Source organism: Mesorhizobium sp. USDA 3734, from assembly GCF_056279665.1.
The window spans coordinates 3,884,065-3,941,735 of record NZ_JBWCCW010000001.1; the positions used below are offsets into that span (position 1 = coordinate 3,884,065).

The window sequence follows — 57,671 nt, forward strand, 5'->3', positions numbered from 1 at the left end:
CGCTGATCTGGAAGCTGGACCCGAGATTCGATCGGATCATCGACGTGGAAACTTATGAGAGCGAAAGCGGATCGGTGAAGAGCTATCTCGACCGCTATTCCTACCCTGACCGGCGCGACCCGAATTACATCGTCTTCGAAGCCGACGACGCGCGCTTCATGAACCATGCGGATGAGCCGAATTGCGACGTCTCCTCACCTGAGGAAACATACGCCTTGCGCGATATCGCGCCTGGCGAGGAACTGACCTGCGACTACAATCATTTTTTTGAAACCGGCTTCGATTTCCTCGGCGACCGCCACCTGTCGCCGGAAAACTAGCTCGCCGGCTTTTTGCGTGGCGGATAGCCGTTTGGATGCGGCGGTATCGCCTTGAGATAGGCGGCGATCGCCGCACGGTCCTGCGGCGTCAGTTCGGCCATGTTCCGCTGCACGTCGACCATGGCGCCGCCGACGGAATCGAAGTCGGGCGTAAAGCCGGTTTCCAGGTAGTTGGCGATGTCGGCTTGCGACCAATCACTGAGCCCGCCCTCGCCCGATGTGATGTTCGGCACGACGCCGCTGCCTTCGGCAGCCACGGCACCGGCCAGCCACGCGTTCTTTTTCGTACCGCCCGCAAGATCGCGCGGCGTGTGGCATTCGCCGCAATGGCCCGGCCCTTCGACCAGATAGCGGCCGGCCATCACCGGATCGGGCGTGCCATCGGGGAATGGAACGATCGGCTGGTCACTGAGATAGAGCAATTTCCACAGGCCGATGCCGCGGCGGATGTTGAAGGGGAAACCAAGCGAATTCGCGGGCGCCTTGCCGGCGACCGCCGGCAGCGTCTTCAGGAAGGCGTAGAGATCGGCGATGTCGGCCGGATTCATGCGCGCGTAGGACGCATAGGGAAACGCGGGGTAAAAATGCTCGCCCGAGGGCGACACGCCCTTCAGCATGGCGTTGGCGAGGTCTTCGACAGACCATGCGCCGATGCCGTCCTTGGGATCTTGCGAAATGTTGGGCGGCACGAAGGTTCCGAACGGCGTCTTGAGTTCGAGCCCACCCACGAGTTGAAGCCGCGCATCGCCCTGTGAGCCTGGCTTTGCATGGCAGGAGGTGCAGCCGCCTGCATAGAAGATGCGCTTGCCCTTGGCCACGTCGCCAGGGCCGAGCTTGGCCAGGGTCTCGCTGTCGAGCCTCACCGGCGCCGACAGGACCCACCCGGCAACCGCGCCGACGCCGCCCAGAATGACGAGGGCGCCGACGAGTTTTTTCAGCCAGGGCATCGCCCGCTATCAGCTCTTTTTCACTCGATAGGTCTGGTGGCAGGTGCCGCAATTGGAAGTGATCGCGCCAAACTGTGTCTTCAGCGTATCGAGGTCGGCGGGAGCGGTGGCAGTGGCTGCCTTGACGTCGGCGAGATATTTATCCTCGACGGCCTTGAAGCCGGCCATGTCTTCCCAAATCTTGGGCGCCGCTGTCGTGTCGCCTGTATCGCTGCCTGCCGGGAACAGCGCATCGGCATCGAATTTCTCGGCATTCGCCTGCAATGCCTGCAGTTGCGTCAGCACTGCAGCGGCATCAAAGGGCTCCTCGCCCTTGACCACTTTCGAAATGCCGCCGACGATCTTTCCGCGTTCCTTCATCAGTGCTTGCCGATCGAGGGTCGGGTCGGCAAAGGCCGCCGAAGCCGCGAGTGCGAGCATAGAGATGGCGATAACAAGCTTTCTCATTCATTTGGCTCCGTGATGAAGGCATTTCGGGACAGGACGTTAACGGATGCTACAGGGGGAAAATTCCCTTCCCCCGGATGATTTTTTCCAGACTTTTGCTGTTACGGGAACCTCGAGGCAGAAAAAAAGCCCCGGAATGCCGGGGCTTTCTGCGATCGATCACTTCGCCTTTTCGTACAATTCCAGCACGTGATCCCAGTTGATCAGGCTGTCGACGAACGCCTCGAGATATTTCGGCCGGGCGTTGCGATAGTCGATATAGTAGGAGTGCTCCCAGACATCGACGCCGAGGATCGGCGAGGCGCCATGAACGAGCGGGTTTTCGCCATTCGGCGTCTTCGAGATCGCCAGCTTGCCATCCTTGACCGAGACCCAGGCCCAGCCGGAGCCGAACTGCGTCGTGCCGGCTGCAATAAAGTCTGCCTTGAACTTGTCGTAACCACCAAGATCGCTATCGACCGCCTTCTGCAGGGCGCCCGGCAGCTTGTTGCCGCCGCCACCCTTCTTCATCCACTTCCAGAAATGGATGTGGTTGTAGTGCTGGGCAGCATTGTTGAAGAGGCCGGCATTCTTGCCGAACGACTGCTTGACCACCTCTTCGACCGACAGGTCGCCCATGCCGGCTTCGGCGGCGAGCTTGTTGCCGTTGTCGACATACGCCTTGTGGTGCTTGTCGTGGTGATATTCCAGCGTCTCTTTCGACATGTAGGGCTGCAAGGCCTCATAGTCGTAAGGCAGAGCGGGCAATTCAAAAGCCATGGATGGTACTCCCTCGTGGAAAAATCCGGTGTCGATACCGGACTAAGATAGGTCTGGAATGGGTTGGGACAACTCCGGAATGAAGCGTCGATCGCCTTTTTATCCGCTCAGGCGGCGGAAGTCGAATGCGCCCAATCCCAATAGAGTTCGCGCGCCTTCTTGGCCACTGGTCCGGGTTGCAGGTTGCGATCCTCGATACGCGTGATCGGCACCACCTTGGAATGGTTTCCGGTCGAAAAGATTTCGTCCGCCTCGAGGAAATCGCGCACCGACAGCGTCTTTTCCGTGGTCTTGAAGCCATACTCGCCAAGCAGCGTTATGGTGCGCGAGCGGGTGATGCCGGACAGGAACGTGCCGTTCGGCGCTGGTGTAAAGACATGGCCGTCCTTGACCAGGAAGATGTTCGAGGTTCCGGTCTCGGCGACGTTGCCCAGCATGTCGAGCACCATTGCGTTGTCGAAGCCGCGCATCTTGGCTTCGAGAATGGCACGGCCGTTGTTGGGGTAAAGGCAGCCGGCCTTGGCGTTGGTCGGCATGGTTTCGATGGTCGGGCGCCGGAACGGCGACACCGTCACCGAAAAGCCGGTCGGCGGGATCATCGGCGATTCATAGAGGCAAAGGCAGAAGCGGGTCGAGGCGGGATCGGCCGGCACGCCCATATAGCCGCCATGCTCGGCCCAGTACATCGGCCTGATATAGACCGCAGTCTTGCCATCGAACTTCTTCAACCCATCCCATGTCAGCCCGACGATCTTGTCGGCGGTCATCGACGGCTTGAGGCCGAGCGCAATCGCCGAGGAATTCACCCTGGCGGCATGAAGCTCAAGGTCCGGCGCCACTCCTTCGAACCAGCGCCCGCCGTCGAACACGCTGGTGCCGAGCCACATGGCGTGGCTACGCGGCCCCAGAATGGCGACGTTGCCCTCGTGCCAATCACCATCGACGAAAGTCCATGTCGCGGATTGCGCCGCAGCCGCCAGTGTCATCGTGTTGTCCCGTCCCGATCGGTCTCGTGTGACAGCCATTGGAAGATGCTTTGGCGGGCGCCGTCAACCGGCATCAAGGAGTTTTGTTGAGGCCAGCGCCGGGACGCGATGCAATCAAAGCTTGCACCTTGTCGCGCCTGCCCTCAAAACTGTTGTCATGCAATACACCGCCTATGTTTTCGACGCCTATGGCACGCTGTTCGACGTGCATGCCGCCGTGCGCCGCCATGCCGATCAGATCGGACCGGACGGCCAATTGTTGTCCGAGATCTGGCGTGCCAAGCAACTCGAATATTCCTGGGTGCGCACGCTGATGGGCGCCTATGCCGATTTCTGGCAACTGACCGAACAGGCGCTCGATTTCGCCTTGCGCAAGGTTCCCTCGGCCGATCCCGGCCTCAAGGTGACATTGCTGGACGCCTACTGGCGGCTGGATTGCTATCCGGAAGTGCCGGCCGTGCTCAAGGCGCTCAAGGCTTCGGGAGCGAGACTGGCGATCCTGTCCAACGGCTCGCCCGAGATGCTGCAGGCCGCGGTCAAGTCCGCCGCGCTCGACCAGGTTCTGGACGATATCTATTCCGTCGATACGGTGCGGCGCTTCAAGACCGATCCGGCGGTCTACGACATGGTCGCCACCGGCTGGCGCCTCTACCCCGGCGCGGTTTCCTTCCAGTCCTCCAATCGCTGGGACATTGCAGGCGCCACCAAATTCGGTTTTCGCACGGTGTGGATCAACCGTTCCAACCAGCCCGAAGAATACCGGGATTTCCCGCCGGCCCTGATCCTGCCAACGCTCGAAGCTTTGGTGCCGGGTAGCTAAGACCTGTGGCCTTGGCGCCACAGTGGCGGCGCAGTCACAGCTTCGCCTTTGTTTGTCCACCTTCAGGCCAGAATCGGAACCGCCTATCGCCCCAGGTGTTGTCAGGCACCCGCGCAACGGTCGGCGAATTCATGCTTTGTTGCGATTTGAGACTTAAAGAAGGCAACCATGTCCAAAACCGAAATCGAATCTTTTCGCCTGAGCCGTCGCGGCTTTCTCAATGCCGCAGCCCTGGGCGCCGCTTCGGTCGCGGTTTCCGCGTGCGCCACCACCGGGCCGGGGCCGGTCGAGCCGCCGCCGCCAACCTATGTCGAGCCGCCTCTGCTCGACTATGCAACGATGTACGCGGCTGTCAGCGATGGCGGCTTCGACCTTCCGGCCATACCGTTCGAAAGAATCGATCCGCAGTTCCTGCGCCAGATCGTTCCCGATCCGACCGGGCAGAAGCCCGGCACCATCATCGTCGACACGACCGGACACCATCTCTATCTCGTGCGCCCGGGCGGCCAGGCGATCCGTTATGGCGTCGGTCTCGGCCGGGCCGGCTTCGAATGGTCCGGCGACGCCGTGGTGCAGTGGAAGCAGAAGTGGCCGAAGTGGACGCCGCCGGATGAAATGATCGCCCGGCAGCCGGAATTGAAGCCATACAGCGCCGACAATGGCGGCATGCCCGGCGGCTTGAAGAACCCGCTCGGTGCGCGTGCGCTCTATCTTTTCCAAGGTAACGTCGACACGCTCTACCGCCTGCACGGCTCGCCGGAATGGAAGTCGATCGGCAAGTCGGTCTCGTCAGGCTGCGTGCGCCTGATGAATCAGGATATTATCGACCTCTATGATCGCGTTCCCTCGAAGACGCCGGTCATCGTGACCAACGACGCCAGCCAGCCGATGGTGGCGACGGCCAACCGCCAGGCGATCCCGATCGACGCCGGCGTGCCGGACGGCTCGGTGCTGCTCGGCCCGGTAAAGGCGATCACCAACTCGATCTTCTGATCAGGCGAAGGAGCGGCGGATTCGGCGCTCCTTCACCGGATTGTCCTGAAACTGTATCGATTCTGCGTCCGCGGAGATCGGTCTGTTGCGTGGCGCCCCACTGCGATATTCTTGGGCGATGAAACTCAGCCAGAGCATACGGTTCTGCACATCCGAGGACGGTACCCGCATCGCTGTCGCATCCTGCGGAGAGGGAAAGGTGATCGTGCGGGCGGCGCACTGGTTGAGCCATGTCGATTATGATCTCGAAAGTCCGGTTTGGCGGCCGTGGCTCCAGGTCCTTTCGGCCCGCAACCGGTTTGTACGCTACGATCCACGCGGCTGCGGTTTGTCGGATCGCCATGTCGCCGACCTCTCGATCGAAGCTTGGCACGCAGACCTGGACGCCGTGACGGCGACCATAGAACAGCCAAGCTTTGTTCTGCTGGGTCTTTCGCAAGGCGGCGCTCTCAGCATCGCATATGCATTGCGGCACCCTGAGCGGGTGTCGCATCTTGTGCTCCTGAACGCCTATGGTCAGGGTGCGAGAGTTCGAGCGCAAACCGAGGCCGAACGGTTGGAAGCCGAAACCCTTGTCAATTTTGTTCGCATTGGTTGGGGACGCGAAAATCCAGCGTTCTGCCAGTTCTTCACCAATCTTTTCATTCCCAACGGGACACAAGAACAGCATCGCTGGTGGGGCGATCTCGAGCGTGTGACGGCAAGCGCCGACGTGGCCGCCCGCCTGCTCTGGCAGATGCAGGGGATCGACGTCCTGGACCTTGCGGCAAAACTCCGCGTCCCGACGTTGATCGCGCACAGCCGCGGGGATATGCGCGTTCCGTTCGATGAAGGCTGCAAGCTTGCCGCAGCGATCCCTGGAGCGCGCTTCCTGCCGCTTGAAAGCAAGAATCACGTTCTCTTGCCGACCGAGCCAGCCTGGACGGTGTTCCAGAGCGAACTTGACGCCTTCCTCGGACATGACCGGTCCAAGCAGCCGCGCGCAATCCACGAGGCCGGTCTGACACCTGCCGAGGCAGCGCTTCTGGATCTGGTTAAAGAGGGGCTGGACAACCGCGCCATCGCGCAACGCCTTGGCAAGAGCGTGAAGACCGTGCGCAACCAGCTGTCGATGATCTTCAGCAAGCTTGGCGTGCACAGCCGATCGCAGGCAATCGTGATGACGCTGTCCGACAGAGGGCGAGCGCCGCAGCCCGATTAAGATCGGCGCAGGCCACAAATGCGGGACATCTGTCCCTGTTTGGGCGCGATTTCCTTGCCCGTGCGGGACCGCCGCATCATGCTCATCGTGACCTTGTGTCTCATCCTTGGATTGACGGAACGGCAAGGCGTCGTCCGAGGATCAGGAGGAACCCGACATGACACAACTCAATGAAACCACGCTCAATGAATTGGTGGGCCGCGTCCTGGGCGACCTTGGCGGTGCGGTCAGCGTACCGTTGGTTCGAATCGGAGATGCGCTGGGTCTGTACAAGACGCTCAAGGAGATCGGCCCGGCGAAGGCCGATGAGGTTGCCGATGCGGCGGGATGCGCGCGCCGCTACGTTCGCGAATGGCTGGCGGCGCAGGCGGCGTCCGGCTACGTGCATTTTGAACATGGGCGGTTCTCGCTAACGCCCGAGCAGTCATTCATATTTGCGGAGCCCGACAGCCCAGTCCATCTGATTGGCGGGTTCGACACTGCGGCTGCCATGGTCGAGAACCAGCCAAAGGTGCAATCAGCGTTCAAGACCGGGCGCGGCGTTGCCTGGGGCGACCAGGCAGGTTGTCTGTTCTGCGCGGTGTCACGCCTGTTCCGGCCGGGCTATGTCAATGCCCTGGTGAAGGAATGGCTGCCGGCGCTTGACGGGGTTATCGACAAGCTGAAGGCGGGTGCGTCGGTGGCCGACGTTGGGTGCGGGCACGGGCTGTCGACGATCCTGATGGCGCAGGCGTTCCCCCACTCCCGATTCAAAGGTTACGACTTCCATCCGGCCTCGATTGCCGCCGCGACCGCCCACGCCCGGTCGTACGGGCTTACGAACCTGGATTTCGAGGTCGGCCGGGCGCAGGACTTTCCAGGGCGCGACTTCGATCTGGTCACTTGCTTCGACTGCTTGCACGATATGGGCGATCCAAAGGCCGCGGCGGTGCATATTCGCAATTCGCTGAAGGACGGCGGCACCTGGATGGTCGTCGAGCCCATGGCAGGAGACACGCTGGAGGAAAATATCAATCCGGTCGGACGGCTCTACTACTCGGCCTCGACGATGATCTGCGTTCCCACATCGCTGGCACAGGAGACGGGCCTCGCGCTTGGCGCACAAGCGGGAGAGAACCGGCTGACCGAGGTAATCCGCTCAGGTGGTTTCTCTCGCGTCCGGCGAGCTGCCCAGACCCCCCTCAACATGGTGCTTGAAGCGACCTGACGACGAAAAGGCCGGTTCGGGTCCCGATCCGAACCGGCCAAAATCTTTATGCGCAACCAACTGTCCTGATGTCCGCGACCGGCGGCACGGCCTCAAGCCACGGTATTTCGCCAAAGCGGATGCCCACCTCGGATCCGACGCTCACCGCCCCCTGGAAAGACTGCCCAGAATTCCGCGCACGATTGCCCGGCCGACCGACGAACCGACCGAACGCACCACCGACTTGATCGCCGCCTCGGCCACGGTCTGGCGATTGGACGGGCGCGGTGCAGGCGCACGCCTGCCACCAGATTGCGGCGCGGGATCATCATTGCCGAAGCCCGGAATGGTCCAGCGCGAGCCGCCGCTGCCGGCCTGCTGCGCCTGCTCTTCGGCATCCTGCGCTTCCTTGGCCTTTTTCTGCAGCATCTCGAAAGCCGATTCGCGATCGATGACCTGGTCGTACTGGCCGGCGACCGGGCTTTCCTGGATCAGCTTTTGTCGCTCGGCGGCCGTAATAGGCCCAAGCCGTGAGGATGGCGGGCGGATCAGCGTCCGCTGCACCATGGACGGAACACCCTTGGCCTCCAGCGTCGAGACCAGCGCCTCGCCAGTGGCGAGCTGGGTAATGGCGGTCATGCAGTCGAAATCGGGATTTGGCCGGAACGTCTCGGCTGCCGTCCGCACCGCCTGCTGCTCCCGCGGCGTATAGGCGCGCAGCGCGTGCTGGACGCGATTGCCGAGCTGGGCCAGAACCTTTTCGGGGATATCCAAAGGGTTCTGCGTGACGAAATAGACGCCGACGCCTTTCGAGCGGATCAGGCGGACCACTTGTTCGACGCGATCGATCAGCACCTTGGGTGCTTCGTCGAACAGAAGATGCGCTTCGTCGAAGAAGAACACCAGCTTCGGCTTGTCGGGATCGCCGACTTCCGGCAGCACCTCGAACAGTTCCGACATCAGCCACAACAGGAAGGTCGCGTACAGCCGCGGGTTCATCATCAGCTTGTCGGCGGCAAGCACGCTGATGGCGCCGCGTCCGTCGCGGGTGGTGCGCATGATGTCGGCGATGCGCAGTGCCGGCTCGCCGAAGAAGTTTGCCGCGCCCTGCTGCTCCAGGACGAGCAGCGTTCGCTGGATGGCTCCGACCGATGGCTTCGTCACATTGCCGTAGCGCGAGCCGATCTCGTCGGCGCGCTCGGCGATGTTGGCCAGCAGCGCCTGCAGGTCCTTCATGTCGAGCAGCAGCAGGCCTTCCTCGTCCGCCAGGCGGAAGGCGATGTTCATGATGCCTTCCTGTGCCTCGGTCAGGTTCATCAGGCGCGACAGCAACAACGGCCCCATTTCCGAAACCGTGGCGCGGATCGGATGACCCTGTTCACCGAACAAATCCCAGAAGATGACCGGAAATTCCTGGAAGTCATAAGGAGCGAGCTTGACCTGTTCGGCCCGCTTGACGAGGAAATCCTGTGCCGTGCCCATCATCGAGATGCCGGACAGATCACCCTTGATGTCGGCGCAGAACACCGGCACGCCCGCATTGGAAAACCCTTCCGCCAATATCTGCAAGGTGACGGTCTTGCCGGTACCGGTGGCGCCGGTCACCAGACCGTGACGATTCCCGTATTGCAGCAACAGTTGCTCGGCACGCTGATAGCTGTCGTCGGGCTTGCGGCTGGCGCCGATGAAAATGCTGGTGTCGTCAGCCATATGTCCGGTCTCCGCAAACTGATGTGTCTAAAAGCCAGTGGCCTTGCCGCAGGTATAGTGAGGCCATTGCTGAGCGACAATGCCAATCCTCAAAATCGGGTTTTGGGAGCTTGCGGATTTTGCCGGTGTTTGGCAATCGTTCATGGTTCGTCCACTCAGGCTTACCTATATCTGGTGGATCGAATTCGGTCTCTGAAAGAGCATTGCATTGCGATATCGGACCGGTGACCGTAGACTGAACCGCTCCCGGCTGGTGCGGCCGCATAGAACGAGGAAGACGGATGGGCGCCGGAGCCTTGACCAGGGATGTCGAACCCGAGAACGCCGAGCGCCAGCGATGGCTGGCTTTGGCGGAAAAGGCGCTGGCCGGCGCTTCCTTCGAGGAAAAGCTGGTCTCGCATAGCGACGACAACATCCGCATCGAACCGCTCTACGACCGCAGCACCGCATCGGAGCCGAGCGTGCGCGCCAACCCGAAATCGCCCTGGATCGTCAGCCAGCGCGTCGACGATCCGGACATCGAGCGCGCCAGAACCCAGGCTCTGGACGACGTGGCACAGGGCGCCACGGGATTGTCGCTTGTCTTCGAAGGGGCGCCGAACGCGTTCGGCTACGGCCTGCCGAGAACGGCGGGAGCGCTTGAGACGGTGCTGGACGGCGTACCGCTCAACCGCATTCAGGTTCGCATCGACGCCCATCCCTGGAGCCGCGCCGTGGCCGACTGGCTGGTGGCGTTCCTGAGCAAGCGCCGTTCGGACCCGGCAAAGCTCAACCTCTCCTTCGGCATCGATCCGGCGGCCATCTTCGCCGGAACCGGCCGGCTGCGCATGTCGATCGAGGCGCTGCAGGCCTCGATGCCGCAGTCGCTGGCGCATTTCTTCTCGATGGGCGTTCCGGGTGTGCTGCTGGAGGCGGACGGGCGTGTGTTCCACAACGCCGGTGCGACAGAGGCGCAGGAGCTTGGCATCATGCTGGCTTCGGCGGTCTCCTATCTCAGAATGTTCGAGACGGCGCGGCAGCCGCTTGTCTATGCCGCGCCCCATATCGGCTTTGCGCTCAGCGTCGACCAGGACCAGTTGCTGTCGATGGCCAAGGTGCGGGCCCTGCGCAGGCTCTGGGCACGGGTGCAGGAGGCTTGTTCGATCCCGACATCCACCGCCAACATCCATGCCGAGACGTCGTTTCGCATGATGACGGCGATGGACCCGGAGACCAACATCCTGCGCACCACAATTGCCTGCTTTGCCGCGGCGTCCGGCGGCGCCGATTCGATCTCCATCCTGCCGCACACGATCGCGCATGGCCTGCCGGCGGGTTTTGCCCGTCGCGTTGCCCGCAATGCGCAGCTGATCATGGCCAATGAAAGCCATATCGATCATGTCGCCGATCCCGCCTATGGTTCCGGCGCGGTCGAAGCGCTGACCGCGGAACTCTGCGAGATGGCCTGGGCGGAATTGCAGACAATCGAGGCCGAGGGCGGCGTCCTGTCCAGCCTTCAGGACGGACATATCCAGAAACGCGTTCACGCGGCGGCAGCGCAGCGCAATGCAGCCTATCGGGCAGGCGAGCGGACCATTGTCGGCACCACGCTTTACCCGCTGAAAGACGAACGTCCAGTCGAGACGCTGGCGGCTGAACGGCGGCCGGCCTTCACTGAAGGCGTTGCCGTCTGCGAGCCGCTGTTTCCAGTCCGCATCGACCAGGCGATCGGACCGGCCCGCATCGACCAATCGATCGGAGCCGCCTCTTGATCCCTGATTTCAGCCAGATCGGCTGGGTCCCGCCACGCCGCGCACCCGTCGAGGTCAAGGGCCAGCGGACGACACCGGAAGGCCTTGTCGCCAAGCATCTTTACAATCAAAGCGACCTCAAGGGTTTGCCGCATCTCGACACCTACCCGGGCCTGCCGCCCTTCGTGCGCGGCCCCTACCCGACCATGTATGTCCAGCAGCCCTGGACGATCCGGCAGTATGCCGGCTTCTCGACGGCCGAAGAATCCAACGCCTTCTACCGGCGCAACCTTGCCGCCGGCCAGAAAGGGCTGTCGGTCGCCTTCGATCTTGCCACGCATCGCGGCTATGACAGCGACCATCCGCGCGTCGCCGGCGATGTCGGCATGGCGGGCGTCGCCATCGATTCCATTCTCGACATGCGCCAGCTCTTCGACGGCATTCCGCTCGGCGAGATGACGGTGTCGATGACGATGAACGGCGCGGTGCTGCCGATCATGGCGCTCTACATCGTCGCGGCGGAAGAACAGGGCGTTGCGCAGAAGGATCTTGCCGGCACCATTCAGAACGACATTCTGAAAGAGTTCATGGTCCGCAACACCTATATCTATCCGCCGAAGCCCTCGATGCGGATCGTGTCGGACATCTTCTCCTACACGTCGAAGAACATGCCGAAGTTCAACTCGATATCGATCTCCGGCTATCACATGCAAGAGGCCGGCGCGACGGCCGACCTTGAGCTCGCCTATACGATCGCCGACGGCATCGAATATGCCCGCGCCGGGGTTGCGGCGGGCCTCGACATCGACCGCTTTGCGCCGCGCCTGTCCTTCTTCTGGGCCATCGGCATGAACTTCTTCATGGAAGTCGCCAAACTGCGGGCCGCGCGCCTGTTGTGGGCGACCCTGATGCAGAAGAATTTTTCGCCGAAGGACGAGCGTTCGCTGTCGCTGCGCACCCATTGCCAGACTTCGGGCTGGTCGTTGACGGCGCAGGACCCCTACAACAACATCATCCGCACCATGATCGAGGCGATGGCGGCGACGCAGGGCCACACGCAGTCGCTGCACACCAATTCCTTCGACGAGGCGATGGCGCTGCCGACCGACCATTCGGCGCGCATCGCCCGCAACACCCAGCTCATCCTGCAAATGGAATCCGGCACGACGCGTATCATCGACCCGTGGGGCGGTTCGGCCTATCTCGAACGGCTGACGCACGACCTGGCGGCGCGCGCGCTTGCCCACATCGAGGAGGTCGAGGCGCTCGGCGGCATGGCCGCCGCGACCGAGCAAGGCATTCCCAAGCTGCGCATCGAGGAAGCCGCCGCGCGCACGCAGGCGCGCATCGATTCCGGCGAGCAGATGCTGGTCGGCGTCAACGCCCATCGCCCCGAGACCGACATCGAGGTCGACGTGCTGAAGATCGACAATGCCGAGGTCAGGGCCCGTCAATTGTCGAAGCTGCAACGGCTGAAGGGCACACGCGACGTCGGCGCGGTCGAGAGCGCACTCGATGCGCTGACCCGTGCCGCGCAAGGCAATGAAAACCTGCTGGAGTTCGCTATCCGCGCCGCGCGCGCCAATGCCACGGTCGGTGAAATCTCGTTTGCGCTGGAGAAAGTCTTTGGCCGCCACGTCGCCACGGTGCAGACCATTTCCGGCGTCTATCGCAAGGCGCTTGGCGATAATTCCGTCGTCGACGGCCTGCAGGACAAGCTTGACGCCTTCGAGAAGAAATCCGGCGGCAAGCCGCGCATTCTCGTTGCCAAGATGGGACAGGACGGCCACGACCGTGGCCAGAAGGTCATCGCCACCGCCTTCGCCGATCTCGGCTTCGACGTCACCGTCGGCGCAATGTTCCAGACACCGGACGAGATCGCCAGGCTGGCCGTTGCGCAGGACGTCCATATCGTCGGCGCCTCGTCGCTGGCGGCGGGACATCTGACGTTGATCCCCGAACTGCGCGACGCGCTGAAAAAGCTCGGCCGAGGCGACATGCTGATCGTCGCCGGCGGCGTCATTCCACCGCAGGACTATGATGCGGTGCTGCAAGCAGGCGCGGCGGAAATCTTCCCGCCGGGCACGGTGATCCCGGAAGCGGCGGATCGCTTGCTGGACCGGCTGCTGGCTTAGACCTGTTATAATATCTGTTGCAACTTCTCACCGACCGAGTTATAATTGGTGTTGCAACAGGATATCTGTCATGAACACGACCATTCGCAAGATCGGCAATTCGGAAGGTGTGATCCTGCCCAAGGATCTGCTCGATCGTCTGAACATGAAGACAGGTGATCAGCTCCAGATCGTCGAAACGGACAAGGGCATTGCCCTTGAGCCGATGGACGACAGTTTCGAGCGGCAGATGGAAGCTGCTCGCAAGGTCATGGACAAATACAAGGTCGCGCTTCAGAAGCTCGCCGAATGAGCTGGGAGTTCCTGACCCGGCGCGCGGTTGAAGCGATGCATGCCGAGCAATTGCGCAGGCATGGCGGTGCTCAAGGTTTGAGAGATGAAAATGCGCTCGCGCGTGCCGAGAACAAAGCCAACTACGAAGACCCTTCGGTTGAAGATCTGGCAGCCGCCTATGTCTTCAGCATCGCAAGAAATCATGCCTTTGTCGACGGCAACAAGCGCACGGCCATCGTTGCAGCCGGTGCATTTTTGATCGTGAACGGCCACGTCCTGACAGCCGACAATGGCACGCTCTACGAGTTCGTCATGGCTGTTGCTTCAGGAGAGATCGATGAAACCGGAGCCGCGGCCTTCTTCCGCGACCATGTCGTCAAGCTCGAGGATTAGCTCTCGGAGAGCTTGACGATTTCCCATTCCTTGCCGTTGACGCTGGCCAAGTCGCCGACCTTCTTGCCGAACAGGGCCACGGCCATCGGCGAAACATGCGAAATGCTACCCTTGGTGGGATCAGCCTCGTCCTCGCCTACGATTTTCCAGTGTACCTTCCTGCCGTCATCGCCCTCAAGCGTAACGCCCATACCGAAGCGCACCAGGTCGCTGCCCGGTTCCGGCACGGAGAGTTCGGCGCTTTCGCGCCGAGCGGTCCAGTAGCGCAGGTCGCGAGACACAACAGCGATGCGCTCGCGGTCCGCCTTCCTTTCGGCTTTCGCCAGTATGTCGCGCAGATCGGCCAGAGTCTCCTCGATTTGCGCCAGACCGTGCTCCGTCACCAGGTTGCGGTGCTGGCTGACCGGCCGCTCACCGACACCGGCAATGGCGTTTTCGCTGTCTTCCTCGCGGGTAAAAGCTCTGCTCATTGCCTGAACTTAGGCGCGGAAAGGCTGCTCGACAAGCCATTGTCTGTGCCCTCCAGAGGAGAGGCAGAGTCTGGCACGATTCCTGCGGCGTCTGGGTTGAACGCTGGGATTCTGTGCCGATGTTGAACAGACGAACGCTGCTGACCGGAACCGCCGGCTTCGCCGTCATGGGCCTTGCGCTTGGCAAGGCTGCGGCCGCAAGCCTGACCGGCATCGAGAAAGCCTCGATGCGCGGCTCGATCAATGCCACCGAACTCAGCGTGCAGCCCGGCACATCAGACGATCAGAGCAAGGCCTTCGCCAAGCTGCTGCGCGACGCCAACGACCGCGACATGCCGGTGTTCCTGCCGCCCGGCACCTATGTCGTCTCCAACCTCTCGCTGCCCGGCCGCGTGCGTCTTTCCGGCGTGCCGGGTGCAACGCGGATCGTCTATGGCGGCGACGGCCACCTGTTCATGTCCGAACAGGCCGATCATATCGAACTCAGCGGCCTGGTCTTCGACGGTGCAAACCGCTCGATGGGCGACTACGCGCAAGGGCTGCTCGATCTGCGCCGGGTCGCGCATCTGGTCGTCGACAATTGCCAGATCACCGGCAGCGGCAAGAACGGACTGGCGCTGGAACACGCGACGGGCCGGGTCGAGCGCTCGGACATATCGGGGGCTGCCGATGCCGGTATCTATTCGGTCGAGGCCGGCGGACTGGCGATCACGGGCAACACCGTCTCCGACTGCGCCAATGGCGGCATCCTCGTGCACCGCTGGCAAGCGGCGGAAGACGGCACCATGGTCACCGGCAACCGCGTCCAACGCATCCAGGCGCGCAGCGGCGGAACCGGACAGAACGGCAATGGCATCAATGCCTTTCGCGCCGGCAATGTCGTCATCTCGGGCAATATCGTCTCGGACTGCGCCTTCTCGGCGATCCGGGCCAACAGCGCCAGCAACCTGCAGATATCGGGCAACACCTGCTCGCGCTCGGGCGAAACGGCGGTCTATTCCGAATTCTCGTTCGAAGGCGCCATCATCAGCAACAACATTGTCGACGGCGCCGCCAATGGCATCTCGATCGTCAATTTCAACGAAGGCGGCCGCATGGGCGTCTGCTCGGGCAACATCGTGCGCAATCTGTCGACCAGCGGCCCCTACCCCGCCGACTCACCGGGATTTGGCGTCGGCATCGGCGTCGAAGCCGACACCACCGTTTCCAACAACGTCATCGAGAACGCGCCGCTCTACGGCATGCAGATCGGCTGGGGGCCGTATCTGCGCAATGTCGTGGCCATCGGCAACATCATCCGCAAGGCCGGAACCGGCATCGTCGTGTCCGTCGTCGAGGGCGCCGGCACAGCGGTCATATCAGACAATGTCATCGACGGCGCCCTGAACGGCGCCATTGTCGGCCAGCGCTGGGCCGAGCCGGCGACGGGCGATCTCGCCTCGTCAAACGATAGCGGCTATGCGCATCTGACCGTCGAGCGCAATCACGTCAGCTGAGTGCCGGTTTCAATTCAAGGCCGCGGTAGGCCTCAGCGCCCCGACCTTGGCACCGTTCCGGTTTTCGATCGGTGCGTTTGCCAGTCCGCTCAGCTTTGACGCCAAGGCCTCGTCGGCACGAAACAGTTTGGCAAGAACTGCGGCAACCATGACTTCGCCGGCACGGCCGGCGCCATCATCGCATTTGAGCGCGATGCCGAGGCCAAGTTCCGGAATTGCGGCACAGTGGACGCCTTCGGCGCCGCCTTTCGTGAAAATCCGCCCTGGTGCGGCCTCCATCAACGCGACGTCTTCGCGGCCGGTGCCGGCAACGAAGAAGGGCTCGGCCATGCAGGCAGAAAGCAGCCGCTTTGCAGCCTTGGCCCGCTCGGGGCCAAAACCTGATGTCGTGGCCATGCGGGCAAAGCCGAGGGCAAAGCTCCTGAGCGGCACCGCATAGGTCGGGATCGAGCAGCCGTCGATGGCCCGCTCGTCCGGGCCGTGGACAGCACCCGTCACCGATTGCATGGCGTCGCGCACCATCTCCTGGAGGCCGTGTCCCGGCTTGACATAGCCGCGATGCGCAATGCCGGCGTGGACGCATGTGCAGAGGAAGCCGGAATGCTTGCCGGAGCAATTGTTGTGCAATGCATTCGGCGAGCCACCGGCGCGGGCGAGTGCAATCTCGGCGTCATGATTGGACGGCCAATGCGTGCCGCATTCAAGCGCTGATCCGTCCAGCCCGGCCTTGGCCAGCATGGACCGCGCCAGTTCGACATGCGCCGGCTCGCCCGAATGGGACGCACAGGCAAGCGCCAGTTCGCGATTGCCAAAGCCATAGGCATCGGCCGCACCGCTTTCGACCAGCGGCAATGCCTGGATCGCCTTGACCGCCGAGCGCGGAAACACCGGCTTGGCCGTGTCGCCAATCTCCCAGACCGGTTTGCCGTCACCATCGAAGACCGCAACCGCGCCACGATGCGCGCTCTCGACGATCGCGCCGCGCAAGACTTCGATCAGAACCGGATTTGTCATGAACGCTCCCGCTAGCGCATGACCTCAAAAATCGGACCCGATTTTCGAGGTCATGCGCAAAATCAAAGTGTTACAGCGTCCTTTGCGCGCCCCAAAAGGCGCGCGGCGCTGTAGTGCGGGCGGTTTATCTGATCCGGTCGAGAATGGAAACGTAGTTGGCGACCGCCGCACCGCCCATATTGAAGATGCCGCCGAGTTTCGCACCGGGCACCTGGATGCCGCCGGCCTCGCCGACAAGCTGCATGGCGGTCAAGACATGCATGGAGACGCCGGTGGCGCCGATCGGATGGCCCTTGGCCTTCAGCCCGCCGGACGGATTGACCGGCAGACGGCCGTCCTTCGCCGTTGTGCCGTCCAGCGCCAGCCTGGCGCCCTCGCCCGGCTTGGCAAGGCCCATCGCCTCATATTCGATCAGTTCGGCAATGGTGAAGCAGTCATGCGTTTCGACGAAGGAGAGATCGTCGAGCGTCACGCCGGCCGATTTCAGCGCCCGGGTCCAGGCCTGTTCGCAGCCTTCGAAGGTCAGGATGTCGCGCTTCGACATCGGCAGGAAATCCTGCACATGCTCATTGGCGCGGAAGGCAACGGCACGCCGCATCTTCAGTGCCGTCGCGGTGTCGGCGAGGATAAGGGCAGCGGCGCCGTCGGAGACCAGCGAGCAGTCGGTGCGCTTCAGGGGACCGGCAACGAACGGGTTCTTCTCGCTCTCCTGGCGGCAGAACTCATAGCCGAAATCCTTGCGCATCTGCGCATAGGGGTTGTCGACGCCGTTCTTGTGGTTCTTGGCGGCAATCATGGCGAGCGCGTCCGACTGGTCGCCGTAACGCTGGAAATAGGCCTGCGCGATCTTGCCGAAGACGCCGGCGAAACCCGCAGGCGTGTCGCCATCCTCGGGCAGATAGGACGCCTTGAGCAGGTTCTTGCCTATCTCTGGCCCCGGCGTCGTCGTCATCTGCTCGGCGCCGACCACCAGCACGATGCGGGCGGCATTGGCGTCGATGGCGCGGATGCCTTGGCGGACCGCCGCCGATCCGGTGGCACAAGCGTTCTCGACGCGCGTCGCCGGCTTGAAGCGCAGCCGGTCGTCGGCTTGAAGCACCAGGCTGGCGGTGAAATCCTGCGCCGAAAAGCCGGCGTTGAAGTGGCCGAGCACGATCTCGTCGACCTCGTCGGGACCGATGCCGGCATGGTCGAGCGCGTCCGTCGCCACCTTGACGATCAGGTTTTCGAGCGTTTCGCCCTCGAGCTTGCCGAAGCGCGAATGCGCCCAGCCAACGATGCATGCGGTCATGGCGGTCTCCATCCTTGACGCGAGCCCAGCACGTGGGCTCACAGTGCACTTTGCGTTTATTGTTCAAATATAAACAATCCAACCCTCTTCGTGAAGGGCCGGGACCAGACAATCGCTTGGTACAGGCAAAGCCAGTGCCGATTTTTTTGTTGATTGACCCGTCAATAAAAAATAATCCTGTTTTCAAAGGACCGCAGCGAGATGCCGAAAGTCGGAATGGAGCCATTGCGCCGCAAGGCGCTCATCGACGCGACGATCTCGGCGATCGGCGAGCGCGGTTCGCTCGACGTGACCATGTCCGAGATCGCCGGACGCGCTGGTGTATCCTCCGCACTTGCCCATCACTATTTCGGCGCCAAGGACGATCTGCTGCTGGCGACGATGCGGCACATTCTGGCTGAGCTGACCATCGACATGCGACGTGCCCTTCAATCGGCTGCCACCCCGCGCCAACGCGTTTCGGCCGTGGTGGCCGTCAATTTTCTCCGACATCCAGTTCCAGCCGGAAACCATCGCCGCCTGGCTCGCCTTCTATGTCGAGGCGCAGAAATCATCGGCCTTGCGCCGGCTGCTCAGGGTCTATGCGCGGCGCCTGCATTCGAACCTGATGAGCGGCCTGACCGGCATCCTGCCCAGAGCCGAAGCCGACCGCGCCGCCGAAGCGACCGCGGCGATGATCGACGGGCTCTACATCAGGCGGGCGCTGAAGGACGGCGTACCTGATGCCGCGACCGCGATCGCGCTGGTCGAGGACTATCTCGAAACCAAACTCGGTGAGCGGCGCAAACAGTGACAACGAAGCGACCCAATTTCCTGATCGTCATGGTCGATCAGCTCAACGGGACCCTGTTTCCGGATGGGCCGGCAGAGTTTCTGCACGTACCGCACCTGAAGGCGCTGGCCGCACGTTCGGCGCGCTTTGCCAACAACTATACGGCGTCGCCACTCTGCGCGCCGGGTCGTGCCTCGTTCATGAGCGGACAGCTGCCGTCGCGCACCGGCGTCTATGACAATGCGGCCGAATTCGCCTCATCGATCCCGACCTTCGCCCATCATCTGCGCGCCGCCGGCTACTACACCTGCCTGTCGGGCAAGATGCATTTCGTCGGGCCGGATCAGTTGCACGGTTTCGAGGAGCGGCTGACCACCGACATCTATCCCGCCGATTTCGGCTGGACTCCGGATTACCGCAAGCCCGGCGAGCGCATCGACTGGTGGTACCATAATCTGGGCTCGGTGACCGGCGCCGGCGTCGCCGAGATCACCAACCAGATGGAGTATGACGACGAGGTCGTGTTCCTCGCCACGCAGAAGCTCTATCAGCTTTCGCGCGAGCAGGATGATGCGAGCCATCGGCCCTGGTGCCTGACCGTCTCGCTGTCGCACCCGCACGATCCCTATGTCGCGCGCAAGCAGTATTGGGATCTCTACGAGCACTGTCAGGCGCTGGACCCGGAAACCGGGTTCATCGCGCATGACGAGCAGGATTCGCATTCCCGGCGACTGTACCACGCCAGCGACTATCCCTCTTTCGAGATCACGCCGGAGCAGGTGCGTCGTTCGCGGCGCGGTTATTTCGCCAACATCTCCTATGTCGACGACAAGCTCGGCGAGCTTCTGGACGTTCTCGAACGCACCCGCATGGCCGACGACACAATCATCCTGTTCTGCTCGGACCACGGCGACATGCTCGGCGAGCGCGGCCTGTGGTTCAAGATGAGCTTCTTCGAGGGGTCGGCGCGGGTGCCGCTGATGATTGCCGGCAAAGGCGTTCACGCCGGGCTGATCGAGACGCCGGTCTCCAATCTCGACGTGGCGCCGACGCTTTGCGACCTCGCCGGCATCGACATCGCTGCGATCGCGCCGTGGACCGACGGCCAGTCGCTGCTGCCGCTCACCGAGGGCATCGAGCGCACGGCGCCGGTGCTGATGGAATATGCGGCCGAAGGCTCCAACGCGCCCTTGGTGGCGATCCGCGACGGCAGATACAAATTCGTCCATTGCGAGCTCGATCCGCCGCAACTGTTCGATCTCGAAGCCGATCCGCTCGAGCGAGACAATCTGGCCGACGATCCCGCCAATGCGGGCTTGGTGGCGGCCTTCATGGAAAAGGCCCAGGCGCGCTGGGACATGGCCGGCTTTGATGCCGCCGTGCGCGAAAGCCAGGCGCGCCGCTGGGTCGTCTATCCGGCGCTACGCAACGGCGCCTACTACCCCTGGGATTTCCAGCCCCTGCAAAAAGCGTCCGAGCGTTACATGCGCAATCACATGAACCTCGACAATCTCGAAGAGAGCAAGCGGTATCCGCGAGGCGAATGATGTCAGACCTTATCGTCCCCTCCCTCGAGCATCTCAAGCAGGCCTATGCCGTCACCTCACGGGCGACGCAGATTACGCCGCTGCTGGAATCGACAGCGCTGGCCAGGGAGACGGGCGCCGCCCGCGTCTTCATCAAGCCGGAATCGCTGCAATGGGCCGGCTCATTCAAGGTGCGCGGCGCCTATTGGCGGCTGAAGCAGCTTTCAGCTGACGAAGCGAAGAAGGGCGTCGTCGCCTATTCCTCCGGCAATTTCGCGCAAGGGCTGGCGGCCGCCGGCCAGGCGCTCGGCATTCCCGTCACCATCGTCATGCCGATCGATGCACCGGCCGCCAAGCGCGACGCAACGTCGGGTTATGGCGCCCGCGTCGTGCTGACCGACCATGGCGAGCGCGCGCGGGAGGAGGTCGCCGCCGCCAAGGCCCGCGAGATCGCCGGGACCGAAGGTCTGGCCCTGCTGCATCCGTTCGACGATCCGGAGATCGTCGCCGGCCAGGCGGGCGCCGGCCTTGAAGCACTCGACCAGCTTGCCGCCAAAGACGCCAGCGCCGACCTCTTGTTCTGCTCGGTCGGCGGCGGCGGACTGATCGGCGGCGTTTCGCTCGCCTTCCACTATCTGTCGCCCGCCACTGAGATCATCGGCGTCGAGCCGGAGGGTTTCAACGGCATGGGCTCGTCGCTGGCACATGGCAGCATCGAGACGATGCCGATCGGGCCGAAGTCGATCTGCGACGGCCTGATGTCGCGACGGCCGGGCGATGCTCCGTTTGCCGCGGTGAAGACGGCAGGCGTTCGCGGCATCACCGTCGACGATTCCTCGGTGCGGCGCGCCATGCGGATCGCCTTCGAGCGCATGAAGCTGGTGCTCGAACCATCGGGGGCGGCGTCGCTGGCAGCACTGCTCGGCGGCAAGGTGGATGTGAAGGACAAGACTATCCTTGTCGTGGCTACCGGCGGCAATGTCTCGCTCGCCGATTTTATGGCGCATATGAACCATGCTTGAAGCAGATTTCGTCATCATCGGCTCCGGCTCGGCCGGCTCGGCCATGGCCTATCGCCTGTCGGAGGATGGCAAGCATTCGGTCATCGTCATCGAATTCGGCGGCAGCGATATCGGGCCGCTGATCCAGATGCCATCGGCGCTGTCGATCCCGCTCAACATGAGCCTCTATGACTGGGGCTTTGCCAGCGAGCCGGAACCGCATCTCGGCGGCCGCGTGCTGGCGACACCGCGCGGCAAGGTCATCGGCGGCTCGTCCTCAATCAACGGCATGGTCTATGTGCGCGGCCACGCCCGCGACTTCGACCATTGGGCCGAAGAGGGTGCGGCCGGTTGGGGCTTCGCCGACGTGCTCCCCTACTTCAAGCGCATGGAGGACTCGGACGGCGGCGAGGATGGCTGGCGCGGCAAAAGTGGTCCGCTGCATGTGCAGCGCGGCTCGCGCCGCAATCCGCTCTACGGCGCCTTTGTCGAGGCCGGCCGCCAGGCCGGGTTCGAACTGACCGACGATTACAACGGTTCCAAGCAGGAAGGGTTTGGGCCGATGGAGCAGACCATCAACGGCGGCCGCCGCTGGTCGGCGGCGTCGGCCTATCTGAAGCCGGCGCTGAAGCGCAAAAACGTGAGTCTGGTCAAGGGCTTTGCGCGGCGGGTGATCATCGAGAATCAACGCGCCATCGGCGTCGAGATCGAAGCTCACAAACAGATTCAGGTCGTTAAGGCGCGACGTGAGGTGATCGTCGCTGCATCGTCGATCAATTCGCCCAAGATCCTGATGCTCTCCGGCATCGGCCCGGCCGAGCATTTGCGCGAAAACGGCATTGCCGTGGTGGCCGACCGGCCCGGTGTCGGCCGCAATTTGCAGGACCATATGGAGCTCTACATCCAGCAGGAATCATTACTGCCGATCACGCTCAATTCGGTGCTGAACCCGTTCTCGAAAGCGCTCATCGGCGCGCAGTGGCTGTTCTTCAAGACCGGCCTCGGCGCCACCAACCATTTCGAAGCGGCGGCCTTCGTACGCTCACGTGCCGGCGTGGATTACCCCGATATCCAGTACCATTTCATCCCCGCGGCTGTCCGCTATGACGGCAAGGCGGCGGCCAAGTCGCACGGCTTCCAGGCGCATGTCGGGCCGATGCGCTCGAAGTCGCGCGGCTCGGTGACGCTGCGTTCGCCGGACCCGAAATCGCAGCCGGTGATCCGCTTCAACTACATGTCGCATCCAGACGACTGGGCGGAGTTCCGCCACTGCATCCGGCTGACGCGCGAAATCTTCGGCCAGTCGGCGTTCGCCCCCTATCGGGGCAAGGAAATCTCGCCGGGCAGCCAGGTGCAGTCGGACGACGATCTCGACGTCTTCATTCGCGACCACGCCGAGAGCGCCTACCACCCTTGCGGCACCTGCAAGATGGGCCGCGCCGACGACATGATGAGCGTCGTCGATCCTGAGTGCAGGGTCATCGGCGTCGACGGCTTGCGGGTCGCCGATTCCTCGATCTTCCCGCGCGTCACCAATGGCAACCTCAACGCGCCATCGATCATGACCGGCGAGAAGGCATCCGACCACATCCTTGGCCGCACGCCGCTGGCGCCGTCCAACCAGGAACCATGGATCAATCCGCGCTGGCAGGTGTCGGACAGATAGAGCATGATCGTGTGACTGCACGATCCGCATGCCGCGAAAGACAATTTGGAGGCCTCCCATGCGCGCCCAGCCAACGGCATCGCACTATGTCAACGGACGCTACATCGAGGACGAGGGCGGCGCGCCGCTGCCGGTCATCTATCCGGCAACCGGTGAGACCATCGCCATGCTGCGTTCTGCGACGCCGAACGTGCTGGAGCTCGCCGTCGAGGCAGCACGCGCGGCGCAGCCCGCCTGGGCGCGGCTGAAGCCGGTCGAGCGCGGGCGCATCCTGCGCCGCGCCGCCGACATATTGCGCGCCCGCAACGCCGACCTCGCCCGCATCGAGACGCTGGACACCGGCAAGGCGATTCAGGAAACGCTGGTGGCGGATGCCCCGTCGGCGGCGGATTGCCTAGAATATTTCGGCGGCGCGGTTGCCGCCTACAATGGCGAGTCGGTCGATCTCGGCGGACCCTTCGCCTACACAAGGCGCGAAGCGCTCGGTGTCTGTGTCGGCATCGGTGCCTGGAACTACCCGATCCAGATCGCCGGCTGGAAATCAGCACCGGCGCTCGCCATGGGCAATGCCATGGTGTTCAAGCCGTCGGAAAACACGCCGCTTTCGGCACTGGCGCTGGCCGAGATCTACAGCGAGGCCGGCCTGCCCGATGGGCTGTTCAATGTGGTGCAGGGCTATGGCGATGTCGGCGCCGGGCTTGTCGGCCACGATGTCGTCGCCAAGGTCTCGGTGACCGGCTCCGTCCCGACCGGCCGCAAGGTGCTGTCGCTGGCTGGCTCGAAGATGAAGCACGCAACGATGGAGCTCGGCGGCAAGTCGCCGCTGATCGTCTTCGACGATGCCGACATCGAGAACGCCATTGGCGGCGCCATGCTCGGCAATTTCTATTCGACCGGCCAGATCTGCTCCAACGGCACGCGCGTCTTCGTGCAGAGCGGCATCCACGACCGTTTCGTCGATCGCCTGATAGAGCGGACCAAAAAAATCCGCATCGGCGATCCGCTCGATCCCGAAACCCAGATGGGGCCGCTGGTCTCCAAGGCGCAGCACGATAAGGTGGTCGGCTATATCGAGATCGGCAAGCAGGATGGCGCCATTCTCGCCTGCGGCGGCAATTTGCCTTCGCTGCAGGGGTTCCAGGGCGGCTTCTTCGTCGAGCCGACGGTGTTCACCGGCGTCACCGATGGCATGCGTATCGCGCGCGAGGAGATCTTCGGGCCGGTGATGAGCGTGCTGAAATTCGACGGCGAGGATGAAGTAATCGACCGCGCCAACGACACCGAGTTCGGTCTCGCGGCCGGCGTCTTCACGCGCGACCTGCCGCGCGCCCACCGCGTCATCGCCGAACTGCAGGCCGGCACCTGCTGGATCAACGCCTACAATCTGACACCGGTGGAAATACCGTTCGGCGGCTTCAAGCAGTCGGGCATCGGCCGCGAGAACTCGCTGGCGGCGCTGGCGCTCTATTCGCAGCTGAAGTCGATCTATGTCGAGACTGGGGACGTGGTGAGCCCGTACTGAGCCGATCCTATGCCTTCGGATCGGCTGTGCTATCCAGATACTGGGTCAGCGCGCAGACCAGATGATAGAAGATGCTGGCCGGAACATCTGATGCCAGCGAGCGGCCACGCTCGTCGATGCGGTCGATCCACAGGCCGAGCGGCGCCGGGTCGATGTGCCAGCGGAACAGCCGGCCGACGCGCGCTTCGATCTCGGGCTTCAGATCAGGCCCTCCCGAACCGTCCAGCGCGATCGCAGCCTTCACAGCTTCGGCCTGCGGCCAGCTGCGTGATATCAGGTCGAGCGGTAGGCCCTGCCGCGAGACAGCGCCATAGGCAAGGCCGGTGGCGCGGTTGAGGCCATTGGCGATGGCCGAGGCGTAGAGTTTCCTGGCAAAGCCGCTCAACTCGGCCTGGCCGCTGCGCCCGGCGAAATCGATCAGCAATGAGGCCCATTCGAAATGGTGGCCGGGCTCGGTCCATGAGCCTTTCTCGCCGGCGGAGGGTTTCCATTCGGCATCGAAATACTCGCCAAGCGTCCAGCTTTCCGGGTCGAAGAAATGACTGCGGAAGAGGTCGATGATGCGCGCCGCGCGGCGCAGATGAGCGCGCTCGCCGGTGGCCTGGTACCAGGCAAGAAACGCCTCGAGCAGGTGCATGTGCGGGTTGGAGCGGCGCTCGCCCTCCCCGTCCGACGTTTCGAGGAAGCCGGTCATGCGGCTGTCTTCGAGATGCGCATCGAGGAAGGCGAAGGTTTCCTCGCCGAGGCGTAAGGCGTCTGCATTGCCCGACATATGCGCATGCGCCAGTGCCAGGAGCACGCAAGAATGATCGTAGGCATCCTCGGTGGCGTCGGCGACCGAACCGTCGACATTCAGCGTGCGCACCCAGCCGCCTCTGTCGGTGCGGCCCTTCCCGGCCATGAAGTCGATGCCGTGGCTGATCAGCCGGTCGGCGGGACCATCCCAGCCGCGCTCCTTGGCGACCGCAAAAGCATAGACCTGCCTTGCCGTGGTGCGCATGCGCTTGGGCTTCATCAGCGGCGAGGCGTCCAGGCCGAGCGCTTCATGAAAACCGCCATGGCGTTCGTCGACGCCTGATGTCGACCACAGCGGCAAGGTCTCCTGAAACAGCCAGTGATGCACGCGCCGGCGCCAGGCGCCGCTTTCGATGACGCGGTCTTGCGCCGGCGTGAACCTGGTTTCCAGCCGACCCGATTTCTCGAGCTGCTCGACGATCTTCTTGACGTGCTGGCTGTGGCTGACCGGGGCGACGAAGGTGGCGTCCGATGTCGAGACGATGGCGACGTCCTTCATGCCGATCGCCGACAGCAGGCGGCCGTCACTGCGGATGTAGGAGTTTTCGCAGTCGATGGCGACGACATCGCCGATGATGACATTGCCCTGGTCGTCGGCGGGACCGACGTCGAGCAGCGACTGCCATGAGCCGAGATCGTTCCAGCGGAAGCCGGCCGGCACCATGGCGATGTCTTTTGCCCGCTCCATGATGGCGTAGTCGATCGAGTTCGACGGGATGGCGGCGTAAAGCTCAAGCGGCATGTAGAGGCCGGACAGATCCGATGTCGCTGCCCTGTAGGCAGCTTCGGTGGCCTGCCAGATGTCCGGCTGGAACGCCATGAAGGCGTCACGCATAGCGCCAGCGCGAAACAGGAAGATGCCGGTGTTCCAGTAGAAGGTTCCGGCCTTGAGATAGCTTTGCGCAGTCGCAAGGTCCGGCTTCTCGACGAAGCGCGACACGTCGAAGGTGCCACCGCCTTCGGCTGCGACCTCGATATAGCCATAGCCGGTCTCTGGCTGTGTCGGCTTGATGCCGAACACCACCAGCCGGCCGGCGCGTGCTGCCCCGGTACCGGCTTCGACGCTCTGCCAGAATTGGCGCGGGGTTGATATCTCATGGTCTGACGGCACCACCAGCACCAGGCCGTCGCCGAACTCGGACAGTGTGCGCAGCGTCGCCAGTGCGACGGCGGCGGCTGTGTTTCGACCGGTCGGCTCGAACAACGGGCCGCCGCCCGCGAGGTCGAGGCCGGCAAGATCGGCGTGGACACGATCGGCATGGCGCTCCGCGGCGATCAGGAAGATCGGCGTTTCGCCTTCCGGCCGGGCGGTCAGCCGGCGCAAGGTCTTGGCCAGCATCGAGCCGTCGCCCGACAGGTCGTGGAACTGCTTGGGATTGTCCTCGCGCGACAGCGGCCACAACCGCGAGCCGACGCCGCCGCTCATGACAAAACTGACAATCCGCTCGGTCATTCAGGTCTCACGCTCAGAAGGCAATTGGTACCGGTTGCTATCACACCTAGCCTTTAAGCGGTGTTTATCCCATTGGGAATGCGCTCGGATGCAAGCTCGATGAATGCCTTGACCAAGGGAGAAAGATGCCGGCTGCTCGGATAGAGAACGTGCAAGCCGCCGGCCGGTGTCGTGTAGGCCTTGAGAACGCGCTGCAGTCGTCCGTCATTGATCAGCCCTTCGGCGATCGCCTGGGGCAATTGGGCAATGCCGAAGCCGGCGAGCGCGGCCGCAACGACCGCCTGCATCTCATTGGCGGCGAAGCGCCCGGCCACGACGACTGTTTCCTGGCCGCGTGGCCCGTCCAGCACCCAATGAGCGCCTGAGGCCGAAGGGCCTGCGATCACGCATTGATGGTGCGCAAGGTCCGCCGGGCTCTCCGGCATACCGTGCCGTGCGAGATAATCCGGGCTGGCGCAGAGCAGCCTGTGCGTGGAGCCGAGTTTGCGGGCGATCAGCGTCGAATCCTGAAGGGTCCCGGTGCGGAAAGCGAGGTCTATACCGTCCTCGACCAGGTTGAGCCTGTCGTCGGTGAGGCGGAGCTCGACATTGGTTTTCGGATACATTGCCAGAAAGTCGACCACGGCGCGGATGAGGAAATGGCCGCCAAAGCCGACCGGAGCCGAAATGCGAATCGTGCCCGACGGCTCCGCCCTCGCCTGCGCGAGGCGCAGATTTGCCTCCTCGATCGTGCGCAGCCCCTGGCTGCTCTGCTCATAGTAGAGACGCCCGGCATCCGTCAGGTTGAGGCTGCGTGTCGTGCGCTGCAGCAGGCGCACGCCGACCTCGCGCTCGAGCGCGGCGATACGGCGGCTGACCGTAGTCTTGGGCATGGCGAGCAGACGCGCGGCAGCAGTGAAGCTGCCGGCTTCGACGACGCGGGCAAACACGATGATGTCGTTGAGATCGAGCATTGTACCCAAGAATGGGACTAAGTTTTCCAATTATAGCCAATTATGCATCAATGCGACAGACCCTAGTTTTGCTCCAGAAGAAGCAAGAAGGAGCAAAGACCATGACCAGCAAGCGAAGCATTCTGGTAACCGGCGCCACCGGCCAACAAGGCGGCGCGGTTGCGCGTGCCCTGTTGTCGAGAGGCCATCATGTCAAGGCGCTGACGCGCAAGCCGGACAGTGAGGCCGCGCGGCAACTGGCGTCGGCCGGCGCCGATATCGTGGCCGGCGATCTCGCCGACGCAGCCTCCGTTGTGAGGGCCGCAAAGGACGTCGACACGATGTTCCTGATGGGCAACAGCTACGAGGCCGGGCTGGAAGAGGAAACCCGTCAGGGGATCATCGCCGCAGATGCCGCGAAGGTCGCTGGCATTGGACATCTGATCTATTCGTCCGTTGCTGACACCGACAAGAAGACCGGCATCCCGCATTTCGAGAGCAAATATCTCGTCGAGAAACACGTCGTCGGGCTCGGCATCCCCTACACAATCAGCGCGCCGGTCGCGTTCATGGAAAATGCCGTCGCGCCGTGGTCGATCGACGCGCTCAGCCAGGGCACACAGGCCTTCGCCCTGCCTGCCAAACGCGTCCTCCAGCTCGTCAGCCTGACGGACATCGGCGCCTTCGTTGCCGCCTTGGTCGAGCGGCGGGAACAGGTGTTCGGCAAGCGCTTCGATTTCGCCGGGGACGAACTGTCCGGCGAAGAGCAGGCGAAAATCCTGTCCGAGGCTATCGGCCGTCCGATCCGCTATCAGGAAATTCCGATCGCGGCGGCCCGCCAGCAGAGCGAGGACGCGGCACTGATGTTCGAATGGTTCGACCGCATCGGCTACGATGTCGATGTCGCCGCGTTGCGCAAGGAATTCCCGGAAGTCCGCTGGCACGGTTTTGCCGACTGGGCGCGAGCGTTCGACTGGAGTGTCCTAAAGCGGACAGCTTCCACGACCGACCGCTGATCTTAAAAAGTCTGGTTGTAGGCGCCCACCTCGGGGCTGCGGCGCAGCACGGCATCGACGGCGTCGAACATCTGCCGGCGGCGCTGCGACGATACTGGGCTTTCGACGACCACCACGAGCTCCGGCTTGTTCGACGAGGCGCGCACCAGCCCCCAGGTGCCGTCCTCGGCGACGACACGCACGCCGTTGACGGTGATGAGATCCGCGATCTTCTGGCCGGCGAAAACCATTCCATCCCGCTTCATGGCCTGAAAGTCGGCAACCACCCGCTCGACCACGCCATACTTCACATCGTCCGCGCAGTGCGGCGACATGGTCGGCGTGCCGAAGGTCAGCGGCAGCGCGCGGTAGAGATCGGCCATCGAACTGCCGGGGCTGCGATCCAGAATCTGGCAGATGGCGATGGCGGTGACCAGGCCGTCGTCATAACCGCGGCCGATCGGCGGGTTGAAGAAGAAATGGCCTGACTTTTCGAAACCGGCGACGGCGCCAAGCTCGGCGACGCGGCGCTTGATGTAGGAGTGGCCGGTCTTCCAGTAATCGGTGACGGCGCCGTTGGCACGCAGCACGCTGTCGGTGTTGAACAGGCCGGTCGACTTGACGTCGACGACGAAGGTCGAGCCCGGATGCTGGCTGGAAATATCCCGCGCCAGCATCACACCGACCTTGTCGGCAAAAATCTCGTTGCCTTCATTGTCTACGACTCCGCAGCGGTCGCCGTCGCCGTCGAAGCCAAGGCCGACATCGGCACCGGTCTCCAGCACCTTGTCCCTGATGGCATGCAGCATCTGCATGTCCTCAGGATTGGGATTGTAGCGTGGGAAGGTATAGTCGAGCTCGACATCGAGCGGGATGACCTCGCAGCCGATGCGCTGCAGCGCTTGCGGGGCAAAGGCACCAGCGGTGCCGTTGCCGCACGCGGCGACCACTCTCAGCTTTCGCGTGATGCGTTTGTCACGGGTCAAATCGTCGAGATAGGTCGCGCGAAAATCGCGGACGAAGTCATAGGAGCCGCCGCCGACAAGGTCGAAATCGCCGGCCAGCACGATCACCTTCAGCGCGCTCATCTCTTCGGGACCAAAAGTCAGCGGCCGCGCCGCGCCCATCTTGACGCCTGTCCAGCCATTCTCGTTGTGCGAAGCGGTGACCATGGCGACCGAGGGCGTATCCAGGGCGAACTGGGCGAAATAGGCCATCGGCGACAACGCCAGGCCGATGTCCCTGACGCGGGCGCCCGCCGCCATCAGCCCGGACACCAGCGCCAGCTTGATCGACAGCGAATAGGAACGGAAATCATGCCCGGTGACGATGTCCGGCCCCGCGCCGAGACGGCGAATCAGCGTGCCAAGCCCCATGCCGAGCGCCTGGACGCCGATCAGATTGAGCTCCGGTGGTTGCGAGGAGCCGGGATGGCCGAACCACCAGCGCGCGTCATATTCGCGAAAGCCGGACGCCTTGATCAGCGCGTCGGTTTCGAATTCGAAACTGTTGGGCCGGGCGTCGCCAACGATTTTTGGGGGCAAGACAGCAGAACTCCAGGCGGCAGAAAATACGATCTATCGAGGGCTGCGGCTTAGCACACAAGGCTTTAAGCCACGTTTATCCCGGACCGAAATCCGGGCTTGGCGGAAATGCCCGACGAAAGCGGACGAAATGCGACAGAAGCGCTGCCATTGCCGCTTGCAGGAACGAAGTGTGGCGGCTATAAGCCCGCGGTCTGGTCCACGGAGTGTAGCGCAGCCTGGTAGCGCACCTCGTTCGGGACGAGGGGGTCGCAGGTTCAAATCCTGCCACTCCGACCAGAAAAAACAAAGTGTTAGCGCATCCCGACTTTGGCGCTTAAACTGATCCCCGCCTGAAAATAGACCGAGATGGCTCGCTCCTCTGTGAGACAGGCTGGGAGTCTTGTCTTTCGTCGTCAGCACGTCGCGCCAGTGAGCATCTCGAAGTCACCGACGACTACGGTTTGCCGGTCATTGCGCGTGAATTCTCATGAGCCGAGCGGCATTCAACAATGCCGCGCCATCTGCCTCGATCCTGTCGACAAGTTCGCTAGCCTGATCCGCGGTGATGCCTGTTTCATTGGACAGGAACCGGACGCGAAAGCTCTTTTCCTCGAATGGCACAGAGACAATGGCCTCCTTGCCATCGTGTCGATCTTCGGCCGGCCGCTTGCGGCGCTTTTGCAGTGTCCGCTTCGGTTGATCACATTCCGATAGAGGGTCGATGGACATGGCTCACGTCGCGCTTAACGAAGGCCGAAAAAGCTCAATATCGCTAGGACGATGACCACCGCTCCGACGAGCCAAATGATGTTGTTCATAATCTCTCTCCTGTTGCCTAGGGGAAGCCCGCGCCTCTGGCGGAGACGCGGGCCGACCAGCCTTTGCCGGCTGATCCGCAGCAGACACCAAAGCCGCAGTGCCGGCTGCGAGAATAGAACCATCAGGCGCGCCTAATGTTCCGCTGTTTGGCGAGATCAAGCGGATGGCCTGGTGAATTGCCTTCATATCGGCCTCAGAGCCTATTTATCCCGACGGCAGTAACAGATCGCCGGCCGGGTCCGGAACCATCATGCGCCGAGCGAGATTGATGCGACCAGACACATCGCTCTCTGCAAGAGCGATCGCCCGTTTTTCGACTTGGCGCAAGTGTTCGGGCTGGCCGTTGGGGAAGGCCGGAACCAAAGTGACCAGGGGCAGTTATCCGACGAAGGGCTAATTAAGGAAATGGAGAAACTGCAATGAAAACAATGATCATGTGTGCCTTGGCGCTTTCCATGGGATTGCCCGTTATGGCTTCGGCGGCCGAGACCGATGTGGCTATCAGAACCCACCATCGACACCACAACAGCGTCAAGATCATCAATGAAGATGGCCATCGCTTGCACCACCGCCGCCACGGTGCGGATGCGTTCTATGACCATGGGCGCCGGCATCATCGTCGAGACACCGTCGTCGTGACAGGCTCCGTCTCCACTCACCGCCACCACCCCGTGGTGATCGAAAACGACGGCTACTGATCGCGGACCGCCGGCCCGGCTCCCAGGAGTCGGGCCATTTGGTTGTCGCTCCTGAAAGTTGAGGGTTCGCCCGCCACACGGGAGCAGCGAGCGAACCCTATCAGCGCAGGAAGGGACGTAGCTGCGCCGATGTGCAAAACTTTCGCGAGCGGGTCTTCCGGATGGTCAGCCAAGGGCTATTCCCATCACCATGAAGGTGATGGCCACGGCGAAGACCGGTGCGAGCAACCAGCGCGCTTGGCCAACACTCCTCTCCATCAGCTTCCTCCCGCAAACGTGCAGCGGACAACGACCGCAGGCAGTGGCCGTTCCGAGCGATGCCCCCAATAGGACCATTGCGTTTTGCGATCAGACCTAGGTCCGGTGCCCTGCCCGACCGAAGCCCGGCCTGGGAACCTTTTGCACTTGCCCCAGTTCGGTTGGTTGGGGGCAAAGACCATCAAAAATGAAACGGATGACCATCATCATGTCGAACCATGAGACTGCAAGATCCCATGCCTTGGGGATGCGCGTCGCTGACCTCAAGTCCAAGATGGAGGAGGGCCAGATCACCGAGGGCGAAATGAAGACCTTCCACAAGGTCGCGGCCATCATGGAAGACCGCCAGGGCCGAATTGAAAGCGACGACCTGATTGCCGCATCCTTCGTTACCGACACGCTGCCGAACAGTCAAAAGCCTTGAGTGACCATGCCAACTATCAGCAGACTTTTTGATTCCCATGCCCAGGCGGCCCGGGTTGCCAGCGACCTGGTGGCGGCCGGAATTCCTCGGGTACAGATTGCCATCATCGGACCTTACAATGACGAAGTGGGATCTCTGTGGATGTCCGCTTTGGGAGCCATCCTTGGCGCGGCCGCCAGCGGGTTGGCGTGCCTGAGCGCTGTTGCAGCCCACGGCATCAATCCTCTTGCTGCAAGCGTACTGGCAACAGCGGCGACCGGCGCGGCCTGTGGCGGCGTTGCTGGCGGCCTGCTTGGAACATTCACCATGACTGCCGTGAAGACGGATGATCGCAGTCGTGCCGAGGGGATCGTTTTGGTGACGGCGCATGTCGATGAAAATGAGACTGACATCGCCCAGGCAGTACTCGCCGGTTGTGCCCCGCCGACGTTCGTTGCCGAAGCAGCGTGAGAATTTCCAGGGAAATTGAAGGAATGGCCAGACGGCGCGAAGGCTGACTCACCACGATCAGCTCGAGCCGCTGAAGTTGCATCGTCGATCAGAGCGACCCCCTGAGCGACCTTCTGCAAGTCGCAGACCACTGAAATGCGCGAAAAGCCCGCCCCGGCGTCAGCCGGGACGGGCGCTCTCCGTTTACCAGTGATTGAATTAAGACACTCGACGGATGCTAAACTTCGAGCGACCCAGAATGTTCCTGTATCGGCTGGAAAGGCTCAGCTCAGTGACAGGTTCCTTCGCGATCGCAAACTTTGACGAAATGGACCTCGGCCCTAGGTAGTTCGATGGATATGATGGGGTCGATGAAACGGCGAGCCGGATGCAGCATGAGTTTGAATTCAACGACAGCCTCGCCCCTCGCCCTGATGATTACACTGTTTCTTGTCGCTGGCTGTTCATCGATCAGCGGAACCGTCGATTCGGCGAAATACGATTCGATGACATGCACCGAACTCAACAGCGCGCTGGGGGGCATTGCCCGTAACATCTCTCAAACCGCAATCACCCGCGGCAAGGTCACCAAAACCAGTGTTCCGCGCTGGCTGCTGGGCGGCTCGCGTGTGAAGACCGCGGTCGCCGACCGTGAAACGGCCAGGATCGACCGGCGGAAGCGGCAACAAGAGGCGATTGTCGGGGTACGGGCGCGCAAGTGCCCGAGGTCAACGGACTGAGCAGGCGCTACCTCGGCCTTTGCACCCCGGCCGCTGTCTCAGGCGCTGAGGCGAAACCGCGTGACGTCGATCGCCGCGGCCATCAGCGTCTGTGTGTAGACATGCTGCGGATTGCTGAAGATCGCCTCGGTCGGTCCCTCCTCCACGATCTTGCCCTGCTTCATGACGATGATGTAGTCGGCCATGGCGCGTACGACTGACAGATCGTGGCTGATGAAGAGGTAGGACAGTTCGTGGTCTGCCTGCAGCTTGCGCAGCAGTTCGACGATCTGTTTCTGCACCGAGCGGTCGAGCGCCGAGGTCGGCTCATCCAGCACCACCAGCTTGGGCTTCAGGATCATGGCGCGCGCAATGGCGATGCGCTGCCGCTGGCCGCCGGAGAATTCGTGCGGGTAGCGATTGCGTGCGTTGGGATCGAGGCCGACCTCGCGCAAGGCTTCGACCGCGCGCTGGTCTCGTTGCTTGCCCGAAAGGTTCGGCTCATGCACCAGAAGCCCTTCGGTGATGACCTGGCCGACGGTCATGCGCGGCGACAGTGAGCCGAACGGATCCTGGAAGACGAGCTGCATTTGACGCCGTAGCGGTCGCATCGCCTGCCGGTCGGCCTGGGAGATGTCTCGATCGCCGAAACGGATGAGCCCGTCACTGGGCAACAGCCGCAGCAAGGCGCGGCCGAGGGTCGATTTGCCCGAGCCGGATTCACCGACGATGCCGATGGTCTGGTTGCGCTGCAGCCGGATCGAGATGTGATCGACCGCCCGCAGCAGCAACGGCTCGCCAGCAAGAAATCCGCCGCCGATCCTGAACGTCACCTCGACATTCCTGCCTTCGAGCAGCACCGGGGCATTGGCGGGCGGCGGCGCCTTGCTGCCGGTCGGTTCGGCCGCCAGCAGCATTTTCGTATAGGCATGCTGCGGGTTGACGAAGATGGCTTCGGCCTCACCCTCCTCGACAACCTCGCCCTGGCGCATGACATAGACCCGGTCGGCAAAGCGGCGGACGATGCCGAGATCGTGGGTGATGAAGACGATCGCCATGCCGAGCTTGCGCTGCAATTCGGCCAAAAGCACCAGGATCTGCGCCTGGATAGTCACGTCGAGCGCCGTCGTTGGCTCGTCGGCGATCAATATGTCGGGGTCGTTGGCAAGCGCCATGGCGATCATCACGCGCTGGCGCTGGCCGCCGGACATCTCGTGCGGATAGGATTTCATCCGCCGCTCGGGGTCTGGAATATGCACAAGCCGCAGCAGCTTGAGCGCCTCTTCGTGCGCCGCGGCAGCATTTAGGCCCTGATGCCGTCGGATCGGTTCGATCAGCTGGTTGCCGATCGAATAGAGCGGATCGAGCGAGGTCATCGGCTCCTGGAAGATCATGCTGATCTTGCGGCCACGGACCTTGTTCAGCTCGGATTTGCTCAGCGTCAGGAGATTGCGGCCCCGGTAATCGACACTGCCCGTCGCTTCGCCATTCGATGCCAGCAGGCTCATCGCCGCCATCATCGTCTGGCTCTTGCCGGAGCCGGATTCGCCAACCACGGCAACGGTTTCGCCTGATTTGACGTGGATGTTGATGCCCTTCACCGCCTCGACCGCGCCGTCGAGCGTGCGGAAGCGGACACGCAAATCCTTGACGCTGAGGATCGTTTCGGAAGCAGCCATTTCAGCGATCCCCATCTTTATCGATCTCTCGGGTCGAGCGCGTCGCGCAGGCCGTCGCCGACGAAGTTCAGGGCAAACAGCGTCGAGACGAGGAAGAAGGCTGGAAACAGGAGCAGCCAGTTGGCAGTGCCGATATTCTTGGCGCCGACCGAGATCAGCACGCCCCAGCTGGTCATCGGCTCCTGCACGCCGAGCCCGAGGAATGACAGGAAACTCTCCAGGATGATGACCTGCGGTACCAGCAGCGTCATGTAGATCACCACCGGACCAAGCAGGTTGGGGATGACGTGACGCAGCAGGATGCCGCGCTGGCCGACACCCATGGCTTCCGCCGCCTGGACATATTCCTGGCGGCGGATGGACAGCGCCTGGCCGCGCACGATGCGCGCCATGTCGAGCCACAGCACGGCGCCGACCGCCAGGAACATCAGCACGAAGTTGCGGCCGAAGAACACCACCAGCATGATGACGAAGAAGATGAAGGGCAAGGAATAGAGCACGTCGACGATGCGCATCATCACCTCGTCGACCTTGCCGCCGGCAAAGCCGGCAGCGGCCCCGTAGATCACGCCAATGACCACCGCCACGACGCCGGCTAGCAGGCCGATGGCCAGCGATATGCGCCCGGCCATCAGCGTGCGCGAGAGAAGATCGCGGCCGGTGTTGTCGGTGCCGAACAGGAAATATTGCTGCTTGATCGACGCACTCATCGTCACTTCGAGGCCGTCAGGCGACTTGCTCTCGATCTTGGTGTCGTCAAAGGCATCGGAGCGGTCGAGATAGCGGATGTTGCGGTCGTCGATCGGCTTGGTCGACTTGACGGTGACGAAGACCTGGTTGCCTTCCTGCCGCCACTCCTTGATGTCGACCCGCATGCGCTTGATCGCTTCGGTGAGCGCCGTCTCGATCATGTCAGCCTTCGGATAGGCCGACAGGCTCGGAGGCATGCGCACATAGTCGGCATAGATGGTGGTGTATTGATGCGGCACGAACCAGGGCCCGAACACGCTGACGACACCGATCAGGGCGAGGTAATACAGGCTGAACATGGCGGCGCGATTGGCCTTGAGGCGCGCCCAGGCATCACCCCAGAGCGAACGGCCGACAACGGCGGGAGCCGTGGCTGCAATGTCAGTCATAGCGCACCCTCGGGTCGACGACCGCGTACATGACGTCGACGATCAGGTTGAAGACGATGGTGAAGATAGCGATCACCACCACCGTTCCCATCACCAGCGTGTAGTCGCGGTTGAGCGCGGCATCGACGAAATAGCGGCCGACGCCCGGAATGGAGAAGATCGTCTCGACGATGACCGAGCCGGTCAGCAGTGCCGCAGCTGCCGGGCCGGTGAAGGAGACGATCGGCAGGATGGCGCCGCGTAGCGCGTGCCAGACCACCACCGACCAGTCGGAGAGGCCAAGCGCGCGTGCCGTGCGGATATGGTGGGACCGCAAGGATTCGATCATCGAGCCGCGCATCAGCCGGGCGACGATGGCGATTTGCGGCAGAGCGAGTGTCAGCGCCGGGCCGACCTTGTTGATGAAAGCACCATCACCCCAGCCACCGATCGGCAACAGCTGCCAGGTCAGCCCGAACAGGAGCTGGATCACCGGCGCGATGACGAAGGTGGGGATGGTGCTGCCGGCGGTCGCCAGCGCAATCACCGTATAGTCGCCAAGCTTGTTCTGGTTGAGGGCCGCAATGGTGCCGAGCACGCAACCGAGCAGAAGCGCCAGGACGAGCGCCGAGGCGCCGAGCTGGACCGAAATGGGCAGGCCCTTGGCGAACAGTTCGGTGACGGTGAAGTCCGGCATGTTGTAGCTCGGGCCGAAATTGCCGCGCAGCAGATTGCCGAGATAGTGGACGAATTGCAGCCAGAGCGGATCGTTGAGGCCGAACTGGGCTTCAAGGTTGGCCCTGATCTCGGGACTTAGCCCCCGCTCCTGGTTGAACGGGCCGCCTGGCGCGACGCGCATCAAGAAAAACGCCATGGTCACGATGACGAACAGCGTCGGGATGGCGGTCAGAAGCCGCCGTAATACGTATCGCAGCATCGGTGCCCCGCTTGATCCAGAGCAACGCGCGTCCAGCTGGACGGTTGCGCTCTAGCCTTCAAATCTTCGCACCGACATGCCGAAAATCGATTCCGGTTCCCGGGCCGATGCGATGGCAAACCAGCACCGCCGCGCATTGAGTTGCGCGGCGGCCCAGCCAAGGATCAGTCCTTGCTGATGAAGCGGGACGGATGGATGTCCATCACATTGTCGTCGAAGCCATGCAGCTTCGAGGAAACGATGTCGTGGAAGCTGTAGTAGAGAAGCGGAATGTTACCGGCGTCATCGACAAGGATGCGCTCGGCCTCGGTGAGGTCCTTCATGCGCTCTTCTGGCTTGCCGCCGGCAGCCGCGGCCTTGTCCATGGCCGCTTCATATGCCGGGCTGACATAGCTCGAATAATTGTTGCCGCTGGCCTTGCGCGTGATGCCGAGGAAGGTCTCCGGATCCTTGTAGTCGGCGATCCAGGCGGCACGTGCCAGATCATAGTTGCCCTTCTGCTCGAGGAAGGAATAGTGGGTCTTGGTGTCGGTGTTGAGCAGCGTGACCTCGACGCCAAGCGGCTTCAGCTGTTCCTGGATGGCGACCGCGGTGTTCTTGTGGTTTTCCGACGTGTTGTAGCGGATCTCCATCTTCAACGGATGCTCGGGCGTATAGCCGAGTTTCTCGAGGGTCTTCTTGGCAGCGTCCTCGCGGTCGATCTGCGACATGTCGGCGTATTTGGCCATTGCCGGCGTGTAGCCCGCGATGCCCGGGGGCACCATAGAATAGCCAGGCAGCATCGAGTTCTGCCAGACTTTCTCGGCGAGGAAGTCGCGATCGATCGCCATTGAGATGGCGTTGCGCAGCTCGACATTGTCCCACGGAGCCTTGTCGGTCTTGATCGCATAGTAATAGGTGCCGAGATATGGCCCGACACGGACCTGGTCGCCGAATTTGGTCTTGAGATCGGCGAGTTGTTCGGTCGGCAGATCGCCGTAGCTGTCGAGTTCGCCGGCCTCGAAGCGCTTCATCGCCGATGAACGGTCTTCGGTCGGGATATAGTTGACGACGTCCATCTTGACGGTCGCGGCGTCCCAGAATTTCGGATTCTTGACCAGCTTCATGTGGTCGTTGGGAATCCACTCGGCCAGTGTATAGGCGCCGTTCGAAACGAGATTGCCCGCCTTGATCCAGTCAGCGCCGAGTTTTTCGATTGAAGCCTTGTTGACTGGATAGGTGGCCTGATGGGTCAGCATCTCCAGGAAGTAGGGCGTCGGCGCCTTGAGCGTGACTTCGAGGGTATTTGTGTCAAGTGCCTTGACGCCCATATCCTCCGGCTTGCCTTTCTTGGTATTGACGTCTTCCGCACCCTTCACCGGATACAGCATCGAGGCGTATTCGGCAGCGGTGGCCGGATCTTCCAGCCGACGAAACGAATAGACGAAGTCGTCAGCCGTCACCGGGCTGCCATCCGACCAGAGGCCATCCTTGCGCAGCTTGAAGGTGTAGACAGTGCCGTCGTCGGACACTGTCCAGCTTTCGGCCGCGCCCGGAATGAGGTTCGTCTTCTGGTCATGCATGACCAGACCCTGGAACAGGTCGCGTATGATATCGGCTTCGTAGACGGTCGAGGTCTTGTGCGGATCGACCGTCTCCGCTTCGGCGGCACTGCCTCTGTTATAGACGGTCTCGGCGAAAGCCGGCGTGTAGAACGTGCCAGCCGCCAAAGCCATGGTTGTGGCGAGCACCGTCGCCTTCAGCATGTTTTTCATCAGCATGAAGTTCTCCCTGTCGGCGCTGCCGTCAGCGCGCCTTTTGAGTGTTGACGCCCCGGAGCCGATATCTGACCCCTTTGAGCGCGCCGCTGGTTCCCTTCCCGCGGCTGGTGGCCAAACACTAACGCGGAGAATTTTTATTTCAACAGACTCTCTGGGTCACCCAAAGTAAGGCGGCACGAAAGCTATGCCGTAGCAGCCGAAACACCCGCCGAAACCAGAAGCTTGACTTGGTTTCCTCATCTCGGCGCCATTCTCCATCGGGAATCCGTGGCCAAGCCGGTTTGCCGGAATGTGTTAATGCGTTCTTAAGCAACCAGAAGTTACATTATGGCTACCTTCTATACAGTTCGATCTCAGATGCACGGCGGCCATGAGTACCAGAGTAAGTAACCCGCATAGAATCCGTCGAATAACGCGGAAATTTCAAGAAGAGTCTGGTACTTCGGCGGTTGAGTTCGCCTTACTCTCGCCGATCTTCATTCTCATTTTGCTCGGAATGGTTGCATACGGTATATATTTCGGCGCTGCCAACTCGATCCAGCAGATCGCGGCGGATGCGGCCCGCACGGCGATTGCCGGGCTGAACCAGACCGAGCGCCGAACCCTCGTAGCCAGCTTCGTCACCAACAACGCCGGCGGATATCCCTTCGTGGATGTCAGCAAGTTGACCTACCAGGCCAACGACAGCACGGCCGACGGAAGCCAGTTCGTGGTGTCCATCCAGTACGACGCGCGCAACCTGCCGATCTGGAACCTCTTCCCGGGCATAGCGATGCCGGGAACGACGATCACGCGCCAATCAACGATCAGGGTCGGGGGCATCTGAATGCTGCTGCGTGCGGGCAACAAGATCGGCCGGCTTGCCCGGTTGATGCTGGGCGACAGGAAAGCGAATTTCACCGTCATGGCGGCTCTGAGCGCGCCGGTCGCGCTGGCGCTGGCCGCGGTGGCCATCGATGAAGCCTCGATCTACACCGAGCGCCGCGAAGCACAGGCAATGGTGGATCTGGCGGCGATCACCGCCGCCTCGAACATAACCAACATCAACGCCGCCGTCGTGACCACGCTGACTGACAACGGCATGCCAAATGTTGTCGTTGAAGCCTCGGGACAGACGATCGCTCCAGCCGTCGGCAAAACCGTGGTGTCGGTCACACCAGGGCGATACGCGGCATCCGGCGCCAATTTGAGCCAGCGCTTCCAGGCCAGCGTAACCCCCTACAATGCCGTCCGTGTGACCCTGAAGAAGATCCCTGCCCGCTATTTCGCGAGTTCGCTGATCCCCTCTCCCGTCATCGGCACCCAGGCCACGGCCAGCATGACGCCGCAGGCGACGTTCTCGGTCGGGTCTAGGCTCGCCAGCGTCAATGGCGGCATCCTCAACGCACTTCTCGGCAGTCTTCTCGGCGGCAACATTTCGCTCAGCGTCATGGACTACAACGGATTGATCTCGGCCGACGTCAGTGTCCTCTCCTTCATAAGTGCCCTTGCCACACAAGTGAACGTGACCGGGGGCACCTATTCGGATGTGCTGGCCTCCAAGGCGACCGTCGGTCAGATCGCTACCGCCATGGCCAACGTGCCCGGACTTGGCAACACAGCCAAGGTCGCCCTGCAGACGATTGCTTCCAAGTCGACCAGCACGGTCAAGATCCCGCTCAGCAGCCTTGTCGACCTCGGCTCCGTGGGCAGCCTTGGACTGGGACAAACCCCGACAGGCCTTGGGGTCGATGCAAGCGCCATGGGAATGCTGACCGCCGCCGCCGTGCTGGCGAACGGCACCAACCAGGCTCAGGTCAATCTCGGAGCCACTGTACCCGGGCTTTTGTCCACCGCGCTTACCATTGCCATTGGCGAGCCGGCGCAATCCTCGCCTTGGCTCGCCGTCGGTGGAATCGGTACCACGGTGCGCACCGCCCAGACGCGTATCAAACTGGTGGCTACCGTCGGGATCGGCACGCCCGGTCTCGGCGGCGGTATCAGCCTGCTGGCCGTCAATCTGCCGCTGAATGTGGAAGTCGCCTATGCCGAAGCCAAACTGACCGACATCACCTGTCCAACAGGCCCCTCCAGCATCAAGGTCTCCATCGCCGCGCACCCAGGCATTGCCTCGCTGCATCTGGCCAACAGCAACAGCTCAGGCTTTGGCGACTTCAGCCAGCCGCAGACATTCACCGACGCGGAAATCGCGGATGTGAGCCTCAAGCTGCTGCTGATCAACATTCCGCTGATACAGGTGATGGGCTCCGCCGCCACCGCGATCACCAACAACAACCCGACGACGCTTACCTTCGACGCAGCCGATATCACCAACAAGACGATCAAGACCGTTTCGACGCGCAACATCACGCAGTCGCTCACCACGTCGCTGGTCAGCAACCTGTCGCTTTCGGTCAATGCGCTTGGTCTGGGAATCGATCTGACCGCACTGCTCGGAACGGTTAAACCGGCAGTGGTGGCTGTACTCAACGGCATAACGGCACCGGTCGACGACCTGCTCTACAATGTGCTTTCAGCCCTTGGCGTGGGTGTCGGCGAGGCCGATGTGCGGGTTACCGGCGCGACTTGCGGACGCTCGGTACTCGTCCAGTAAAGACGACTTAAAGCGCGCTGCGTTGAAACGGATTCAGTCGACGCGCTTTACGCTTTTTTATGCATGTCGTTGCCCCAAAACCGCGCGCACTTTTGGGCGACATGCATGGGGTATCAGTCGAGGCGTCCAAGGAAGCATCCGAACGCGGGCAGCGAAAGCTCGGCCTCCTCGGCGACCGCGGCATCGCCATCAAGCTTTGCGACCGCTCCGAGATCAATCGGCAACGGCCAGGTCCCTGGCTCCCCAGCGAAATTGAAGACACAGAGCAATCTTTCACTGTCGCCTTCGCGGACGAAAGCGAGCAAGTCACCCCCGGCGTCAAGAAAGCGGATCGAGCCTGTTACCAGCGCCTCATGCTCCCTGCGCAACGCCAGCGCGGTCCGATAGGACGTCAGCACCGAAGCCGTGTCGGCGTTCTGGACGTCGACCGCGCGGGCGCGATGGCTGGCCGGTATCGGCAGCCACGGCCTTGCCGTCGAGAAGCCCGCATTGTCGGCGCCGGCCTCCCAGGCCATCGGCGTGCGACAGCCATCCCTGCCCTTGACGCCCGGCCAGAAGCGGATGCCGACGGGGTCGCGCAGATCCTCATAGGCAAGCTTAGCCTCTTCCAGACCGAGTTCCTCGCCCTCGTAAAGGCAGATCGAGCCGCGCAGGCAAGACAGCAGCATGATCGAGAATCTGGCGATGGCGTCGGAATCGCTGCCCGGCCTTGTCCAGCGGGTGACATGGCGCACCACATCATGGTTGGAGAACGCCCAGCAGACCCAGCCATCGGAAACGGCTGCCTCGAAGGCTTCGACGCAGCCGCGCACATGCGCCGCCGAGAACTGCGGACCAAGCAGATCGAAGGTGTAGCACATATGCAGCGTGTCGCCGCCGGAGGTGTAGGCGGCAAGCGTCTGCAATGAGCGGCCTTCATCGCCGATTTCGCCGACTGCGGCACGGTCGTCATATTCGTCGAGCAGTGCCCTGAAACGGCGCAGGAACGCCAGGTTTTCCGGCTGCGTCTTGTCGAACAGATGCTCCTGGTAGAGGTAGGTATTGGTCTCGCTGTTGGTGCCGGCGACGCTCGACGCCAGGGGCGGATTGCTGCGCAGCCAGCGGTCGTGGACGTAGTAGTTGACCGTATCGAGCCGGAAACCGTCGACGCCGCGCTCCAGCCAGAAGCGCACCGTTTCCAGAAGCGCGTCCTGAACCTCCGGATTGTTGAAATTCAGATCGGGCTGCGAGGCGAGGAAATTGTGCATGTAATATTGCCGGCGGGTCGAATCCCATTCCCAGGCCGGGCCACCGAAGACGGAGAGCCAGTTGTTGGGCGCGCCGCCATCGGGCCTGGTATCGGCCCACACATACCAGTCGGCCTTGGGGTTATCGCGGCTGGCGCGGCTTTCGACGAACCAGTCGTGCTTGTCGGATGAATGCGACAGCACCTGGTCGATGATGACCTTCAGGCCGAGACGATGCGCCTCGGCAACCAGCGCATCGAAATCCTCAAGCGTGCCGAACATCGGATCGACATCGCAGTAGTCCGACACGTCGTAGCCCATATCGGCCATCGGCGACTTGAAGAAAGGCGACAGCCAGACGGCGTCGACACCAAGCGAGGCGACATGAGCGAGCCTCGATGTGATGCCGCTGAGGTCGCCGCTGCCGTTGCCGGTCGTGTCCTGGAAGGAGCGCGGATAGATCTGGTAGATGACGCAGCCGCGCCACCATCCGGCCTTATCACCTGCCGCCATTGCGCTTCTCCCTTGTGCCGGCCTGCGCTCGTTCGATCATGAAGATCACCGTCCGCCCGGATATTGGCCGCGAGATATCCGCCGCATCCGGCGTTTCGACGGCTGGAGCCCAGAAAAATCCATCTCGCTCAGGCAAGGTGAACATGGAGGCCCGGCGATCGCCGTTGATAACCACTGCAAGGCGCTGCTCGTCATCGGCGGCCAGGATCATGACCAGGTGGTGCCGCTGCGGATCCGACCAGCTCGGTTCATCAAGCGGCGCGCCTGTCTCGGTCAGCCATGCGACGTCCGGCACCTTTGAACCCGCCGGTGGCTGGCCAGTGAGGAAGCGTGTGTCGGAAAGCGCGGGCACTGCACGGCGCAACGTCGAGAGCAGCGCCGTGTAGCGCTCCAACTCCTGATCGCGGCCGGCCCAGTCGAGCCAGGTGATCTCGTTGTCCTGCGCATAGGCGTTGTTGTTGCCTTGCTGGGTGCGGCCGAATTCGTCGCCTGCGGTCAGCATGATGGTGCCGCGTGAGGCAAACAGCGTGGCGAGCAGCGCCCGCTGGTCGTTGAGGCGAGCCGCTGCCACCTCCGGGTCGTCCGCATCACCTTCCACGCCATTGTTCCAGGACAGGTTTTCATTGTGGCCGTCGCGGTTCTGCTCGCCATTGGCTTCGTTGTGCTTACGCTCGTAGCGCACGATGTCGGCCAGCGTCATGCCGTCATGGGCGGCGATGAAATTGACGCTGCGGCTGGCGCCTTGCCCGTTCGCGGCAAACACATCGGACGAACCGGCGAGCCGGGTCGCCAGCGCGCCGACCATGCCGGCGTCGCCGCGCCAGAAGCGTCTGACATCGTCGCGATACTTGTCGTTCCACTCAAGGAAGGGCGGCGGAAAATTGCCGAGCTGATAACCGTCCGGACCGATGTCCCACGGCTCGGCGATCAACACGCGGTCTGCCAGCAGCGTGTCGTCGCGCATCGTTCTCAGCAACGGCGCCTCGGCATCGAATGTGCCCCCGACCCGCGCGAGAATAGGCGCCAGGTCGAAGCGGAAGCCATCGACCCCGGCATCCCGGACAAAATGGCGAAGCGTGTCGAGGACCATTTCCTCGACGATGGGATGGTCACAAGCGACCGTGTTGCCGGTCCCGGTATCATTGGCCAGCCTGCCGTCTGATGTGTGCCGGTAATAGGCCTGGTTGTCGAGGCCGCGCAGCGACAGCGTCGGGCCAAGCCTGTCGCTCTCGCCGGTGTGGTTGAAGACGAGATCGAGGATGACACCGATGCCGGCCTTGCGCAGCACGGCGACCGTGTTTCGCAATTCCATGATGCCGCCCGGCGCCAAGCGTGGATCAAGGGCCATGAACGTGACGGGATTGTAGCCCCAGGCGTTGCGCAGCCCAAGCGGCGGCAGATGCCGCTCGTCGATCGACGCGGTCACCGGCATCAGTTCAACCGCGCCAACGCCGAGTTTTTTCAGGTGCTCGATAATCACCGGGTGCGCCAGAGCGGCGATGGTACCACGCAACTTTTTCGGAATGTCCTGATGCAGCATGGTGAAGGCGCGCACCGGAATTTCGTAGATCAGACCACCGGCGCGAGAAAGCGGCGGCGCAGCCTGCACGGGCTTCTGCAAGGTAGCGGCAATCGCCTTCGGCATCAGCGGCGCGGTATCAGCTCCCTCGCCCCGGCGCTGGGCCAGCCGCCAGTCATAGGCGTAGGACCTGTCGATCTCGACAGCGTAAGGATCGGTCAGGAGCTTGGCAGGATCGAACCACAGCCCACGCTCCGGCGCGTAATCGCCATCGGCGCGAAAGCCGTAGCGGGTGCCGGGGCCAAGGCCCGCGACGAACAGCGCATGGACGCCCTCGCCTTCCGGCTGCAGCTCGAGCCGTTCGATTTCCCGCTTGCCCTGCTCGTCGAAGATGGAGACCCAAAGCCGACGGGCGGCTTGTGACCACACGGCAAAGCGGATGCCTTCGCTGGTGATGGTGGCACCGAGTGGGGTCATGGGCGCGTCCTCCACCCTTGTGGGAAGGGTCGCGAACAAAGTGAGCGGGGTGGGGGGCGGCGCACGGAAAGCGCTTTATGAACACCCCCACCCCGATCCGCTACGCGGATCGACCCTCCCCACAAGGGGGAGGGTGAAGCCACCGCCACCCTCAAGTAATCACGCTTGGCTTGGGGCGGCCGGTATGGCTGTGAATCCCGGCAATATCATCGGCCGCGGCAATCAGATCGGCAAGGGCGGCCTGCGTGTCGAGATCGTGCCTCGCTCTGTCCGGCTCGTAGCGCTCGATGTAAACACGCAACGTTGCGCCCGAAGTGCCGGTGCCGGACAGCCGGAAGACCACGCGCGAACCGCCTGCGAACAGCACCCTGATGCCTTGGTGCTCGCTGGTCGAGCCATCGACCGGATCGTGATAAGCAAAATCGTCAGCGCTGACGATTGTCATGCCGCGCACGCTGGTGCCAGGCAATGAGCCGAGTTTGGCGCGCAGTTCGTCGACCAGCGCGTTCGCCCGGTCGCTCTCGACCTCCTCATAGTCATGCCGCGAATAGTAATTGCGGCCATAGGTCGCCCAGTGCTCGGTGACGATCTGCTTGCAGCTTTCGCCGCGCGCGGCAAGGATGTTGAGCCACAGGAGCACCGCCCAAAGGCCGTCCTTTTCGCGGACATGGTTGGAGCCGGTTCCGGCACTTTCCTCGCCGCAGATCGTCGCCATATCGGCATCGAGCAGATTGCCGAAGAACTTCCAGCCGGTCGGCGTCTCATAGATACCGATGCCGAGTTTTTCAGCAACACGATCGGCCGCGCCACTGGTTGGCATCGAGCGGGCAATGCCTTTCAAACCGGCCTTGTAGCCGGGCGCCAGGCGGGCGTTGGCAGCCAGCATGGCGACCGAATCCGACGGGGTGACGAAAATGCCCTTGCCGATGATCAAATTGCGGTCGCCGTCGCCATCCGAGGCGGCGCCGAAATCCGGCGCGTCCGGTCCCATCATCTCGTCATAGAGATGTTTGGCATGGACAAGGTTCGGGTCCGGGTGGTGGCCGCCGAAATCCGGCAACGGCTTGAAGTTGCGGCAGGTGCCGTTGGGCGCGCCAAGTCGGTTTTCCAGGATTTCCTTGGCGTAGGGGCCGGTGACCGCGTGCATGGCGTCGAAGCGCATGCGGAAGCCCGACTTGAACAGTTTGCGCAGGGCGTCGAAATCGAACAGGCTTTCCATCAGCTCGGCATAGTCGGTGACCGGATCGATGATCTCGACCGTCATGCCGGCGGCCTTGACCGTGCCTGTTGTGTCGATGTCGATCGGATCGATGTCGGCGATCTTGAAGCTCGAAATCGCCTTGGTCTTTTCGAACATCGCGTCGGTCAGCTTTTCCGGCGCCGGGCCGCCATTGCCGGCATTGTACTTGATGCCGAAATCCTCGTGCGGGCCGCCCGGATTGTGACTGGCCGACAGGATGATGCCGCCGAAGGTCTTGTATTTGCGGATGACATGCGAGGCGGCCGGCGTCGACAGGATGCCGCCCTGCCCGACCATCACCTTACCGAAGCCGTTGGCCGCCGCCATGGCGATGGCCTTCTGGATGACTTCGCGGTTGTAGAAGCGGCCATCGCCGCCAATCACCAGGGTCTTGCCCTTGAAACCGTCCAGCGCGTCGAAGATCGACTGGATGAAATTCTCGGCATAGTGCTCCTGCTGGAACACAGGCACCTTCTTGCGCAGGCCCGACGTGCCAGGCTTCTGATCGGAATAGGGTTTGGTGGGGACGGTCCTTATCATGCTTCAGGCAACCCTTTTCGAAAGCAGCGAGCGATAGAGTTCAACATATTTGTCCGCACTCTTGTCCCACGACACGTCGGCCTTCATGCCTTGGCGCTGCAGCGACTCCCAGACCGCCGGACTGGCATGGGCGTCGACGAGGCGGCGGATGGCGTGCAGCAAGGCACCGCCATTGTTGGGCGCGAACTGGAAGCCGGTGGCAACGCCGGCCGAGACGGCGGCCTCATTGGCATCGATGACCGTATCGGCCAGGCCGCCAGTGCGGGCAACCACCGGCACGCAACCATAACGCAGGCCGTAAAGCTGCGTCAGCCCGCACGGTTCGAAGCGTGAGGGAATGACGATGGCGTCGCAACCGCCCTGCATAATGTGCGACAGCCCTTCATCGTAGCCGACGACAACCCCGATACGGCCGCGATGTCTGGCGGCGGCGGCAAGCAGCGCACCTTCGAGACCGGCGTCGCCAGAGCCCAGGATGGCCAGCCGCGCACCCGTGGCAACGATGCCGTCGACCACCAGCGCCAGTATGTCCATGCCCTTCTGCCAGGTCAGCCGGCTGACGACGCAGACGATCGGGCTGTCGTCGCGATCGAGGCTGAAACGCTCCTCGACAGCGGCCCTGTTGGGCGCCCGCGCCTTCAGCGTGCTCGCCGTGTAGGGAGAGACCAGATGCTTGTCGGTTTCGGGATTCCAGATGCCGGTGTCGATGCCGTTGACGATGCCATAGAGATCGCTGGAGCGCATGTTGATGAGGCCGTCGAGACCCATGCCGAATTCCGCCGAGCGTATCTCCTGCGCGTAGGTCGGGCTGACGGTGGTGATCGCCCAGGCGGCCTGCAGGCCCGCCTTGAGGAAGCCGACGCCGCCATAATATTCGACGCCGTCGAGCGCCATCGCCGCCGCCGGCAAGCCAAGCTCGCCGAAGATGCCGGCGCCGAATTGGCCCTGGAAGGCGAGATTGTGAACGGTCATCATCGACGGCACGCCGACCGCCTTGCCGTAGCGCATATAGGCCAGCGTCATCGCCGACTGCCAGTCATGGGCGTGGACTATATCAGGCTGGTAGCCCGAGATGGCACCGCCGGCGATGTCGCCGCCAGCCTGGCTTAGTGCTGCGAAGCGCCGCCAGTTGTCGGGCCAATCGACGCCGGTCGCATTGCCATAGGGACCGCCGGGACGGTCGAACAGGTGCGGCGCGTCGAGCACGAACAGTTCGAGCCCGGCAAGCTGGACGGAATGGACGGAGGCCTTGCCGCCCTGCAGCAGGGGATATTGCAGAACCGCCCTCTTTTTCTTGAAAGCGGCCATAACGGTCGGGAAACCGGGAATGAGCGTGCGCATGGTCACGCCCTTGGCCGCCAGTGCGATGGGCAACGCGCCGGTCACGTCGGCAAGCCCGCCGGTCTTGATGAGCGGGAAAATCTCGGGCGCGACCGACAGAACCTGCATGCGTTAGAGCCCCAGCTTGTCGATCATATCCTGGGTGACCAGGCAGATGCCTTTTTCGGACACGCGAAAACGCTTGGCGTCGAGGACGGGGTCTTCGCCGACCACCAGCCCTTCCGGTATCCTAACACCATGGTCGATGACCACGCGCTTCAACTTTGCGTTCCGGCCGACATGAACGTCGGGCAGCATCACCACTTCTTCCAGCGTCGAATAGGAATTGATGCGCGCGCCGGTGAAGATCAGGCTTCTTTTCAGCGAAGCCCCCGAGACGATGCAATCGCCCGAGACAAGCGAGGACACGGCCGAACCGCGGCGGCCATCCTCGTCATGCACGAACTTTGCCGGCGGCTTCAATTCGGCATAGGTCCAGATCGGCCAGTCGCGGTCGTAGAGGTCGAGTTCCGGCGTGATATCGGTCAGGTCGATATTGGCCTCCCAATAGGCGTCGACCGTACCAACGTCGCGCCAGTAGGCCTCGTTCTCGGCGGTCGAGCGAACGCAGGACTTGGCGAAGCGGTGCGCGATCGCCTTACCGTGCTGGACGATATAGGGGATGATGTCCTTGCCGAAGTCACGGCTTGAGCCCGGCTCAGCCGCATCGCGGCGCAACTGCTCCATCAGGAACTTGGTCTTGAAGACATAGATGCCCATCGAGGCGAGCGCAAACTCCGGCTTGTCGGGAATGCCGGGCGGATCGGCGGGCTTTTCGACGAAGGCGATGATGTTGTCCTTGGCATCGACATGCATGACGCCGAAGCCGGTGGCTTCCATGCGCGGCACTTCGAGGCAGCCGACGGTGACATCGGCATTGGCGTCGACGTGCTGGCGAAGCATCATCTCGTAGTCCATCTTGTAGATGTGGTCGCCGGCCAGGATGACCATGTATTCGGGCCCATAGGCCTCGATGATGTCGATGTTCTGGTAGACGGCGTCGGCCGTGCCTTCATACCATTGCGTTTCCGAGACACGCTGGCTGGCCGGCAGGATGTCAAAACTCTCGTTTCGTTCAGGGCGCAGGAAGTTCCAGCCGCGCTGCAGGTGGCGGATCAGCGAATGCGCCTTGTACTGCGTGGCAACGCCAAGGCGCCGGATACCGGAATTGAGCGCGTTGGAGAGCGCGAAGTCGATGATGCGCGTCTTGCCGCCGAAATAGACGGCCGGCTTGGCACGCCGGTCGGTCAGTTCCTTGAGGCGGCTGCCGCGGCCGCCGGCCAATACATAGGCCATGGCATCGCGCGCCAGCGGCTGGGTCCGTTTCAAGTCTGCCATTTTTACCCTCCCAAGTTACTCGATCTCGCCGTTTTACTCAGTCTCGACGGGCTCAGTCGGCAACGAGCTCGAGCATGATCGTCGACAGCGGCGGCAAGAGCATCGTCGCGGAGATGCTGCCTCCCTCCGCTCGTGCCTCGACCATGCCGCCATTGCCCTTGCCGGACCCGCCATATTCAGAAGCGTCGGTGTTGATGATCTCGCGCCATTTGCCTGATGTCGGCAACGGGACGCGATAATTGTCACGCGGCACCGGCGTGAAATTGGAAATGACGGCCACCGGGCTGCCGCCCGGCGCGCTGCGCAGCCAGGCAAAAACCGAATTCTGGCTGTCGTCGACGATCAGCCAGGAGAACCCTTCCGGCTCGCAATCACGGCCATGCAGCGCCGGGCGCGAACGGTAGAGATAGTTGAGATCGCGCACCGTCTGCCAGACGCCGCGATGCGGCCGGAACTCCAGCAGGTTCCAGTCGAGCGCGCGTGCCTCGCTCCATTCGCGGCGCTGCGCGAACTCCTGCCCCATGAACAGCAGCTTCTTGCCGGGATAACCCCACATGAAAGCATAGTAGGCACGCAAGGTCGCGAATTTCTGCCAGTCGTCACCGGCCATCTTGCCAAGCAGCGTGCCTTTGCCGTGCACGACCTCGTCATGCGAGAGCGGCAGCACGAAATTTTCCGAGAAGGCGTAGGTCAGGCCGAAGGTGAGGTCGTTGTGGTGATGTTTGCGGAAGATGGGCTCCTTGGAGAAATACTCCAGCGTGTCGTGCATGAAGCCCATGTTCCACTTGAAGCCGAAGCCCAGGCCGCCTTCATGCACCGGTGCCGAGACCTTCGGCCATGAGGTCGATTCCTCGGCGATGGTCATGACGCCCGGATGGTGGCCGTAGACCTCCTTGTTCATCTTCTGCAGGAAGCTGACCGCCTCGAGGTTCTCGCGGCCGCCCTTCTCGTTGGGGATCCATTCGCCGGCCTTACGCGAATAGTCGAGGTAGAGCATCGAGGCGACCGCATCGACGCGCAAACCGTCGACATGATATTTCTCGGCCCAGAACAGCGCATTATTGACGAGGAACGACACCACCTCGCGGCGGCCGAAATTGTAGATCGCGGTGTTCCAGTCGGGATGAAAACCCTTGCGCGGATCGGCATGTTCGTAGAGCGCGGTGCCGTCGAAATTGGCCAGGCCGTGTGCGTCGACCGGGAAATGCGCCGGCACCCAGTCGAGGATGACACCGACGCCGGCGCGGTGGGCGCCATCGACGAAACGAGCAAAGCCGTCCGGGTCGCCGAAGCGGGCCGAGGGCGCGTAGAGGCCAGTCGTCTGGTAGCCCCAGGACGGGTCATAAGGGTGTTCGGAGATCGGCATGAATTCGATATGGGTGAAACCGGTCTCGACCACATAGGGGATCAGCCGGTCGGCCAGTTCGTCCCATGACAGGAACGTACCGTCGTCGTGAAGCTGCCAGGAGCCGGCATGGACCTCGTAGATCGAGATGGCTTCGCGCCGGTGATCGGCATTGCGCCAGAAATTGCGGTGCGCCTCGTCGCCCCACTCATGCGCCGGCGGCACGGCCACGACCGAAGCGGTGGCTGGACGCAGTTCGGACTTGAAGGCGAACGGGTCGGCCTTCAGCGGCAGCCTCACGCCATCGGGACCGATGATCTCGTATTTGTAGGGCCGTCCGGCACCGATGTCGGGTACGAACAGTTCCCAGATGCCGGTGTCGCGGCGGTCACGCATCGTGTGCCGGCGACCATCCCATTCGTTGAAGTCGCCGACCACCGAGACGCGTCGGGCATTGGGAGCCCAGACCGCGAAATGCACTCCGGAAGCGCCTTCGTGGTCAATGACATGCGCGCCGAGCTTGTCGAACAGCCGTAGATGCGAGCCTTGAGCGATGTAGTAGTCGTCCATCGGGCCAAGCACCGGACCGAAAGAATAGGGATCGGTCAGCCACCAGTCGCCGCCGGCATTGCGAGCGTGATAGCGCAGGGGCTGGCGCTTCCTGATCGAGAGCTTGCCTTCGAAAAAGCCGCCATCGTCGCGCCTGGACAGTTCACCCGCGATGGTGCCGGTCAGCGTATAAGCGGTGACGAATTCCGCATGCGGAACGAAGCATCGGGCATACAGGCTCTTGCCGACCTCATGGACACCAAGGACCGCGAAGGGATCTCCGTGCGTGCCGGCAACAATCGCCGCAACATCGCTGGCTGGCGCCAGTCCGTCCGGCCCGCTTGTCGCAGCGGTCGCGCGCGGCTTCTTCATCAGGCAGCGTCCCTCCCCGGGCACCAAGTGTTTGTTTCTAGTGATGTGAATCCGACATTCAAATTCACATCACCGGGACCACATTGTTCGCGGTCTCATGCAATCACATCAGACAGGCACGTTCCAGATTTCTTTCGCATATTGCCGGATCGTGCGATCGGAGGAGAACCAGCCGACGCGCGCAACGTTGCGGATTGCCCTGGCGTACCAGTCGGGACTGTTGCGCCAGACCGCATCGACCTCGCGCTGCGCGGCGGCATAGGCATCGAAATCGGCGGCGACCATGAACCAGTCGCTGTTGTAGAGACCGTTGACGAGATCGCGGTAACGCTCGGGGTCATCAGGCGAAAAGACACCCGACGACACGGCCGCAACCGCTTGCGCCAGCTCAGGCGATCCTTCGATGATGGCGCGTGGGTTGTAGCCATTGTTGCGCCGCTCGGCGACCTCGGCCGTGGTCAGGCCGAAGATGAAGATGTTGTCGTCGCCGACGCATTCCTTGATCTCGACATTGGCGCCGTCGAGCGTGCCGATGGTCAACGCGCCGTTCAGCGCGAACTTCATGTTGCCGGTGCCCGACGCTTCCATGCCGGCGGTCGAGATCTGTTCGGACAAATCGGCAGCCGGCATCATGATCTCGGCCAGGCTGACATTGTAGTTCGGCACGAACACCACCTTCAGCAAACCGCGCACGGCCGGGTCGCGGTTGATGACCTTGGCGACATCGTTGGCGAGTTTGATGATCAGCTTGGCATTGTGGTAGCTGGGCGCCGCCTTGCCACCGAAGAATTTTACACGCGGCATCCAGTCGCGTTCCGGATGCGAGCGTATCTGGTCGTAGAGCGCGATCGCCTCGAGGATGTTCAGAAGCTGGCGCTTGTATTCGTGGATGCGCTTGATCTGGATATCGAACAGCGCCGAGGGATCGACCTTGATGCCGAGCCGGTCGGCGACAAGGTTGGCCAGCCGCGCCTTGTTGGCGCGCTTGACGGCGGCGAACTTGTCGCGAAAGGCGGCATCGCCGGCGAAGACGTCGAGATCCTTGATGGCATCGATATCGTCGAGAAAACGGTCGCCGATCGTCTCACGGGCGAGCGACGTCAGTCCGGGATTGCACTGGATCAGCCAGCGCCGCGGCGTGATGCCGTTGGTCTTGTTGTTGATGCGATCGGGATAGAGCTTGTGCAGGTCGGCGAACACCGTCTCCTTCATCAGGTCGGTGTGAAGCGCCGAAACGCCATTGATCGAATGCGAGCCGACAAAGGCCAGATTGCCCATGCGCACCCGGCGGTCGCCATTTTCCTGGATCAGCGAGATGCGGCCGATCTGCTCGTCCGAGAACTGGTCGGAGGCCCGCGCCTCCAGGAGCACTTCGGCATTGATGGCGTAGACGATCTGCATGTGGCGCGGCAAAAGCCGCTCGAACAGCGGCACCGGCCAGCTTTCCAGCGCCTCGGGCAGCAGCGTGTGGTTGGTGTAGCCGAAGGTGCGCTTGGTGATGCTCCAGGCGAGGTCGAAATCCATGCCGTGCACATCCATCAACAGGCGCATCAGCTCGGGCACCGCGATGGCCGGATGGGTGTCGTTGAGATGGATCGCGGCCTTGTCGGGCAACGACTTCAGGTCGCCATACTGGCTGAGATGGCGCTGGACGATGTCCTGCAGTGAGGCGGTGGAGAAGAAATATTCTTGCCTGAGCCGCAGTTCCTGTCCGGCCTTGTGGGAATCGGCGGGATAGAGCACGCGCGACAAGGCATCGGCCTTGTTGCTTTCGGCAAGCGCGCCGATGTGGTCGCCGGCATTGAATTTGTCGAGCAGGATCGGATCGACCGGCATGCCCGACCACAGCCGCAGCGTGTTGACGCGATTGGCCCGCCAGCCGACGACGGGCGTGTCATAGGCGACGGCCAGCACATGCTCGGTCGGCTTCCAGACATGGCGCTCGAGCCGGCCGTCCTTGGACGTGATCGATTCCACCGAACCGCCGAACCCGACCTCGAACGAGCGTTCGCGGCGTTCGAATTCCCAGGGGTTGCCGTGATCGAGCCAGGTCTCGGGCAGTTCGACCTGCCAGCCGTCGTGAATCTCCTGGCGGAACATGCCGTTGGCGTAGCGGATGCCGTAGCCATGCGCGGGAATGTCGACGGTCGCCATGCTTTCCATGAAGCAGGCGGCTAGCCGGCCGAGGCCGCCATTGCCGAGTGCCGCATCCGGCTCGAGGGCGGCGACGAGGTCGAGATCGACGCCCAGCGACGACAGCGCCTCGCGCATATTGTCCATCAGGCCGAGATTGGAGAAGGCGTCGCGCATCAGGCGGCCGATGAGGAACTCGAGCGACAGGTAGTAGACGCGCTTTTCCTGCTGGTCGTAGGCCTCCTTCGTCGCCTGCATCCAGTGGTCGACGATGCGGTCGCGCACGACCTTGATCGAGGCGGTCAGCCAGTCGTACTGGGTCGCGACGGTGGTGTCCTTGCCGACCCGGTATTTGAGGGCCATCAAGACTTCCCTTGCGAGCGTCTCTGGATCAGGATTTTCGAGCAGTGGCGGGAGGGGTTCGGATGTCATCGCGCTCGTCATGCTGCCTCTCGTGCGGTTGCCATGATCATACCGGCTTTCATCGTTCCTCCCAGCCCATGCTAGCCGATACCGCTACATATTCAATCGATTTAGATGAGCCTGCGCCGGCTTGCCCTGCGGCAATTTGGCAATTTGAAGCGCGGTGCGCTCAGACATTCCGCGCGACGCGCTTCAAATTTTTTGTTCCGTGCATGTCGTTGTCCCAAAACCGCTACGCACTTTTGGGCGACCTGCATCAGGCCGCCAGCGCCGCCTCCGGCGGGACCTTTGCTCCGGTCATGAAGGCGACGGCGTCGGACATCGTATATTGCTTGGGGTCGATGACGCAGAGACGACGGCCGAGGCGATGGATGTGAATGCGGTCGGCCACTTCGAAGACATGTGGCATGTTGTGCGAGATCAGAACGATCGGCAGGCCGCGCTTCTTGACGTCAAGGATCAGTTCGAGCACGCGGCGGCTCTCCTTGACGCCAAGGGCTGCCGTCGGCTCGTCCATGATCACCATCTTCGAGCCGAATGCGGCGGCGCGTGCCACCGCCACGCCCTGGCGCTGACCGCCCGAGAGCGTCTCCACCGCCTGGCTGATGTTCTGAATGGTCATCAGGCCCAGTTCGGTGAGCTTGTCGCGGGCGCGCTTTTCCATTGCCGGACGGTCGAGCATGCGCAGCCATTGCCCCATGAAGCCCGGTTTGCGGATTTCGCGGCCGAGGAACATGTTGTCGGCGATCGACAGCGCCGGCGACAGCGCCAGATTCTGATAGACGGTCTCGATGCCTGCTTCACGAGCTTCCATCGGCGACTTGAAGGCAATGGGTTTGCCATCGAGGCGGATCTCGCCCTCATCGGGCGTGACCGCGCCGGAGATCGCCTTGATCAGCGACGACTTGCCGGCGCCGTTGTCGCCGATGACGGCAAGGATTTCGCCCGGATAGAGGTCGAAGTCGGCGTTGTCCAAGGCGGTGACGCGGCCATAACGTTTGACGAGCCCGCGCGCGGTGAGAATGGGGTCCTGAGCCTGGGTCATGCCGAGATCTTCCTGATCCACTGGTCGATACCAACCGCCACGATGATAAGGGCGCCGACGGACAATTGCGTCCATTGCGGATCCGTGCCCCAGAGCCTCAGACCGAGCGCAAACACGCCGACGATAAGGGCGCCGAAGATGGTCCCGAGAATGGAACCGCGCCCACCGAACAGCGAGGTGCCGCCGATCACCACGGCGGTGATCGAGTTGATGTTCTCGAACTGACCTGCTTGTGGCGAAACCGATCCGATGCGCCCAATCAAGGCCCAGCCGGCAATGGCGCAGATGATGCCCGTGAGCGTATAGACCGCGAGCAGCATCCGGTCGACGCGAACACCCGACAATTCGGCCGCCTCCGGGTCGTCACCCACCGCATAGACATGCCGTCCCCAGGCGGTGTGATTGAGCACGTACCAGGCGATCGCCGCCATGAGCAGCATCAGCAGCACGCCATAGGTGAACACGGCGCCGCCGATCTTGAACGAATTGCCGAAGAACTGCAGCAACGGTGCATTTGTTTCGAGATCCTGGCTGCGGATGGTCTCGTTGCCCGAATAGATGAAGTTGATAGCCGCATAGATCGACCAAGTGCCGAGCGTGACAATGAAAGGCGGCAACTTCACCCTGGCGATGAGGAAGCCGTTGACAAAGCCGCACAGCGCTCCGACCAGAAGCCCGACGGCGACGGCAACCGGGGCCGGGACGCCGTAATGCATGGCGAACTGACCCATGACGACCGAACTCAGCACCATGATGGCGCCGACGGAGAGGTCGATGCCGGCGGTCAGCACCACGAGCGTCTGGGCGATGCCGACAATGCCGGTGATCGCCACCTGCTGGAGGATCAGCGTCAGCGTGAACGGCGAAAAGAAACGCCCGCCGACGACGATGGCAAACAGGATCACCGAAAGGAGCAGGATGATCAGCGGCACCATGGCCGGACTTTTGTGCAGCCGGTGCTGGATGCTCTCCAGCAGCGTGCGCGAATGGGTGTCGAAGGAAGCGACACTGGTGTCGCTTGCGGTCAAAGTCTTCTCGAACTCCTGTGGTCCGCTGGCCTTGGTGGTTTCAACGCTCAAAACGGCCTCCCCGCCTTTTGCGCGAGGCGGCCGTGACCGCCCCGCGCAATTCTTCTTATCGTTGTTGTCTCAAGATTGAGCCGATCAGGAGATCAAATCAACCCCAGCACTTGGCAAGGCCAGCCTTGGTGTCGATCGATTCGACGCCGGTTGCCGGCTTGTCGGTGATCAGCGTCACGCCGGTGTTGTAGAAGTTGAGGCCCGGCGACGGCTCAGGCTTCTTGCCGGTATCGGCAAAGGCCTTGATCGCCTCGATGCCGAGCGAGGCCATGAGCAGCGGATATTGCTGCGAGGTTGCGCCGATGATGCCTTCGGCGACGTTCTTGACGCCCGGGCAACCGCCATCGATCGAGACGATCAGCACGTCCTTTTCCTTGCCGACGGCTTTCAGTGCCTGGTAGGCACCGGCAGCGGCGGGTTCGTTGATGGTGTAGACGACGTTGATGTCGGGATCCTTCTGCAGGCAGTTCTCCATGGCGGTGTGGCCGCCATCTTCATTGCCGCTCGACAGGTCGTGGCAGACATTGCGGGCGTCCGTCTCATCGCCAATCTTCTTGGGATCGCCGAGGTCGATGCCAAAGCCCTTCATGAAGCCCTGGTCGCGCTGCACATCGACCGATGGCTGACTGGCGATCAAGTCCATATAAGCGATGTGGGCATCCTTGGCCTTGTCGCCGAGGGTGGTCTTGGCCCACGAGC

Annotated in this window: 47 protein-coding genes, 1 tRNA gene and 1 pseudogene (2 of these 49 only partly in view); 23 read left to right on the plus strand and 26 right to left on the minus strand. The window is 62.5% G+C overall.

The genetic code is table 11. The features are described from left to right. Positions 1–320 carry the 3' portion of an SET domain-containing protein gene (locus ACZ89F_RS19115; protein ID WP_378978788.1) on the plus strand. Its footprint begins 82 nt before the window's first position, so 320 of the gene's 402 nt are visible here — the last part of the coding sequence; its start codon lies off the left edge, out of view; it ends in the stop codon at positions 318–320. Here the strand turns inward: ACZ89F_RS19115 and ACZ89F_RS19120 are convergent. The 4 genes from ACZ89F_RS19120 to ACZ89F_RS19135 form a co-directional block, all read right to left on the minus strand. Further along, positions 317–1,267, minus strand: a complete 951-nt coding sequence (locus ACZ89F_RS19120) for a cytochrome c (protein WP_476093522.1) — start codon at positions 1,265–1,267, stop codon at positions 317–319. The two genes, ACZ89F_RS19115 and ACZ89F_RS19120, sit on opposite strands and share 4 nt — an antisense overlap. 9 nt (positions 1,268–1,276) lie before the next feature. Further along, the gene (locus tag ACZ89F_RS19125; RefSeq protein ID WP_476093524.1) at positions 1,277–1,714 is read right to left on the minus strand and encodes a c-type cytochrome; all 438 of its coding nucleotides are present in this window, start codon (positions 1,712–1,714) and stop codon (positions 1,277–1,279) included. A 159-nt stretch (positions 1,715–1,873) separates the two neighbouring features. Further along, positions 1,874–2,473 carry a superoxide dismutase gene (locus ACZ89F_RS19130; RefSeq protein ID WP_027053553.1) on the minus strand — a complete coding sequence of 200 codons (600 nt, stop codon included), beginning with the start codon at positions 2,471–2,473 and terminating at the stop codon, positions 1,874–1,876. A gap of 107 nt (positions 2,474–2,580) precedes the next feature. Then, positions 2,581–3,459, minus strand: a complete 879-nt coding sequence (locus ACZ89F_RS19135; protein ID WP_056580708.1) for a branched-chain amino acid aminotransferase — start codon at positions 3,457–3,459, stop codon at positions 2,581–2,583. Between the two features lie 157 nt (positions 3,460–3,616). On the opposite strand from ACZ89F_RS19135, the gene ACZ89F_RS19140 reads away from it, so the two are divergent. From ACZ89F_RS19140 to ACZ89F_RS19155, 4 genes are all read left to right on the plus strand, one after another. Next, the gene (locus ACZ89F_RS19140) at positions 3,617–4,279 is read left to right on the plus strand and encodes a haloacid dehalogenase type II (protein WP_476093526.1); all 663 of its coding nucleotides are present in this window, start codon (positions 3,617–3,619) and stop codon (positions 4,277–4,279) included. 168 nt (positions 4,280–4,447) lie between these two features. Further along, positions 4,448–5,272 carry a L,D-transpeptidase gene (locus tag ACZ89F_RS19145; RefSeq protein WP_476093527.1) on the plus strand — a complete coding sequence of 275 codons (825 nt, stop codon included), beginning with the start codon at positions 4,448–4,450 and terminating at the stop codon, positions 5,270–5,272. A 118-nt stretch (positions 5,273–5,390) separates the two neighbouring features. Beyond that, the gene (locus ACZ89F_RS19150; protein ID WP_476093529.1) at positions 5,391–6,473 is read left to right on the plus strand and encodes an alpha/beta fold hydrolase; all 1,083 of its coding nucleotides are present in this window, start codon (positions 5,391–5,393) and stop codon (positions 6,471–6,473) included. Positions 6,474–6,630: 157 nt separating this feature from the next. Next, entirely contained in the window at positions 6,631–7,680 is a 1,050-nt protein-coding gene (locus tag ACZ89F_RS19155) for a class I SAM-dependent methyltransferase (RefSeq protein ID WP_476093531.1), read from the plus strand. 141 nt (positions 7,681–7,821) lie between these two features. Here ACZ89F_RS19155 and ACZ89F_RS19160 read toward each other — a convergent pair whose 3' ends face one another. Next, positions 7,822–9,369 carry a helicase HerA-like C-terminal domain-containing protein gene (locus tag ACZ89F_RS19160; protein ID WP_476093533.1) on the minus strand — a complete coding sequence of 516 codons (1,548 nt, stop codon included), beginning with the start codon at positions 9,367–9,369 and terminating at the stop codon, positions 7,822–7,824. A gap of 281 nt (positions 9,370–9,650) precedes the next feature. On the opposite strand from ACZ89F_RS19160, the gene ACZ89F_RS19165 reads away from it, so the two are divergent. The 4 genes from ACZ89F_RS19165 to ACZ89F_RS19180 all read left to right on the plus strand — a co-directional run bounded on the left by ACZ89F_RS19165 (position 9,651) and on the right by ACZ89F_RS19180 (position 13,900). Beyond that, positions 9,651–11,120 carry a methylmalonyl-CoA mutase subunit beta gene (locus ACZ89F_RS19165; RefSeq protein ID WP_476093534.1) on the plus strand — a complete coding sequence of 490 codons (1,470 nt, stop codon included), beginning with the start codon at positions 9,651–9,653 and terminating at the stop codon, positions 11,118–11,120. Continuing rightward, positions 11,117–13,234 carry a methylmalonyl-CoA mutase gene (gene scpA, locus ACZ89F_RS19170; RefSeq protein ID WP_476093536.1) on the plus strand — a complete coding sequence of 706 codons (2,118 nt, stop codon included), beginning with the start codon at positions 11,117–11,119 and terminating at the stop codon, positions 13,232–13,234. Before ACZ89F_RS19165 ends, scpA begins: the two co-directional genes overlap by 4 nt. A gap of 70 nt (positions 13,235–13,304) precedes the next feature. Further along, on the plus strand, positions 13,305–13,526 hold the full coding sequence (locus tag ACZ89F_RS19175; protein ID WP_127269970.1) for an AbrB/MazE/SpoVT family DNA-binding domain-containing protein: 222 nt from the start codon (positions 13,305–13,307) through the stop codon (positions 13,524–13,526). Then, positions 13,523–13,900 (plus strand): type II toxin-antitoxin system death-on-curing family toxin, encoded by a 378-nt coding sequence (locus ACZ89F_RS19180; RefSeq protein ID WP_476093537.1) that lies wholly within the window; start codon positions 13,523–13,525, stop codon positions 13,898–13,900. The genes ACZ89F_RS19175 and ACZ89F_RS19180 overlap by 4 nt, the downstream gene beginning before the upstream one ends. Here ACZ89F_RS19180 and greA read toward each other — a convergent pair. After that, a complete protein-coding gene (gene greA, locus ACZ89F_RS19185; RefSeq protein WP_476093539.1) occupies positions 13,897–14,370 on the minus strand; it encodes a transcription elongation factor GreA in 474 nt (157 codons plus the stop codon). The genes ACZ89F_RS19180 and greA overlap by 4 nt on opposite strands. A gap of 119 nt (positions 14,371–14,489) precedes the next feature. Here greA and ACZ89F_RS19190 point away from each other — a divergent pair, with 119 nt between their 5' ends. Beyond that, positions 14,490–15,866, plus strand: a complete 1,377-nt coding sequence (locus tag ACZ89F_RS19190) for a TIGR03808 family TAT-translocated repetitive protein (protein WP_476093541.1) — start codon at positions 14,490–14,492, stop codon at positions 15,864–15,866. Between the two features lie 9 nt (positions 15,867–15,875). Here the strand turns inward: ACZ89F_RS19190 and ACZ89F_RS19195 are convergent, their stop codons facing one another. Both ACZ89F_RS19195 and ACZ89F_RS19200 read right to left on the minus strand, forming a co-directional pair. Next, positions 15,876–16,880: an asparaginase gene (locus ACZ89F_RS19195; protein ID WP_476093542.1), complete on the minus strand. Its 1,005-nt coding sequence runs from the start codon at positions 16,878–16,880 to the stop codon at positions 15,876–15,878. Positions 16,881–17,004: 124 nt separating this feature from the next. Beyond that, the gene (locus tag ACZ89F_RS19200) at positions 17,005–18,171 is read right to left on the minus strand and encodes an acetyl-CoA acetyltransferase (protein ID WP_136617594.1); all 1,167 of its coding nucleotides are present in this window, start codon (positions 18,169–18,171) and stop codon (positions 17,005–17,007) included. Between the two features lie 201 nt (positions 18,172–18,372). Between ACZ89F_RS19200 and betI the strand changes: the two are divergent. From betI to betB, 5 genes and pseudogenes are all read left to right on the plus strand, one after another. Then, positions 18,373–18,964: pseudogene (gene betI, locus ACZ89F_RS19205) on the plus strand (choline-binding transcriptional repressor BetI). Then, on the plus strand, positions 18,961–20,490 hold the full coding sequence (gene betC, locus ACZ89F_RS19210; protein WP_476093544.1) for a choline-sulfatase: 1,530 nt from the start codon (positions 18,961–18,963) through the stop codon (positions 20,488–20,490). The pseudogene betI and the gene betC overlap by 4 nt, the downstream one beginning before the upstream one ends. Further along, a complete protein-coding gene (locus tag ACZ89F_RS19215) occupies positions 20,487–21,491 on the plus strand; it encodes a threonine/serine dehydratase (RefSeq protein ID WP_476093546.1) in 1,005 nt (334 codons plus the stop codon). Before betC ends, ACZ89F_RS19215 begins: the two co-directional genes overlap by 4 nt. Continuing rightward, positions 21,484–23,136, plus strand: a complete 1,653-nt coding sequence (betA, locus tag ACZ89F_RS19220; protein ID WP_476093547.1) for a choline dehydrogenase — start codon at positions 21,484–21,486, stop codon at positions 23,134–23,136. Before ACZ89F_RS19215 ends, betA begins: the two co-directional genes overlap by 8 nt. Before the next feature lie 58 nt (positions 23,137–23,194). Then, positions 23,195–24,658: a betaine-aldehyde dehydrogenase gene (gene betB, locus ACZ89F_RS19225; protein WP_476093549.1), complete on the plus strand. Its 1,464-nt coding sequence runs from the start codon at positions 23,195–23,197 to the stop codon at positions 24,656–24,658. A 7-nt stretch (positions 24,659–24,665) separates the two neighbouring features. Here betB and ACZ89F_RS19230 read toward each other — a convergent pair whose 3' ends face one another. Both ACZ89F_RS19230 and ACZ89F_RS19235 read right to left on the minus strand, forming a co-directional pair. Further along, on the minus strand, positions 24,666–26,906 hold the full coding sequence (locus ACZ89F_RS19230; RefSeq protein WP_476093551.1) for an AGE family epimerase/isomerase: 2,241 nt from the start codon (positions 26,904–26,906) through the stop codon (positions 24,666–24,668). 53 nt (positions 26,907–26,959) lie between these two features. Further along, positions 26,960–27,859 (minus strand): LysR family transcriptional regulator, encoded by a 900-nt coding sequence (locus ACZ89F_RS19235; protein ID WP_476097312.1) that lies wholly within the window; start codon positions 27,857–27,859, stop codon positions 26,960–26,962. Between the two features lie 101 nt (positions 27,860–27,960). On the opposite strand from ACZ89F_RS19235, the gene ACZ89F_RS19240 reads away from it, so the two are divergent. Beyond that, positions 27,961–28,854 carry an NmrA/HSCARG family protein gene (locus ACZ89F_RS19240; RefSeq protein ID WP_476093552.1) on the plus strand — a complete coding sequence of 298 codons (894 nt, stop codon included), beginning with the start codon at positions 27,961–27,963 and terminating at the stop codon, positions 28,852–28,854. Positions 28,855–28,856: 2 nt separating this feature from the next. On the opposite strand, the gene ACZ89F_RS19245 is transcribed toward ACZ89F_RS19240, so the two are convergent. Next, positions 28,857–30,377, minus strand: coding sequence for a phosphomannomutase/phosphoglucomutase (locus ACZ89F_RS19245; RefSeq protein WP_476093554.1), 1,521 nt, complete (start codon positions 30,375–30,377; stop codon positions 28,857–28,859). 202 nt (positions 30,378–30,579) lie between these two features. On the opposite strand from ACZ89F_RS19245, the gene ACZ89F_RS19250 reads away from it, so the two are divergent. After that, positions 30,580–30,656 (plus strand) — tRNA-Pro (locus tag ACZ89F_RS19250). A gap of 171 nt (positions 30,657–30,827) precedes the next feature. On the opposite strand, the gene ACZ89F_RS19255 is transcribed toward ACZ89F_RS19250, so the two are convergent. After that, positions 30,828–31,088, minus strand: coding sequence for a hypothetical protein (locus ACZ89F_RS19255; RefSeq protein ID WP_476093556.1), 261 nt, complete (start codon positions 31,086–31,088; stop codon positions 30,828–30,830). A gap of 509 nt (positions 31,089–31,597) precedes the next feature. Between ACZ89F_RS19255 and ACZ89F_RS19260 the strand changes: the two genes are divergently transcribed. From ACZ89F_RS19260 to ACZ89F_RS19275, 4 genes are all read left to right on the plus strand, one after another. Further along, on the plus strand, positions 31,598–31,876 hold the full coding sequence (locus ACZ89F_RS19260) for a hypothetical protein (RefSeq protein WP_476093558.1): 279 nt from the start codon (positions 31,598–31,600) through the stop codon (positions 31,874–31,876). A 466-nt stretch (positions 31,877–32,342) separates the two neighbouring features. Then, positions 32,343–32,558 carry a hypothetical protein gene (locus ACZ89F_RS19265; RefSeq protein ID WP_476097313.1) on the plus strand — a complete coding sequence of 72 codons (216 nt, stop codon included), beginning with the start codon at positions 32,343–32,345 and terminating at the stop codon, positions 32,556–32,558. Positions 32,559–32,564: 6 nt separating this feature from the next. Continuing rightward, entirely contained in the window at positions 32,565–33,008 is a 444-nt protein-coding gene (locus ACZ89F_RS19270) for a hypothetical protein (RefSeq protein WP_476093560.1), read from the plus strand. Positions 33,009–33,358: 350 nt separating this feature from the next. Further along, positions 33,359–33,727, plus strand: coding sequence for a hypothetical protein (locus ACZ89F_RS19275; protein WP_476093561.1), 369 nt, complete (start codon positions 33,359–33,361; stop codon positions 33,725–33,727). Positions 33,728–33,765: 38 nt separating this feature from the next. On the opposite strand, the gene ACZ89F_RS19280 is transcribed toward ACZ89F_RS19275, so the two are convergent. The 4 genes from ACZ89F_RS19280 to ACZ89F_RS19295 form a co-directional block, all read right to left on the minus strand. Further along, positions 33,766–35,385, minus strand: coding sequence for an ABC transporter ATP-binding protein (locus tag ACZ89F_RS19280; protein ID WP_476093562.1), 1,620 nt, complete (start codon positions 35,383–35,385; stop codon positions 33,766–33,768). Positions 35,386–35,402: 17 nt separating this feature from the next. Further along, positions 35,403–36,524, minus strand: coding sequence for an ABC transporter permease (locus ACZ89F_RS19285; RefSeq protein WP_476093564.1), 1,122 nt, complete (start codon positions 36,522–36,524; stop codon positions 35,403–35,405). Next, a complete protein-coding gene (locus ACZ89F_RS19290; RefSeq protein WP_476093565.1) occupies positions 36,517–37,440 on the minus strand; it encodes an ABC transporter permease subunit in 924 nt (307 codons plus the stop codon). The genes ACZ89F_RS19285 and ACZ89F_RS19290 overlap by 8 nt, the downstream gene beginning before the upstream one ends. Positions 37,441–37,604: 164 nt before the next feature. Beyond that, positions 37,605–39,197, minus strand: coding sequence for a peptide ABC transporter substrate-binding protein (locus ACZ89F_RS19295; protein WP_476097314.1), 1,593 nt, complete (start codon positions 39,195–39,197; stop codon positions 37,605–37,607). 373 nt (positions 39,198–39,570) lie between these two features. Here ACZ89F_RS19295 and ACZ89F_RS19300 point away from each other — a divergent pair, with 373 nt between their 5' ends. Both ACZ89F_RS19300 and ACZ89F_RS19305 read left to right on the plus strand, forming a co-directional pair. Further along, complete coding sequence (locus ACZ89F_RS19300; protein WP_476093566.1) at positions 39,571–40,026, plus strand: TadE family protein; 456 nt, start codon at positions 39,571–39,573, stop codon at positions 40,024–40,026. Beyond that, the gene (locus ACZ89F_RS19305) at positions 40,027–41,793 is read left to right on the plus strand and encodes a hypothetical protein (RefSeq protein ID WP_476093568.1); all 1,767 of its coding nucleotides are present in this window, start codon (positions 40,027–40,029) and stop codon (positions 41,791–41,793) included. 113 nt (positions 41,794–41,906) lie between these two features. Here the strand turns inward: ACZ89F_RS19305 and bglA are convergent, their stop codons facing one another. From bglA to ACZ89F_RS19355, 10 genes are all read right to left on the minus strand, one after another. Beyond that, on the minus strand, positions 41,907–43,532 hold the full coding sequence (gene bglA / locus ACZ89F_RS19310) for a beta-galactosidase BglA (protein WP_476093570.1): 1,626 nt from the start codon (positions 43,530–43,532) through the stop codon (positions 41,907–41,909). Then, positions 43,519–45,528, minus strand: a complete 2,010-nt coding sequence (glgX, locus tag ACZ89F_RS19315) for a glycogen debranching protein GlgX (RefSeq protein WP_476093572.1) — start codon at positions 45,526–45,528, stop codon at positions 43,519–43,521. Before glgX ends, bglA begins: the two co-directional genes overlap by 14 nt. Before the next feature lie 151 nt (positions 45,529–45,679). Next, a complete protein-coding gene (locus tag ACZ89F_RS19320; RefSeq protein WP_476093573.1) occupies positions 45,680–47,308 on the minus strand; it encodes an alpha-D-glucose phosphate-specific phosphoglucomutase in 1,629 nt (542 codons plus the stop codon). Positions 47,309–47,311: 3 nt separating this feature from the next. Next, the gene (gene glgA / locus ACZ89F_RS19325; protein WP_476093575.1) at positions 47,312–48,757 is read right to left on the minus strand and encodes a glycogen synthase GlgA; all 1,446 of its coding nucleotides are present in this window, start codon (positions 48,755–48,757) and stop codon (positions 47,312–47,314) included. Between the two features lie 3 nt (positions 48,758–48,760). After that, positions 48,761–50,026 (minus strand): glucose-1-phosphate adenylyltransferase, encoded by a 1,266-nt coding sequence (glgC, locus tag ACZ89F_RS19330; protein ID WP_183444466.1) that lies wholly within the window; start codon positions 50,024–50,026, stop codon positions 48,761–48,763. 52 nt (positions 50,027–50,078) lie between these two features. Beyond that, positions 50,079–52,292 carry a 1,4-alpha-glucan branching protein GlgB gene (gene glgB / locus ACZ89F_RS19335; protein WP_476093576.1) on the minus strand — a complete coding sequence of 738 codons (2,214 nt, stop codon included), beginning with the start codon at positions 52,290–52,292 and terminating at the stop codon, positions 50,079–50,081. Between the two features lie 108 nt (positions 52,293–52,400). Then, positions 52,401–54,869 (minus strand): glycogen/starch/alpha-glucan phosphorylase, encoded by a 2,469-nt coding sequence (locus ACZ89F_RS19340; protein ID WP_476093578.1) that lies wholly within the window; start codon positions 54,867–54,869, stop codon positions 52,401–52,403. A gap of 235 nt (positions 54,870–55,104) precedes the next feature. Continuing rightward, entirely contained in the window at positions 55,105–55,893 is a 789-nt protein-coding gene (locus ACZ89F_RS19345; protein ID WP_476093580.1) for an ATP-binding cassette domain-containing protein, read from the minus strand. Then, a complete protein-coding gene (locus ACZ89F_RS19350; protein ID WP_476093582.1) occupies positions 55,890–56,972 on the minus strand; it encodes an ABC transporter permease in 1,083 nt (360 codons plus the stop codon). The genes ACZ89F_RS19345 and ACZ89F_RS19350 overlap by 4 nt, the downstream gene beginning before the upstream one ends. 97 nt (positions 56,973–57,069) lie before the next feature. Beyond that, on the minus strand, positions 57,070–57,671 hold the 3' portion of the coding sequence (locus ACZ89F_RS19355; RefSeq protein WP_476097315.1) for a substrate-binding domain-containing protein. 376 nt of this gene lie beyond the right edge of the window; 602 of the gene's 978 nt are visible here — the last part of the coding sequence; its start codon lies off the right edge, out of view; its stop codon occupies positions 57,070–57,072.

What these genes read in the sequence shown, in the direction of transcription:
- ACZ89F_RS19120 (WP_476093522.1), bottom strand. Translation starts at nt 1,267, where the DNA reads ATGCCCTGGCTGAAAAAACTCGTCGGCGCCCTCGTCATTCTGGGCGGC.
- ACZ89F_RS19125 (WP_476093524.1), bottom strand. Translation starts at nt 1,714, where the DNA reads ATGAGAAAGCTTGTTATCGCCATCTCTATGCTCGCACTCGCGGCTTCG.
- ACZ89F_RS19130 (WP_027053553.1), bottom strand. Translation starts at nt 2,473, where the DNA reads ATGGCTTTTGAATTGCCCGCTCTGCCTTACGACTATGAGGCCTTGCAG.
- ACZ89F_RS19135 (WP_056580708.1), bottom strand. Translation starts at nt 3,459, where the DNA reads ATGACACTGGCGGCTGCGGCGCAATCCGCGACATGGACTTTCGTCGAT.
- ACZ89F_RS19140 (WP_476093526.1), top strand. Translation starts at nt 3,617, where the DNA reads ATGCAATACACCGCCTATGTTTTCGACGCCTATGGCACGCTGTTCGAC.
- ACZ89F_RS19145 (WP_476093527.1), top strand. Translation starts at nt 4,448, where the DNA reads ATGTCCAAAACCGAAATCGAATCTTTTCGCCTGAGCCGTCGCGGCTTT.
- ACZ89F_RS19150 (WP_476093529.1), top strand. Translation starts at nt 5,391, where the DNA reads ATGAAACTCAGCCAGAGCATACGGTTCTGCACATCCGAGGACGGTACC.
- ACZ89F_RS19155 (WP_476093531.1), top strand. Translation starts at nt 6,631, where the DNA reads ATGACACAACTCAATGAAACCACGCTCAATGAATTGGTGGGCCGCGTC.
- ACZ89F_RS19160 (WP_476093533.1), bottom strand. Translation starts at nt 9,369, where the DNA reads ATGGCTGACGACACCAGCATTTTCATCGGCGCCAGCCGCAAGCCCGAC.
- ACZ89F_RS19165 (WP_476093534.1), top strand. Translation starts at nt 9,651, where the DNA reads ATGGGCGCCGGAGCCTTGACCAGGGATGTCGAACCCGAGAACGCCGAG.
- ACZ89F_RS19175 (WP_127269970.1), top strand. Translation starts at nt 13,305, where the DNA reads ATGAACACGACCATTCGCAAGATCGGCAATTCGGAAGGTGTGATCCTG.
- ACZ89F_RS19180 (WP_476093537.1), top strand. Translation starts at nt 13,523, where the DNA reads ATGAGCTGGGAGTTCCTGACCCGGCGCGCGGTTGAAGCGATGCATGCC.
- greA (WP_476093539.1), bottom strand. Translation starts at nt 14,370, where the DNA reads ATGAGCAGAGCTTTTACCCGCGAGGAAGACAGCGAAAACGCCATTGCC.
- ACZ89F_RS19190 (WP_476093541.1), top strand. Translation starts at nt 14,490, where the DNA reads ATGTTGAACAGACGAACGCTGCTGACCGGAACCGCCGGCTTCGCCGTC.
- ACZ89F_RS19195 (WP_476093542.1), bottom strand. Translation starts at nt 16,880, where the DNA reads ATGACAAATCCGGTTCTGATCGAAGTCTTGCGCGGCGCGATCGTCGAG.
- ACZ89F_RS19200 (WP_136617594.1), bottom strand. Translation starts at nt 18,171, where the DNA reads ATGACCGCATGCATCGTTGGCTGGGCGCATTCGCGCTTCGGCAAGCTC.
- ACZ89F_RS19215 (WP_476093546.1), top strand. Translation starts at nt 20,487, where the DNA reads ATGATGTCAGACCTTATCGTCCCCTCCCTCGAGCATCTCAAGCAGGCC.
- betA (WP_476093547.1), top strand. Translation starts at nt 21,484, where the DNA reads ATGCTTGAAGCAGATTTCGTCATCATCGGCTCCGGCTCGGCCGGCTCG.
- betB (WP_476093549.1), top strand. Translation starts at nt 23,195, where the DNA reads ATGCGCGCCCAGCCAACGGCATCGCACTATGTCAACGGACGCTACATC.
- ACZ89F_RS19230 (WP_476093551.1), bottom strand. Translation starts at nt 26,906, where the DNA reads ATGACCGAGCGGATTGTCAGTTTTGTCATGAGCGGCGGCGTCGGCTCG.
- ACZ89F_RS19235 (WP_476097312.1), bottom strand. Translation starts at nt 27,859, where the DNA reads ATGCTCGATCTCAACGACATCATCGTGTTTGCCCGCGTCGTCGAAGCC.
- ACZ89F_RS19240 (WP_476093552.1), top strand. Translation starts at nt 27,961, where the DNA reads ATGACCAGCAAGCGAAGCATTCTGGTAACCGGCGCCACCGGCCAACAA.
- ACZ89F_RS19255 (WP_476093556.1), bottom strand. Translation starts at nt 31,088, where the DNA reads ATGTCCATCGACCCTCTATCGGAATGTGATCAACCGAAGCGGACACTG.
- ACZ89F_RS19260 (WP_476093558.1), top strand. Translation starts at nt 31,598, where the DNA reads ATGAAAACAATGATCATGTGTGCCTTGGCGCTTTCCATGGGATTGCCC.
- ACZ89F_RS19265 (WP_476097313.1), top strand. Translation starts at nt 32,343, where the DNA reads ATGTCGAACCATGAGACTGCAAGATCCCATGCCTTGGGGATGCGCGTC.
- ACZ89F_RS19270 (WP_476093560.1), top strand. Translation starts at nt 32,565, where the DNA reads ATGCCAACTATCAGCAGACTTTTTGATTCCCATGCCCAGGCGGCCCGG.
- ACZ89F_RS19275 (WP_476093561.1), top strand. Translation starts at nt 33,359, where the DNA reads ATGAAACGGCGAGCCGGATGCAGCATGAGTTTGAATTCAACGACAGCC.
- ACZ89F_RS19280 (WP_476093562.1), bottom strand. Translation starts at nt 35,385, where the DNA reads ATGGCTGCTTCCGAAACGATCCTCAGCGTCAAGGATTTGCGTGTCCGC.
- ACZ89F_RS19285 (WP_476093564.1), bottom strand. Translation starts at nt 36,524, where the DNA reads ATGACTGACATTGCAGCCACGGCTCCCGCCGTTGTCGGCCGTTCGCTC.
- ACZ89F_RS19290 (WP_476093565.1), bottom strand. Translation starts at nt 37,440, where the DNA reads ATGCTGCGATACGTATTACGGCGGCTTCTGACCGCCATCCCGACGCTG.
- ACZ89F_RS19300 (WP_476093566.1), top strand. Translation starts at nt 39,571, where the DNA reads ATGAGTACCAGAGTAAGTAACCCGCATAGAATCCGTCGAATAACGCGG.
- ACZ89F_RS19305 (WP_476093568.1), top strand. Translation starts at nt 40,027, where the DNA reads ATGCTGCTGCGTGCGGGCAACAAGATCGGCCGGCTTGCCCGGTTGATG.
- bglA (WP_476093570.1), bottom strand. Translation starts at nt 43,532, where the DNA reads ATGGCGGCAGGTGATAAGGCCGGATGGTGGCGCGGCTGCGTCATCTAC.
- glgX (WP_476093572.1), bottom strand. Translation starts at nt 45,528, where the DNA reads ATGACCCCACTCGGTGCCACCATCACCAGCGAAGGCATCCGCTTTGCC.
- ACZ89F_RS19320 (WP_476093573.1), bottom strand. Translation starts at nt 47,308, where the DNA reads ATGATAAGGACCGTCCCCACCAAACCCTATTCCGATCAGAAGCCTGGC.
- glgA (WP_476093575.1), bottom strand. Translation starts at nt 48,757, where the DNA reads ATGCAGGTTCTGTCGGTCGCGCCCGAGATTTTCCCGCTCATCAAGACC.
- glgC (WP_183444466.1), bottom strand. Translation starts at nt 50,026, where the DNA reads ATGGCAGACTTGAAACGGACCCAGCCGCTGGCGCGCGATGCCATGGCC.
- glgB (WP_476093576.1), bottom strand. Translation starts at nt 52,292, where the DNA reads ATGAAGAAGCCGCGCGCGACCGCTGCGACAAGCGGGCCGGACGGACTG.
- ACZ89F_RS19340 (WP_476093578.1), bottom strand. Translation starts at nt 54,869, where the DNA reads ATGACGAGCGCGATGACATCCGAACCCCTCCCGCCACTGCTCGAAAAT.
- ACZ89F_RS19345 (WP_476093580.1), bottom strand. Translation starts at nt 55,893, where the DNA reads ATGACCCAGGCTCAGGACCCCATTCTCACCGCGCGCGGGCTCGTCAAA.